The sequence below is a fragment of the uncultured Tenacibaculum sp. genome (assembly GCF_947504135.1).
Taxonomy (GTDB): Bacteria; Bacteroidota; Bacteroidia; order Flavobacteriales; family Flavobacteriaceae; genus Polaribacter.
On the sequence record NZ_CANNGG010000002.1, the window covers coordinates 403700 to 461370 of the forward strand.

A 57671-nucleotide genomic window follows, 5' to 3' on the forward strand; every position below is an offset into this window, starting at 1 on the left:
TTATAAAGGAGACTTATCTTCAGCAATTCGTTTTATGGAAAAGGCCATGAAAAAAGCAGAAGAAGCTAATAATAAAGATTTAAAAGCATGGAGTTATACTAACTTAGCTGACTTCTATGGACATAATGGTCAAATAAAAGATTCTTATAAATTATATTTAAAAGCATTAGAACTAGATAACAGTAACGCGTATGCAAAAAAAGGTATTGCTTGGATAGTATATTCTCATGATAAAAATCCAGATGAAGCACTTCGAATTTTAGATATTATAAGTAGCGAACATTCTTCTCCAGATTACTATTTGTTAAAGGCAGAAATAGCCGAGTTTAAGAATAATTTAACAATAAAAGAAAGGAATATAGAGGTATATTTATCGGCTGTAAAAAATAGCTCATATGGTGTAATGTATAATCAGCATTTAGTTAAATTATATTTAGAAGAATTTAATGACACATCTAGTGCGTTATTATACATCGAAAAAGAAATTGAGAGTAGGTCTACGCCACAATCTTACGATTTACTAGCCTGGTATTATTACAAAAATAAAGACTTTAAAAAAGCTTTAGAAGTAATTAATACATATGTAGTTGATAAAACTTTCGAGCCCGAAATACAGTATCATATAGCTGAAATTTACAAAGCAAATGGAATTAATGATAAAGCTATGACTTTAAAAGAAGAGTTATTAGACAGCTCTTTTGAGTTAGGTCCGTTGATGACAGAAAAAATTTTAAATATATAACCAAACTTCAGTATTTTGAAAACAAAGATTTTATTTTTAGCATTATTGTTAGGTAGTTACCATGTATTTTCACAACAATTTAAAGGAAAGGTATTAAATACCAACAAAAAGCCTTTAGAGAATGTATATGTATATAATACTACTAGTAACAGCCATACACACACAAAAGTTAATGGAGAATTTATCTTAGATAACTCTAAAGTAGGAGATATTATTGAATTTGGAATTCTAGGATACAAAAAAATCAACTTAGAATTAGAGAGTGACGATCTAAGCTCTCCAAAAACAATTATTTTAGAAATGAAAAGTTTTTTGTTAGATGAGATGGTATTATCTAACAAGAGAGATCCATTACAAACAATTGTAAGAGTTGATTTAGATAAAAAACCAGTAAGTTCATCTCAACAAATATTACAACGAGTACCAGGACTTTTTATAGGTCAACATGCTGGTGGAGGAAAAGCGGAACAAATATTTTTAAGAGGCTTTGATATCGATCACGGTACAGATATAGCATTATCGGTAGATGGAACACCAGTAAATATGGTTTCTCATGCACACGGACAAGGGTACAGTGATTTACACTTTATAATTCCAGAAACCATCGAAAAAATTAATTTCGGAAAAGGGCCTTATTACGCAAGCAAAGGAGACTTTAATACAGCAGGATATGTAGATTTTAAAACAAAAACATATTTAGAAAATAGTCAGGTTGAAGTAGGGTTAGGACAGTTCAATACTTTTAGAACTTTAGGAATGTTTAATTTGTTAGATAAAAACAATACAGATAATGCTTATGTTGCTATTGAATATTTAGAAACAGATGGTTTTGTAGAATCTCCTCAGAATTTTAGTCGAATTAATATTTTTACGAAGTATAGAACCTTTTTAAAAGACAATAGTAGTTTATCAGTATCAGCTTCACATTTTACGAGTAAATGGGATGCTTCTGGACAAATACCGCAAAGAGAAGTAGACAATGGAAATATTACTCGTTTCGGTTCAATTGATGATACTGAAGGAGGAACAACTTCACGAACAAATATAAATTTAGAACACTCAAAAGTTTTAAAGAACGATGTTAGCGTAACTTCAAATGTTTTTTATTCAAATTATAATTTTAATTTATTTTCAAACTTTACCTTCTTTTTAGATGATCCTGTGAACGGAGATCAAATAAAGCAAACTGAAAACAGAGATGTTTTCGGGTTCAATACACAGTTTAAAAAGAAAACCCATATATCAAATACCCCAGTAGAGTTAACCTTTGGAACAGGTTTACGTGCTGATATTGTAGATAACTTAGAGTTATCACATACACTTCAAAGAAAAGAAGTTTTAGATCGAATTCAATTAGGAAAGGTAAATCAAACCAACTATTATGCCTTTGTAAATAGTGAGTTTGAGTTTGGAAAATTTATGGTGGCACCAGCTTTACGTTTAGATTATTTAAAATTTAACTACAATGATTATTTACTAGATGAATACAAAACGTTTTCTGAATCACAAGTAGTAGTTAATCCTAAGATAAATGTTACTTATACTCCAAATGAAAAAATTCAATGGTTTTTAAAATCAGGAATAGGCTTTCACTCAAACGATACTAGAGTAGTAGCTACACAACCTAATAGGAAAACATTACCTAGAGCTTATGGTGTTGATTTAGGAACTGTATGGAAACCAACCTCAAAAATAGCTATAAATACAGCATTATGGTACTTACTTTCAGAAGATGAGTTAGTATATGTTGGAGATGCTGGTATTGTAGAACCTTCAGGAGAAGCACAGCGTTATGGTATTGATTTAGGCCTTAGATATCAGCTAACAGATTGGTTATATCTTGATAGTGATGCTACTTTTACAAAAGCAGAAAGTGTTGACGATCCGTCAGGAGAAAACAATATTCCTTTAGCTCCTAAAGTGACTGTAACAGGAGGATTATCAGTAAATAATTATAAGAACTTTTCAGGAGGAGTTCATTACAGATATATAGGTGACAGACCTGCAAATGAAGATAATTCAATAGTAGCAGAAGGTTATTTTGTTACCGATGCAAATATCAGCTATAAAATAAATAATATAACACTAGGTGTAGCGTTAGAAAATATTTTTGATGTAGCTTGGAATGAAACACAGTTTGCTACAGAATCGAGGTTACAAAATGAACCAAACCCTGTAGAAGAAATTCATTTTACACCAGGAACTCCGTTTTCTGCAAAAGCCACCATACGATATTCTTTTTAAAGATAATGATAGTCCGGGGGGGCTTGATAAGTTGTCATTTTTTAGAAGGATTAATGGCAACAAAAATATAGCCGCTTTAAGCGGCTATATTGATTTATAAGGGTTAAAGTAAATAGTTATACAGCTCCTAAAGTGTATAATTGTTCTAAGGTTGGTGTTTTACTACCACCAGTAGGTTCTAATGTTATTCCAAACGCTTGAGATTCGTTTGGGTTGTTTATAGTAAATATTTTACTATCGTTTGCTGTAAAGTTATCTATGGTACCTAAACTAGTAGGAGAAAGCGGATCAAGTTTTAAAGACCATACTTGGTATACTTTTCCTTCTGGTGGATCAGGTAAGCCTTGAACATCTAAATAAATATTTTTAGAGTTTTTGTTCCAGTATACTTTTGCATAAGCTTCAGGGTATACTTTCTGTCCTTGTAAAGGAACCGTAACAATGTCTTTGCTTCTTATTACTGCTAAAAGCTTTTTGTTTTCAGTTAAATGAGCATTAGTTTTGTCTAATTGAATTTCATATTGCTCTTTAGCCTCATTAATAGTGTCTATTTGACCTTGTAAATTAGCACTCTTATTTAACGATAAAATTAAAGTACTACCAACAACTAAGGCAGCAGCCCACCCAGTATAAGTTACCCAATTATTTTTTGATGTTTGTAAAGGAATTGTCTTTGCTGAATCTTCTTTTTCTTGTAACATTTTTATTAAAACGTCTTTAAAAGAATTTTTAGCATCTTTAGGAGCAACATGAGAAGTAAGAATAGAAATAGACTTTTCAATCTCTTTTACCTCTTCTAAAACCTCAGGATGTTCCATCATCAAACCGTATACCTGCTCATTTTCTTTGTCAGAAAGAGCACCAGCTATATATAGTTCTAATATTCCAGATTCTATGTGTTTATTTGTAGCCATTATTTAAGCATAAGTCTTAATTCGTTAATACAATTTCGGCTTCTAGTTTTTACAGTACCAAGAGGCATTTTTAAACTTTCAGAAACTTCCTTTTGTGTAAAGCCTTTAAAATAAAGAAGCTCTATTACCTTAATACAAGTGTCTTTTAATTTGTTTACAAAGTTTTTAATACCAATTGCATCTGTTTTAGAGTCCAAGCTATCGTGATTCTCTAATATATCTACGAAAAATTCGGCATCAAGGTTTTTCGAACTGTTCTTAAAGTTTTTAGATCTTGTTTTATCAATAGCTGCATTTCGAGCAATATTGATAATCCAAGTAAAAAAACGTCCTTTTTTTTCAGAATAAGTGTTTGCGTTATTCCAAGCTTTTATAAAAACATCTTGTGTTATTTCTTCAGCTATTGTTTGATCTCTAACAATATTGAAAACTACACCAGTAACGCTTTGTTTATACATTTCGTAGAGGCTTTCAAAAGCTTTTACATCTTTGTTTTTAAAATTTTTAACGAGGGATTCTACTTGCATATAGTTAATTGATTGGAGTACAAAATACTAAAAATCATTTAGACTTTTGATTGATAGCACATAAACGTATGATTTTATTAATTCGTTTTGTTCTTGTAACTTCTCTTTTAGCTTTATGTATCCAGTATAAGTAGTTCTTATGGTAAGACGGAGTAAAGTTTTGATAGTTGTTAAAAGTAGTTGAATTTTTTTAAAATTCAATTTGTAAGTCTAATAATCATTTTCGCCATTTAGTGTCTGTTTTAAAATAAAGAAGAGGTTTGTTATTCATGTTTCCAATTTACAAAACAAAAAAGAGAATGAAGTTGTGTTCATTCTCTTTTTTTGATGCTAATAGCTTGTTTTGTTATTATTTTATTAACTCGTAGCTACGTTTGATAAAGTTGGTTAACTCTTCACCATGTAATAGGTTTTGAGATAATTTAGCTAAATCAAATGCTTGTGTAACTAATTGTTTTTGCTTGTCTTCATCAGCATTTAATATTTCCGATACTAATTCGTGATTCGTATTTACTACTAAGTTATACATTTCTGGCATGTTACCCATTCCCATCATTCCACCTCCACCAGTAGCACTCATTTCTTTCATACGACGCATGAATTCTGGTACTGTAATTATGAAAGGAGAAGCACTAGAATCCATAGCTTCTAATTGTACTGTATAACTTGTGTTATTCACAGCTCCTTCAATAACAGGTTTTAATTTCTCTTTTTCTTCGTCAGAAAGTTTAGAAATTACTGTATCGTCTTTTTTAATTAAGTTGTCAATATGGTCAGCATCTACACGTTTGAATTGTACTTTAGCATCGCCAGACTCCATTTCTAATTTTTGCATTAAATGCGAAACGATAGGAGAGTCTAACAACAATACTTCATAGCCTTTGGCTTTTGCATCTTCAATATAACTGTGTTGCGCATCTTTATTGGCGGCATATAAAACGATGTGATTTCCATCTTTATCAGTTTGAGCATCTTTAGTTTTTTCAACTAACTCATCAAACGTAAAGAATTTATCATCAACAGTAGGGTATAAGGCAAACTTCTTTGCTTTGCTAAAGAATTTCTCTTCCGATAACATTCCGTACTCAATAATAACCTTGATGTCGTTCCATTTTTGTTCGAAATCTTCACGGTTATTTTTGAATAAAGATGAAAGTTTATCTGCTACTTTTTTAGTGATGTATCCAGAAATCTTTTTAACAGCTCCGTCTGCTTGTAAATAAGAACGAGAAACGTTTAATGGAATGTCTGGAGAATCAATTACTCCTTTTAACATTTGTAAGAAATCAGGAACAATTCCTTCTACATTATCCGTTACAAATACTTGGTTTTGGTACAATTGGATTTTATCCTTTTGCATATCCAAGTTCTGTGTTAACTTAGGGAAGTATAAAATTCCGGTTAAGTTAAATGGATAGTCTACATTTAAGTGAATATGGAATAAAGACTCCTCAAATTGCATTGGATACAACTCACGGTAGAAGTTTTTATAATCTTCATCTTCTAAATCTGCTGGTTTTTTTGTCCAAGCAGGATCTGTGTTGTTGATAATGTTATCAACAGTTATTGTTTCTGGTTTTGCATCTTCAGCAGCACCTTCTGGTAAAGGTAAAGTTTCCTCTTTAGTTCCAAACTTAATTGGGACTTGGTTAAAACGGTTGTATTTAGTTAACAATCCGCTGATTTTACCTTCTTCTAAAAATTCAGTTGAATCTTCAGCAATATGTAATACGATTTCTGTACCTCTGTCAGCTTTGTCGTGTTCTACTAAAGTATATTCAGGAGAACCATCACATGTCCAGTGAGCAGCAGGCTCGTCTTTGAACGATTTGGTGAAAATTTCTACTTTATCAGCCACCATAAAAGCTGAATAGAAACCTAATCCGAAGTGGCCAATAACACCTGTTTCGTTTTTGTCGTCTTTGTATTTTTCTAAGAACTCTTCAGCTCCAGAAAAAGCAATTTGGTTGATGTATTTTTCAACCTCTTCCATGGTCATACCAAGACCTTGGTCTTTAATAGTTAAGGTTTTTGCATCTTTATCAATGCTTATTTCAATTTTAGCGTCGCCTAATTCTGTTTTAGCTTCACCAATTGAGATAAGGTGTTTTAATTTAGTAGTAGCGTCAGTTCCGTTAGAAATTAACTCACGTAAAAAGATTTCGTGGTCAGAATACAAGAATTTTTTAATCAGTGGAAATATATTTTCAACCGATACATTAATGTTTCCTTTACTCATAAGTATATATTTTGTTTGATATTATTTTCTGTGGATTGAATAGACAAAAAAAATACCAATTAAAAATTAGTGACAAGATGACAGATATACTTCGTTTATATAGAAATTTATTTCCTGTTGCTGTTCTCTAATTTTTTCTACCAAAGTAAATTGATTAATAGCTCTATCTAAATTATGTTCAGAATGTTTAGTTTTATAATAAACATCATTATTTAGGTAATCAGTTAAAAATTCTTCTGGAGTATTGGTTACTTCTTGACAAATAAACGCTACCTTAATTTTGTTTTGAAGTTTAGGTAAGTACAAGGCTTTTATGGTCGCTAAAAAATCTTGTCGAACCACAAAAACCATTTTTTTAAAACCGTGTTTAATAGCATCATAAATAGAAAAATCGATAATCGCTTCGTTTTCATTACTAGTAGCGTCCAATTGCTTTAATCCGCCATATCGAGTTCCTATACCAGCAGCAAGAACAACTAAAGTCATAATATTTATTTAAAAAGCCCAATATAATTTAATATGATTGATTATTTTGGTCGACATTAAATTTTATTTCATGAATCTAACTACGATTGACTATACTTTTATCTTTATTTTTTTCAGTATCACATTAGGAATAGGAATTTGGGTTTCGAAAAAATCAAAACAAAGTGCTTCTGAGTATTTTTTATCGGGTAGAAATATGCCTTGGTGGTTATTGGGAGTTTCAATGGTAGCTACAACTTTTTCGACTGATACTCCTAATTTAGTAACCGATATTGTTAGAACCAATGGTGTTTCTGGAAACTGGGTTTGGTGGGCTTTCTTGCTAACAGGAATGTTAACGGTTTTTATTTATGCGAAATTATGGAGAAAGAGCCAGTCAACAACAGATTTAGAGTTTTATGAGCTTAGATATGGAGGAAAACCAGCTAAGTTTTTAAGAGGGTTTCGGTCACTATACCTTGGAATATTTTTTAATGTTTTAGCAATGGCTGGTGTAACTTTAGCTGCTATAAAAATAGGGGAGGTAATGTTAGGTTTAACTCCAATTCAAACAATAGGAATTGCTTCGGTAGTTACGGTTATTTTTAGTGCTATTGGTGGATTCAAAGGGGTGGTGTACACCGATTTTTTATTGTTTTTTGTTGCGATGATTGGTGCTGTTGGAGCTGCTGTGGTTGCTGTAAACCATCCTGAAGTAGATGGTCTAGAGAATTTGTTAACACATCCTAATGTAGTAGATAAGTTATCAATTTTACCAGATTTTAACAATAAGGAACTACTTATATCAATTTTTATTATTCCGTTAGCAGTGCAGTGGTGGAGCGCATGGTATCCTGGAGCAGAACCTGGAGGTGGAGGGTATATAGCCCAAAGAATGCTGGCTTCTAAAGACGAAAACCATGCTATTGGAGCAACTTTTTTCTTTAACATTTTACATTATGCTTTACGTCCATGGCCGTGGATTATTGTTGCATTGGCTTCATTGGTGGTATTTCCTGATTTAGCGAGTATAAAAGAAGCTTTTCCGAATGTGTCAGATGACAAATTAGGGCATGATTTAGCATATCCAGCTATGTTAACGTTTTTACCTAGCGGATTAGCAGGTATTGTACTTACATCGTTAGTAGCAGCATACATGAGTACAATTTCTACCCATTTAAATTGGGGAGCTTCTTATATAGTAAATGATTTTTACAAGCAAAATATAAATCCAAATGCTAATGAAAAAACATTGGTAAATGTTGGGAAATTAGCAACAGTAGTTTTAATGATTTTTAGTGCAATATTAGCTTTATTATTTACCAATGCGTTAGAGATCTTTAAATTTATATTAATGTTTGGTGCAGGTACTGGACTTATATTTTTATTGCGTTGGTTTTGGTGGCGTATCAATGCGTGGAGTGAGATTTCGGCAATGATAGCATCAGGAATTTTTTCTTTAATCTTTTATTTTAATTCAGAATATTTATTTGGAAAAGAAGGAGTGTTTGAAAGTTATTGGCAATTTCCGTTAGTGGTGTTGTGTACCACAATTGTTTGGGTGTTGGTAACAATATTAACGAAGCCAGAAGATGATGAAGTACTGATTAGCTTTTATAAAAAGATTCAACCTAAAAAAGCAGGATGGAAGTATGTTTTAGATAAAGCAAAGGAGCATAATATTTCGTTGGAGGAAAAGGAAGAAACAGTGAATTTAGGAAATGGATTATTAGCGTCCTTTACTGGTTGTATTTTAGTTTTTAGTAGTTTGTTTGCTACAGGAAATTGGATTTACGGAAATTATACAATTGCTATGGTGTTAACAGGAATTGCATTCGTAACAGTATATATTCTACTGGGGTTGTGGAAGAGGATTAAAGTGAATTTTCTATAAAACAGATAAAAATAAATACTAAAAAAACACTAACTCGTTACAAGTTAGTGTTTTTTGATTATAGATTAAATATCTCTTAACATTTCTGATTTGTTTTTGTTTTTCCATGTTCCGGCTGTAAAATCTGGAACTTTAACTGAGCTACTATTTTGGGCTACAGATAATTCTGAAAGAGGCGCAATAGTACTCCATAAAACGCTATCATATACATTAATATCTAATGGTAAACCTTCATTTAAACACCTAATTAAACGGTAAATCATTACAAAATCCATCCCTCCGTGTCCCACAGAGTTGTCTGAAATTTGTGTTTTTAGTTTGTCCCAAAGCGGAAGGTTGTATTTTTCTCTGTATTCTTTGTATTCTTCTGGTTTTAACCATTCGTGTCCCCACCAAGCTAATTCTTCATCATTATTATAGCAACAATTTTCTAGCATTATACAATGCTTTTGTGTGCGTTCTGCTGTTTCTATTAATTTCCAACAATCTTCTAGCGTATAAGCTACAGGAACCTCGCAGGCTACATGCTTGCCTTGTTCCATTCCATATAAAGCAATTGGCGTATGCTATTCTCAAGGAGTAGCAATTATTAATAAATCTATATCATCACGTTCAACAACTTTTTTCCACTCTTCAGGATTGCCTTAGTATGCTTTGGCAGTCCTACCGTGTATTTTTTGTAAATGTTCATTTAGTTTATCTATTTTTTATTTACGTAAATCAGAAACAGCTACAATTTCAACGTTATCATTTTTTACCAACCAATCAAACATTTGTACTAACACTTGTCCACGGTTTCCACAGCCAATAATTCCAACATTGACTTTGTCTATTTTTGAGCTGTTAAGGCAAAAGCAGTTCCTTTTGAAGTTTTATTCAATAAAGAAATGGTTTTGTCACTAGCTTCTTCTTTACAAGAAAAGGCAGTAGACAAACCAAAAAAACATAGCGGCTTTGGTTGATAATGAGAGGAAATCTTTTCTGTTCATAAATAATTAGTTAATATTTGTACTTTTATGTCTTTTTGTAAAGGTATTAATTAATTACTATTTTTGCAGGCTGCAATTGACAACAACAAAATAATCAACATAAAAAAATATGTATAGTTCAAAAATTACAGGATTAGGTTATTATGTTCCTGAGAACGTAGTGACTAACGATGACTTGACTCAGTTCATGGAGACGAGTGATGAATGGATTCAGGAAAGAACTGGTATCAAAGAGCGTCGTTGGATTGACCCAAAAACTTCTGATGACTCTACATCAGTAATGGGAGCTAAAGCCGCTAAAATAGCCATAGAGCGTGCTGGATTGACTAAAGATGATATTGATTTTATCATTTTTGCTACGTTGAGTCCTGAATTATATTTTCCAGGAGGTGGAGTACAAATTCAAGATTTATTAGATATGCCTACTATTGGAGCATTAGATGTACGTAATCAATGTTCTGGATTTATTTATTCACTTTCTGTAGCCGATCAGTTTATTAAAACAGGAATGTATAAAAATGTTTTAGTAATTGGTTCTGAAAATCACTCAGGTGGTTTAGAACGTTCTACACGTGGTCGTGGAGTTACTGTAATTTTTGGGGATGGAGCAGGAGCAGCTGTTTTATCTCGTTCAGAAGAGGAAGGAAAAGGGATTTTATCTTCTCACTTACATTCTGAAGGAAAGTTTGCGAAAGAATTAATGCTAGAAGGGCCTTCAACAGGACGTTGGGTTCCTGAAATCATAGAGGCCAATGACCCAGATGATACTTCGTATTATCCATATATGAACGGTCAATTTGTATTTAAACATGCGGTTGTTCGTTTTTCAGAAGCAATCGTTGAAGGTTTACAAGCAAACGGATTGCAAAAAGAGGATATTGATATGTTAATTCCTCATCAAGCGAACTTACGTATTGCGCAGTTTATTCAAAAGAAGTTCCAGTTGTCTGACGACAAGGTGTATAACAATATTATGAAGTATGGTAATACGACTGCTGCGTCAGTTATTATTGCATTGACAGAAGCTTGGGAAGAAGGAAAAATCAACGATGGTGATTTAGTAGTATTAGCGGCTTTTGGTAGCGGATTTACTTGGGGATCGGTAGTGATTCGCTGGTAATTTTAGTCTAGATATAAAATAGAAAAACCGAAGTATTAACTTCGGTTTTTCTTTTCAAATAATTCTACAATTGTAGGTTTATATAAATCCTCTACCTCCTTGGGTTTCGTTATTATCACGTTGTTTTCTAGCGCGGGCTTTATTTTTTCCTCCACCAAACCTGTAGTTAAATCCGATATAAGCAGTTCTGCTTTCCCATTTAAAGCGTCCGTTTTGAACAAAAGGTCTTTCAGAGTTAAACTTAAATCTCATGTCATTAAAAATGTCATTAACTCTAAGGTTAATATTTCCTTTTCCTTTAAGAATACTATAATTAGCACCAATATTTACCATTTTCATAGGGTCAACATTCCATTGAATGTCTTCTCTCGGACCTCTGTACATTGCAAACAATTGTAAACGTAATTTTTTAGATACTGTAAAACTATTACTTATACGTGCATTAAAAATGTCTGTTTTAACTTCAATAGTTGGTGAGTTCGGGTCGCTTAAATCAGTAGTTCCAAATTGCTTTTGAGAATAATAATCCATACTAGCATTTGCTCTCCACCATTTCGCAATCTTATAACTAGCAGAAAATTCTAAACCGTAAGCATCTGTGTCATCAAAATTAGCAAAAGTTAATATTTGCCTGGTGTTTGTTTCATCTAAAGAATCCATATAGGTGGCTCTGTTAATTACGTCTGTAATATTTCTGTAAAAGCTACCTAATGTTATTGAGCCTCCTTTTATTTTACGAGTATAGTTAAATTCAACCGAGTTTGTAAATTGAGGTACTAGATCAGGGTTACCAACCGAGGTAATTAAAGGAGTACTCCATTCTCTAATAGGGTTAACTTGTTGTATTCCTGGTCTATCAACTCTTTTACTATAGCTTAACTGAAATTGATCTGCATCATTAGGATTGTAAGTAAAAAAAGCTGAAGGATATACACTGAAAATATCATCGGTAACTTTATCATTTTTTACATCACCATTTACGTCTAGTCCTGTAAAATTCCCTTCAATTTCATATTGCTCAAAACGAGCACCTAATTGCATAGCTAATTTACCAAACTTGTGTCCATAATTTATATAAGCAGAATAAATATCTCTGTCATAAGTAAAATAAGAGTCTCCTACGTCTCTATATGTTTTATTACCATTAATATCTTCTAATACGATTTGTTGGTTTGTAAGGTTAATGTTGTCTGTACTGTTTACTCGATACTCTAAACCTAATTCAAGTTTACCGTTTTTAGAGATAGGGTTTGTATAATCTAAATTTACTAATGTACTTTTTCTATCATTATTAATATCATTGAAGTAATCAGGTTGAGTACCTTCTAAGAAATAGTTATTTAAATAGTTTGGTGCATCGTTTATAGAATAGTTAGCTTCAAACTCGATAGAGTGACCTTCTTTTTCAAAATCATGTTTATAATTTACATTGTAAGCTTGATTGTGACTTTCATTGTTTTGAGTGTTAGGTGAATGCTCAATTAAATCACCGTTATTATCTGTAATTATAGCGCGTCCACTTGCATCACTAGTAAACCAATTTTGAGTTGTGTATAATGATAAAGTGTTTTTATCATCTAAATAAATATCGGCTCCAATTTTAAACAAGTGAGATTCATTGTCGTTTGTAAAAATAAAGTCTTGATAATTTTCTCCAGGTCTACTAATGTATCCAAAATTGTAATTATCACCACCTCTAAAACCATAGTTACCAAAAAAGTTCACTTTTCCTGTTTTATAATTCATGTTTGTAGAAGCATTGTAACGAACATAATGACCAGCTTCAACTCCAGTATTTATAGAACCATTAAAGCCTATATTGGCATTTTTATTAAGAATGATATTAATAATACCACTCATTCCTTCAGGGTTGTATTTAGCAGAAGGATTGGTAATTAACTCAACACTTTTAATAGATGATGAAGGTATTTGTTTTAATAACTCAGAAGCAGGAATGTTGGTAGGTTTACCATCAACTAATACACGTACATTTTCGTTACCACGCAAACTAATGTTACCTGATTGGCTATCAACACTTACAGATTGTACGTTATTTAATAAATCAGAAGCAGTAGCTCCTGCTGAGGTCAAATCTTTACCAACATTAATTACTTTTCTATCTACTTTTTGAGTTACTGAAGAAGTTTCTGCTCTAATTTCTACTTCATCTAAAGTAGTGCTATCTTCCTCTAGAGGAATAGTGCCCAAATTAACATTGCTTGATTTACGACTTACAGAAATAGACTTAGAGAAGGTTTTATATCCTATAAATTGGACTTCAACAATGCTGTTACCTTCAGGGATGTTTTTTATAGAAAATAAGCCATTATCATCAGTAATTCCACCAGTAATAATTTTTTTGGCAGCATCTTTGATTATAATATTTACATAGGGAAGGGGTTGTTTGGTTGTTTGATCGACTACTTTACCAGTAATAACTCCTGGTTTTGGTAGGCTACTTTTAGGCATTTGTGCATAAATACTTGTAGTAAATACAGCTAAAAGTATTAGTAATATGTTTTTCATTTTTGTTGTTTTGAATTGTTTAGATGCTTAATAGACTCTTTATTACCTAACTTTGTTACTTAACTTAAGAGAGTTTAACGTATTATTAACAGAAAATGAAAAAACGAACTTTGGTACTAGGAGCCTCTTTAAAATCCTCTAGATATTCGAATATAGCTATTAAAAGGCTAAGAGATAATGGAATAGAAACTGTAGCAATTGGTTTACAAAAAGGAACTGTAGCTGATGTTATTATTGAAACAGAGAATATTTTTTTTGAAGATGTTGACACTGTAACTTTATACTTGAACCCAGAACGTCAGAAATCATATTATGAGTATATAGTTCACCTACAACCTCGTAGAGTGATTTTTAACCCAGGAACTGAAAATATTGAGTTTATGGAGTTGTTAAAAGAAAATGGTATTGAGAGTGAAATAGCATGTACTTTGGTACTTCTATCAACAAAGCAGTATTAATTTAAAATTTCAACAGGAAAAGAATTAGTACTATATCGTTTCCCTGCTTCCGCTAATTCAGTATTCTTAAAAACTGTTTGAGCCTCAGTTTTAAAATCGTTAATGTTTTTATACCTGTTAGAATAATGCCCAATAATTAATTTGTTTGCATTTGCTTGGTTAGCAATAGAGGCAGCTTGTTCCGCAGTTGAGTGCTTAGTTTTATCACATAAATCCTCTCTATCTTTTAAAAATGTAGCTTCATGGTATAGCAAGTCTACATCTTTAATGATAGGAACAATGTCTGGTTTATAGGCTGTATCACTACAAAAAGCAAAACTTAAAGGTTTAGGTGGATCAATTGTGAGTTCTTCATTAGGAATTACTTCTCCTGTAGAGAGTATAAAGTCTTTACCAGCTTTAATGTTATGAAAGTCACAAGTTTCTATTTCATCATATTGTTGAATATTCTCAATGTGTAACTTTCTAAGTTTAGGTTTTTCTGTAAATAAGAAACCGTTAGTGTAGACTCTATGATTTAAAGGAATGGTTCTTACAGAAACCTTATCATCTTCAAAAATAAGCTCACTTTCTTTAGATTCTAATTCATGAAAAATAATAGGATATTTAGTCCATGATTTTGAAACTTTTAACTGAAGTGTTGTAGCCTCTTTAATTCCTTTGGGTCCATAAATATGTAATTCTTTTTCTCTGTTTAGAATCCCAAAAGTAGCAATGAGTCCAACTAAACCAAAAAAGTGATCACCATGCAAATGAGAAATAAAAATATGATTGATTTTTGAAAAACCAACCTTGTATTTTCGCATTTGACGTTGCGTACCCTCTCCGCAATCAATTAAAAAATGACGATTGTTAATTTCTAAATATTGGGAAGTAGGATAGGCGTTAACTCTTGGGGTAGCAGAATGACAACCTAAAACAGTTAAGTGTAAGCTCATTTATTTAATTACAAAGCGTTTTGAAATTATTTCTTTATTGCTTTGTATTGCATAAATGTACATTCCAGATTTTAAGTCATTACGTTGAAACGGAAAAGAATTACGTCCTTTTACAGCTTTTAATTCTTTATTATAAACTGTTTTACCTAACACGTTTCTAACAGTTAAAATTACTGTTTGACTATGTTTCGCGTTAAAGTAAATGGTAGTGTTATTTGTAAAAGGGTTAGGGGATGCCACCAACTTCTCGATTGATTTTTCTTGGGAAAAACCAACGGAAATAGCTAAGAAAAAAGTTATAAAAAGTATTTTTTTTACCATAAATTATCATTTAGGGGATGGATAATTATTTAAAAATATAAGGTTAAAAACCTAAATCACGTTGAATTTCTTCCATTTCAATCACATCTTCTGCCTCTACCAAAGTAGGAACGATGTTAAAAGTTTCAGGAAAATTATCAATAGTAACATCTTTAGACACAACTACAAAAGATGTGCCATTGTTTTGATGTTGTTCCGCGTATTTCAAAAATAGCAAAATATTTTTGTTAGAGGCATTAAATTGCTCTGAAATTACAAGAATCAGGTTTTTTCCTGTAAGAGTAACATATTCTTTTTCAAAACTTTCTAAGAAATCTGAAAAGGAATTTTCATCAGAAGTTATTAATGTGTAATCTGTTTTTTGCTCTGCTTTCATGTTTACCTTTTTATTTGTTGTGCTAACAAATAAATAACTGCCATACGAACAGCAACTCCATTTTCTACTTGGTTTAGAATAATTGATTGATCACTGTCGGCAACATCACTTGTTAGTTCTACACCTCTGTTAATAGGTCCTGGGTGCATTATGACAATTTTTTTGCCAAGATTGTCTAAAATTTCTTTGTTGATACCAAAAAGCTGTGTGTACTCTCTTGTTGATGGGAAATATTTAATATCCATACGTTCATGTTGTACACGTAATACATTAGCAACATCACACCACTCTAAAGCTTTTTTAAGGTTGGTTTCTACTTCAACTCCTAAACTTGAAATGTATCTAGGAATTAACGTACTAGGTCCGCAAACTTTTACTTTAGCTCCTTGTAATTGTAGTGCAAAAATATTTGATAAAGCTACACGTGAGTGTAAAACATCACCTACAATTACAATTTTCTTTCCTTTTAAGTCGCTATTTAAAGCTTCACGCATTGAAAAACTATCTAACAAGGCTTGTGTTGGGTGTTCGTGTGTACCATCACCAGCATTAATAATTTTAGCATCTACATGGTTTGATAAGAAAATTCCTGCCCCTACATTTGAATGGCGCATCACAACAATATCAACTTTCATCGACAAAATATTGTTAACAGTATCAATTAAAGTTTCTCCTTTTTTTACTGAAGATTGCCCAGCAGAAAAATTAATAACATCAGCAGATAAACGTTTTTCAGCTAATTCAAAAGAAAGCTTTGTACGTGTGCTATTTTCAAAAAATAAATTAGCAATTGTAATATCACGTAACGAAGGAACCTTTTTTATAGGTCGGTTAATGACTTCTTTAAAATGAGCGGCAGTTTCAAAAATAAGCTCAAGGTCATTTTTGTTAAGGTATTTAATTCCTAATAAATGTTCAACACTTAACTGCTTCATCTTAGTTTGTTTTTTTAATCATAACTAATCAAGCTTTGAGGGCTTGGGTTCAAGGTAAATTGTATCTTCTTTGTGAGTTTCTTGCCAACAAACAACTACTTTTTCTTCGTTGATGGCATCTACTTGTCTTCCACGGTAATTAGGTTGAATTGGTAAATGACGACTAAAACGGCGATCAATTAATACCAATAATTCGATGTTGTCAGGTCTTCCGTACGATTGTAATGCCGTTAAAGCACTTCGTACGCTTCTTCCTGAGTATAAAACATCATCAATAATTACCACTTTTTTGTCTTCAATTAAAAAGTCTATTTGAGTTGAAGTGGCTTCTAATGGTTCTTGTCTTCTGCGAAAATCATCACGATAAAAAGTAATATCTAACAAGCCTAATTTTAGGTCTTTAATTTGATACTCTTCTCTTAATAATTTAGCCAATCGATTAGCTAAATAAGAGCCTCTAGGTTGTAATCCTATTAAAACGGTATTAGAAAAATCGTTGTGATTCTCGATTAACTGACACGCTAATCGATGCAGAATGATTTCAATTTCTTTCGAAGTAAGTAGTGTTTTTCTGCTCATTTGTTGCTACCAAATTGGTTTGATAGTTCAACATTCAAAATTAAGGCAAAAATTTACGCTGACAAAATTAAACTTAATGAAACCTAAAACTAGGTCTATAAAATAATCTTTACATTTGCGCACTTTTACAAAAGACTCTTAGAAATTATGATGAAATATATTAAAAGTAAGAAGATTAATATAAAAGACGATTCGTTAGCAGGTATTACGGTATCGTTAGCAATGATACCAGAGGTAGTAGCTTTTGCTTTCGTAGCTCAAATTAGTCCTATTGTAGCTTTGTTTGGAGCTTTCGTGGTAGGAATTGTTTCCGCAATTTTTGGAGGAAGACCTGGTTTAATTTCAGGAGCAGCTGGGGCTGTGGCTGTAATTTTTGTAAACATGATACAAGAAGGACATGCAAAAGGACTGCTGTTTGATACTCCTGTAGAAAATATGGGATACTTTTATTTGCTAGCAGCTGTAGTTTTAATGGGGTTTATCCAAGTGCTAGCAGGACTATTTAAACTTGGAAAATTAGTTAGGCTAATTCCACATCCAGTAATGATGGGATTCGTAAATGGTTTAGCTATAGTTATTTTTATAGCTCAACTAGGAATGTTCAAAGAAAATAAGAAGGACATTTTTGGTCAAAATATGCGTAAAACTGAATCGAAAGAGTTGGTGTATAAAGTTGCAAATAATGAGGTACAAGATCTAGTATCAAGTGCTGCATTGTTTTCAATTAAAGGAAATTCAATTATAAATAATCAAACAAACCAAGAAGTTTTTGTAAAATCAGAAACACAAGTTTTTGACGCTAAAACAAAAAAGGTTGTTTTTAATATAGAAAATGACGGATTTTATTCAGTAAAAGATAGTGGGGTAGTAAAATCTACTTTACAAGGAACAAAGCTATATACTATGGTTGGGTTAGTGTTGTTAACGATGCTAATTATATGGTTGCTTCCAAAATTAACAACAAAAGTACCAGCAGCGTTAACAGCTATTTTAATTGTTACGTTTGTATCTATTTTCGGTGGATTAGAGTCTATAAATGTTGGAGATTTTATTAGAGATGGAGGAGGAGCTGGTTTAAATGGTTTTGATGAAATTTCTAAGAAAATGAATTTAGCAGAACTTTGGAGTAATTTGCCATTTAATTTAGACACTTTAAAGTTTATTGCACCGTATGCCTTTTTAGCAGCTTCAGTTGGGTTGATTGAAACGTTAATGACGATGAATTTAGTGGATGAGTTAACAGATTCAAGAGGTGATGGGAATAAAGAATGTGTAGCACAAGGAGCTGGAAATATGTTAAGCGGATTATTTGGTGGAACAGGTGGTTGTGGTATGATTGGTCAAACGGTAATTAATATTAATGCAGGTGGTAGAGGACGCTTATCAGGAGTTATGATGGCGGTTACTTTATTGATTTTTATTCTTTTTGCTGATAAATATATTGAACAAGTACCTATTGCAGCTTTAGTAGGAGTAATGTTTATGATGGTAATTGACACATTTGCATGGTCGAGCTTCAGAATTATGAACAAGATACCAAAATCGGATGCAATTGTATTAATTATAGTATCTGCGGTAACTGTAATTTTTGACTTGGCAATTGCTGTATTTGTTGGAGTTATTATTTCAGCATTAGTTTTTGCATGGGAAAATGCCAAGAAAATTAGAGCTAGAAAACGATTTAAAGAAGATGGAACTAAGATTTACGAAATTTGGGGTCCTTTATTTTTCGGAAGTATTACCGCTTTCAACGAAAAGTTTGATATTAAAAACGATCCAGCTAATGTGGAGATTGACTTTGTAGAATCTCGTATTTCTGATCATTCAGCTATTGAAGCCATTTTTATATTAGTTGAAAAATATCAAAAGGCAGAAAAAAAGGTAACCTTAAAACATTTAAGTGAAGATTGTAAGGTGTTGCTATATAAAGCAAGTCCGATTTTTGCTGATGTTATTGAAGAGGCGGTAGATGATCCTCGTTATCATTTAGCTGCGAATCCAGAAGATTTTCCAAAGCCTTTATCAGAATATAGTTTTTAAATCGCAGAGCGATTAAGTATAAAAAATCCCGCTACTAGCGGGATTTTTTATGTTTTATTTTTTCTGAAGTGGACTTATAATTTCCACATCACTAAAAGCAATAGCACCTCTAATAACGCTGTCAATTGTAGTTTTTAAAGCTTCTATCAATTGCATTTTTAATTGAGATTTGTGATAAATCAAGCTAACCTCACGTGCAGGAGAAGGTGTTTCAAATTCTCTTAAATGAGTTTTGTCTCGCTCATTTAAGTCCAAAGTATTTAAGTAAGGAAGTAATGTCATTCCTAAACCATCTTTAGATAACTTTATTAATGTATCAAAACTTCCACTTTCTAACTGAAAGTGATGTGTTGAACTTCTTTTATTTGTTCTACAAAGATTAATTACACTATCTTTAAAACAATGTCCGTCTTCTAACAATAAAATATCATCAACCTCTAAATCATCAACTTTTAATTTCTTTTGTTTAAATAAACGATGCTCGCTAGGAACCAAGCCAACAAAAGGTTCATAATATAGAACACGCTCTTTTATAGCTTCATTTTCTAATGGAGTTGCAGCAATAGCAGCATCTATATAACCATCCATTAACTTTCTAACAATTTCTTCTGTAGTTAATTCTTCAATAACTAATTGAACCTTAGGATAGTTTTTGCTAAACGTTTTTAAAAACATAGGAAGTAATGTGGGCATAATTGTAGGAATGATTCCTAATCTAAACTCACCACCAACATACCCTTTTTGTTGATGTACAATATCAATAATACGATTGCTTTCATCAACAATTACTTTGGCTTGTTCTACAATACGTTTACCAACTTCAGTTAATTCAATAGGTTTTTTAGAACGATTAAAAATTTTAGCATCTAATTCTTCTTCTAATTTCTGAATTTGCATACTTAACGTTGGTTGCGTGACAAAGCAATGTTCTGCAGCTATGGTGAAGTTTTTATATTCAGCAACGGCTAGTGTATATTTTAATTGTGTTATAGTCATTTCAATAATAATTTCTGATAAAGATATTAAAACAATCGATTACCTTTATATCAAATTATTGAAAAATTACTTTAAATTTGTGATAGAAAAAGTAAAAAACTAAAAATCAAAACGATATGTCAACTACAATTTTAGGATTAGATAAACAAAAAACTGAAAACTTAGTAAATGAGTTAAATACATTGCTAGCAAATTTTCAAGTGTATTATCAAAATGCAAGAGGATTACACTGGAATATTAAAGGGAAAAACTTTTTTGAGTTGCATATGAAGTTTGAAGAGTTTTATACCGATGCACAAGAAAAAGTAGATTTAATAGCAGAGCGTATCTTAACATTGCAAGGAACACCTTTACATACTTTTGAAGATTATACTAGTGTATCAAAAGTGCCAGTAGGAAAAAATATTTCTAATGATGTTGAAGCAGTAAAATTAATTATTGATTCGTTATCAGAACTATTAAAAATAGAACGTTTAATTCTTGATTTGTCTGATGAAGCAGAAGATGAAGGAACAAACTCAATGATGAGCGACTTTATTGCAGAACAAGAAAAAACATTGTGGATGATGAATGCTTGGTTAGGCTAAAATTAGCGTTACACAAGTAAATACTTCCATAAAATACGAATACTCACAAAGGCAATCAAAATAGCGGTTGCCTTTTTTAGTTGTGTAGGGGTAAAAAACTGGTTACTCATTCTGCTACCAATTTGACCTCCAATAAAAACTGTGATTAATAAAATAGAAGTAAGTTTCCAGTCGATAGAAAACTCAGGGTTTGTGTACTGTCCTACTAAACCAGAAATTGAATTTACTAAAATGAAAAAACTTGCTGTAGCTGCTATTTTTTTAGGAGTGTCCCAATTGGTTAAATGAAGTAGCGGAGCTAAGAAAATACCACCACCAATACCTACCATTCCAGAGATAAAACCAATAACTCCGCCATAACCAGCATTTTTTGCAAGGTTTAAGTCGTTGGTGTTATTAGTAACTACTTTGTTAGAAATCCACATAGTAATAGCAGCAAAAAGTAATGTAAAACCTAAGAGAATAAAGAAAAACGTCTGACTTATTCGCAGATATCCCCCTAAAAAAGCTAAAGGAATACTAAATAAAGTAAGCGGAATAACCTTTTTCCAGTTGTATTGCTTTTGTTGTATGTATAGTAAAACATTTCCTGTAACGACCATAACATTACATAGTAAAGCAGTAGCTCTTATTTGTGTAAAAAGTAATCCTGTAAGCGCTAAAACAGCTAAATAACTTGAGCCTCCACCAAAACCAACGGAAGAGTATAGAACAGCTATAATAAAAAAAAGTAAGATTATGTACCAATTAGTACTTAAAACATCTAAAAAAAGCGTGATTACCATAGTAAACAAATGTAATGATAAAAGCTTTTTGAAAAAGAATAGAAGACTTATCCTTTTATAAAAGACTTTTTAAACTGTTGAGGAGTAATCATTTCCATTTTTTTAAACTGTCTGTTAAAATAGCTGATATTATTAAACCCTGATTTATAGGCTACTTCAGAGATTCGTAGGTTTTTAGACTGCTTTATAAGTTTTTTTGAAAATTTAATTTTTTCAGAATTGATATAGTCTATAGGAGAAATACCTAAGGTGTTTTTAAATTTTTTATGAAAATGAGAGGTACTCATACAAGCTTTTTCAGCTAAAAGCTCAACGGTAATATCTTTATTTGTGAGGTTGTTTTTTATAAACTTAATAACCATACCAATGCGGGTGTCTGTAAGCGTGCCAGAAGGATCGTTTAAGATAAAAGCTTTAGCCTTCGTTTGTAATAATCTAACAATCAATTCCTGTATCATAAGATCAAGAAGAATGTCTTTGGATTTGTTTTGATCGGTAAACGTATGTACTAAACGTCCAACTAAATGATTAATATCCGTATTGTGTACTAGGTGAGAGGAAGTTTCATTTAGCTTCCAATTATTGTTTTCACGTTCAATAGCTACGTTATGGTTGAATTTTTCAACGATTTCTTCTATTTTATGTGAATCGATACCTAGTGCTAAACATTGAGTAGGATTATTTTTTTCAGCCAAGGGGAAATCTATAATCATTTCTTTATCAGTTGGCATTACCACAGACTCTCCCGGAAAAAAATCAAAAGGTTCCATACCTTCTAAATGTATTACTTTTTTTCCAGTGAGCATACTTGCAATCACAGGAAAATCAAAAGTCAAAGAAACCTGTTCAGCACTTTTATGAGTCTCAAAAATATTCAACTCAGCATATTCAGCATTATACGTAGTTCTGTTCTCTATTAAAGTAGTAAGTTTTCTACTTTCTTTATGTCGACTTAATAAATAGTTCATAATCAATAGTACAAAAATCTATTTATCCTTTTTTTGAGATAATAGATATGTGTTACAATTTAATAAATATGTTCAATATATTGACTATATGATATTTTAATTTTACAAAAATTACGAAATACTCATTTTTAACACAGGTTGATTATAGAAGTGTTATTTCGGGATAGTTAATTTAATTAAAGAACAAAAATACAAAGTTTTATGAGTTACACGAAACCAAAATTTAAAGACACGTATGCAAATTTTATCAATGGGAAGTTTGTGTCTCCCTTAGGTGGAGAATATTTTGAAAACAAATCTCCAGTTGATAATAGCATCATAGCAAAATATCCAAGATCACAAAAAGAAGATATAGAACTAGCTTTAGATGCAGCCAATGCAGCGAAGGAAAGTTGGGGAAACACTTCAGCAGCAGAACGAGCTTCATTGCTAAATAAAGTAGCAGATATAATTGAAGCAAATTTAGAAGAGTTTGCATTAGTAGAAACCTGTGATAATGGAAAGCCAATACGAGAAACATTAAATGCAGATGTTCCTTTAGCGGTAGATCATTGGCGCTATTTTGCTGCTGCTATTAGAGCAGAAGAAGGAAGTGCAACAGAGCTTGATCAAAACACCTTATCAATGAACATTAAAGAACCTTTGGGGGTTGTGGGGCAAATTATTCCTTGGAACTTTCCTCTTTTAATGTTATCGTGGAAGTTGCCACCAGCATTGGCTACAGGTAACTGTGTAATATTAAAACCAGCAGAACAAACTCCGTCATCAGCAACATTGTTAATGGAAAAAATAGCCGATGTTTTTCCTCCAGGAGTTATTAATATAGTTCATGGTTTTGGTCCAGAAGCAGGAAAACCATTGGCATCAAGCCCAAGAATAGATAAAGTAGCATTTACAGGAGAAACTACTACAGGACAGTTAATAATGCAGTATGCTTCTAAAAACTTAAATCCAGTTACGATGGAGTTAGGAGGTAAGTCTCCAAATATCTTCTTTAATAGTGTAATGGATGAAGATGATGCTTTTTTAGATAAAGCAATTGAAGGAGCGGTGTTATTTGCTTTTAATCAAGGAGAAGTTTGTACCTGTCCTTCACGTATTTTAGTACAAGAAGACATCTATAATAAGTTTATGGAGCGAGTGGTGGCAAGAACAGAAGCAATAGTACAAAAAAGTCCGTATGATGTAAACACAATGGTAGGAGCACAAGCATCAAATGATCAATATGAAAAAATTCAAGCGTATATTAAAATAGGAAAAGAAGAAGGAGCGAAAGTGCTATGTGGAGGAGAAGTTAATACACTAGAAGGAGAGTTAGCAAATGGATTTTATATTAAACCAACTATTTTAGAAGGACACAATAAGATGCGCGTATTTCAAGAGGAAATTTTTGGGCCTGTTGTGTGTGTTACAAAGTTTAAAGACGAAGCTGAAGCGTTAGAAATAGCAAATGATACGATGTACGGATTAGGAGCAGGAGTGTGGACACGAGATGCGCATCAATTGTATCAAATTCCAAGAGCTATTAAAGCAGGAAGAGTTTGGGTAAATTGTTACCATGCTTATCCAGCGCATGCACCATTTGGAGGATATAAAAAATCAGGATTTGGTAGAGAAACCCACTTAATGATGATGGATCACTATCGTCAAACTAAGAACATGTTGATATCGTATGATAAAAACAAGTTAGGGTTCTTTTAGTTGTTTGAAAATACTGAGCTTTTAAAGCTCAGTATTTTATAATTAAAAAATGTAATATGCAAAGAGTAGCAATAACAGATGCAGCAAAAGAAATAGTTGAAAAACTAAAAAAGCAACATGGCGAATTAATTTTTCATCAAAGTGGAGGGTGTTGTGATGGATCATCACCAATGATTTTTCCTAAAGATGAAATGTATTTAGATGAAAGTGATATTCTGTTAGGTGTGTTAGATGAAGTCCCCTTTTATATGAATAAAGATCAATATGAATACTGGAAGCATACGCACTTAACAATTGATGTAACTGAAGGAAGAGGAGCAAGTTTTTCATTAGAAATTCCTTTAGGAGTTCGTTTTATTATACATTCACGTTTATTGCAACAAGAAGATGAAAGTTAGTATATGTTTTAAGAAGAAGGAATTAATAAGTTGATAAACAATTAAAAATGATTTATTTTAGTGGCTTAAGCTAAAATAAAAAGGTGTATAAGAATGAGTAACTATCACGTAAAAACATTAGAAGAATATTTTCAATTATATAGAAAGTCAGTAAGAAATCCAGAATTATTTTGGGAAGAAATAGCAGAAGAGCACTTCGTTTGGAGGAAAAAATGGGATAAAGTTGTAGAGTACGATTTTTCAAAACCAGAGTTTAAATGGTTTGAAGGAGCAAAATTAAATATTACAGAAAACTGTATAGATCGTCACATACATATTAGAGGAGATAAAACAGCTATTTTATTTGAACCTAATAATCCAGATGAAGAAGCAGAACACATTTCTTACAAGGAATTACACAAACGCGTATGTAAGTTTGCTAATGTGTTAAAAGAACAAGGAATTAAAAAAGGAGATAGAGTTTGTATTTATTTACCGATGATTCCTGAGTTAGCAATTTCTATTTTAGCTTGTGCTCGAATAGGAGCAGTACATTCTGTAGTATTTGCAGGATTCTCATCAACAGCGTTAGCTACCAGAATTAATGATTGCGAAGCAAAAATGGTGATTACTTCCGATGGTTCATACAGAGGAGCGAAAACAATCGATTTAAAAAGTATTGTAGATGAAGCTTTAGAGAGTTGTCCATCCATAGAAACAGTATTAGTAGCAAAACGAATTCATTCTGATATAGAATTAAAAGAAGGTCGTGATAAATGGTTAGCGCCTTTGTTAGAAGAAGCTTATCAAGACTGTGTTCCTGAAATTATGGATGCTGAAGATCCATTATTTATTTTGTATACCTCTGGTTCAACAGGAAGCCCTAAAGGAATGTTACATACCACAGCAGGGTACATGGTGTACACAGCATATACGTTTAAAAATGTATTCAACTATAAAGAAAATGATGTGTATTGGTGTACGGCAGATATTGGTTGGATTACAGGGCATAGTTACATTGTTTACGGTCCGTTAGCCAATGGCGCTACAACTGTAATGTTTGAAGGGGTGCCTAGTTATCCTGATTTTGGTCGTTTTTGGGAAGTTATTGAAAAGCATAAAATAACTCAGTTTTATACAGCACCTACAGCCATTAGAGCTTTAGCAAAAGAGAACTTAGATTTTGTAGATAGTCACGATTTATCGTCGTTAAAAGTATTAGGTACGGTAGGAGAACCAATTAATGAAGAAGCGTGGCATTGGTATAATGATAACGTAGGAAAAAAGAAAAATCCAATTGTAGATACTTGGTGGCAAACGGAAACAGGAGGAATCATGATTTCACCGTTGCCATATTTAACACCAACCAAACCAACGTATGCAACATTACCACTTCCCGGAATTCAATTAGCGTTAATTGATGAAAAGGGAAAAGAGATTAAAGGAAATCAGGTAGATGGTCGTTTGTGTGTAAAATATCCTTGGCCTTCTATGGCAAGATCAATTTGGGGAAATCATCAACGTTATAAAGAAACTTATTTCTCTGCGTATGATAATATGTATTTTACTGGGGATGGAGCACTACGTGACGAAGTTGGGTATTATAGAATTACAGGTCGTGTAGATGATGTAATTATTGTTTCTGGTCATAATTTAGGAACTGCACCTATTGAAGATTCTGTAAATGAGCATCCAGCAGTAGCAGAAAGTGCTATTGTAGGTTTCCCTCACGATGTTAAAGGAAATGCGTTGTACGGTTATGTGATTTTAAAAGAAACAGGAGAAGAAAGAAATCAAGACAATCTTCGAAAGGAAATAAATCAAATAATAACCGAACATATTGGTCCGATAGCAAAATTAGATAAAATTCAATTTGTTGAAGGATTACCTAAAACACGTTCAGGAAAAATTATGAGACGTATTTTACGTAAAATAGCACATAATGAATTGAGTAACTTAGGAGATGTTTCAACATTATTAAATCCAGAAGTTGTAGAAAACATCATAAAAGAAAGACTTTAGTTATAGAAAATAAATACTGTATTAAAAATTGTAAAACTAACATATTTGTTAATGTGTTGGTTTTCTTTTATTTAAGTGTTTATAAGGGGGATCAGTTAAAGATTTATTAAAGCAGTTAACGTTTTGTTGAGGTAGATTTAAACTGGAGCTAAAATATTCTTAAAGTTAGTGTTGTTGATTTGCGCCTATAAAAACTAAATAAAATTTAACAATGAAAAATTTATTGAAATTAGGATTTTTAGGTGTTTGTACAGCAGTTACATTAACATCTTGTGATTCTGAAAGTGGGTCTAATACACCAGGAAGCGGAGAGTCAGTTGAGTTAAAAGCACACTCTAAAACCCCTAATTTTTTAAAATTAGAGTCTGAGTTTTCAGGAGTAAAAATTTACCCTTTATTATCTTCAGAAGATAAATTAGAAGAAACTCCAAATTTTGTATATGGTTCTATGGCAGATGGTGCTGGATTAATGAAGAATTCAGACGGAACATTTACATTAATCAACAATATTGAAGCGGATTACTCAATCGCTCGCATCAAATTAGATAAAACATTTAAGCCAGTTCATGGTGAATATATTTTAAATGCAAACGCAACAGCAAGTACAGCTCAATGTTCAGGTTCTTTAGTAACTATGGAAGAGCATGGTTTCGGACCATTATACTTATCAGGAGGTGAATGGGGGGGAGCATCTAAAGGTGTTTTCGCAACTGATCCTTTCAAAGAAGCTTCAGCAGCAGGTACTCCAAATATGTTAACTGCAATGGGACAATGGTCTACAGAAAATGCAGTAGTAATTGGTAAAGATGCTTATGCAGATAAAACAGTTTTATTTATTGGTGATGATCACTCTGATAATGAAGTTCCTTCAGGTCAATTAGGAATGTATGTTGGTGAAAGAGGAGACTTAAACGGAGGTAAATTATACGGATTAAAAGTTACTGACGAAGGAGTTACTTACGAAATGGATATGGCTGAAGGTCAAACTTACAACGCTACTTTTGTTGAGTTAACTGAAAAGAACATAGATTTATTAGATGCTGAAGCAAAAGAAAAAGGAGTAATGGGATTCTCCCGTTTAGAAGATATCGACTGGAGAAGAGGTTCTGCTAAGAACAACCGTGAAATCTATTTTTGTGTTACAGGTCGTAAAAAAGATGGTTTAATGGGAAAAGGAACTATTTACGGACGTGTGTATAAAGTAGAATTAAATGAAAATGATCCTACTGGAGCTGCTAAAATTACTTGTGTGTTAGATGGTGATAAATTAGACGGTAAAGCGAAAGATTTCCATAGTCCAGATAACATTGTAGTTACCGATAACTATGCGTATATTCAAGAAGATCCTAACGGATATTTTGATGGAGATAAAAACCACGCTGCAAGTTTATATCAATATAACTTAAACACAGGTGAGGTTAAAAAAGTATTAGAATGTGATCAAGTAGCTGCTACGGCTGCAGGTTACGGAGCTTCTTATCAAGAAAGTGCTTGGGAAATTACAGGTATGATCGACATTTCTGAAACGATCGGAGTAAACGATACATTCTTATTAATTACTCAAAACCACGGATGGGTTCCTGCTGATGGTGGTGCGTTTACAGATGCTTTAGCAAACGATGCAGCTGAAACTGAAAAAGAAGGAAGTCAATTATATATTGTTCAAGGATTAAACAGATAATGACAAACAGTTTTCAAAAAATAAAAAAGGCACATGTTATCATGTGTCTTTTTCTAGTATCTGTAGTTGGTTGTAAACAAGAAAAAACAGCTAGATACGCGAAGGTTGATAATCAAGCTTTGGTGTTGAAAATTCAAGAGTATTACACACAACACCTCGATAGTTGTATTGTGTTGTTAGAAGAATTAAATACTGTTGAAACGGTTTCAGAAAAGCTAAAAAAATATAAGTCAGCAAGGAGAGAATTCAAGTTAATTGAACCTATTTTGGCTTTTGCAGACAAAGAAAATTACAAGAGTTTAAACGCTCCTAATATTTTAAAGATTGATGAAGAAGATGCTACGGATATTAAAATAAGAAATCCTTTCGGATTTCAAGTTATTGAAGAATTATTACACGAAGATGAGGTAGATGCTGCTGAAGTGAATAGCATTGTAAAAACTACAGTAAACAGACTTAAATTAATAGCAGGAAACAACACGCTGTATTTAAAAAAATACCATGCGTTGTGGTTGCTACGCGATCAAATTGCACGAATAGCTTTGGTAGGAATTACAGGTTTTGATTCGCCTGTGTTAGAGCAGTCGTTAACTGAGGCTAAAACAAATTATGAAACCATACTTTTCATTATAAATACCTATAAAAAAGAATTTTCAAATGAAAATTTATATACTGATTGGTTGAATGAAATAAAAGCAACTCAAAAAGTATTAGAAGAAGGAGAATTTGCTACGTTCAATCGTTTCGGTTTTATTCAATATCATGCACATAGGCAATTAGAATTATTAGCAAATACTTCGGAAGACTGGAAAGTAGAGTTTCCGTTAACTTTGGCGTTCAACAACAACATCACTTCATTGTTTTCAAAAGAAACATTTAATATGGATTTCTTTAACGATTACCATCAGTTAGAAAATACAATGTCAGATGAAAAAATAGCGTTGGGGAAGAAGCTGTTCAACGATAAAAGTTTGTCTAAAGACGGAGTAATGAGCTGTGCTACTTGTCACATAAAAGACAAAGCATTTACTGACGGATTAGCGACGTTTCCGAAGCAGTTAAGAAATACTCCAACAGTATCGTATGCAGTCTATCAACAAACTTTTTTCCATGATGGAAGAGCGGGGAGTTTAGAAGGTCAGATTGTGGGTGTTGTTGAAAACGAAAACGAATTTCATACGAACTTAAAAAATCTAACAGAAACGGTTGAAAAAGATAGTGCGTACACAAAATCGTTTACCGATTTATACGGGAAAGTAAGTGATTTTAACATCCGAAATGCGATGGCAAATTACATTAGAAGTTTAGGTGATTTTAGTTCTAAGTTTGATAAAAACATCAATAAAAAAGAAAACACGTTAACGACTTCTGAGGTTAACGGATTTAACCTTTTTATGGGTAAAGCAAAATGTGCAACCTGTCATTTTCCACCAGTGTTTAACGGAACGGTTCCTCCTAACTTCACAGAAACAGAGGTGGAGTCTATCGGTGTTCCAAATTTAGCTGAAACGGAGTTGGATGGTGATTTAGGTGCATACAATGTATTTAAAACTGAAGAAAGAAAATTCTTTTTCAAAACTACTACCGTTCGTAACATTTCAAAAACAGCTCCGTATATGCATAATGGAGTTTATGAAACATTAGAGCAAGTTGTTGATTTTTATAACAAAGGTGGAGGAGAAGGTTTAGGGTATCACGTTCCAAACCAAACCTTACCTACAGATGAATTGAATTTATCAGACAAAGAAATTCAAGACTTAATTGCTTTTATGGAAAGCTTAACGGACGAGTAAAATCATTTAATTTTTATAGTTAACAAAAACGCTCAAAACACTAGTTTTAGAGCGTTTTTATTTTTAAAAACAAAAGTAAAAAAATGAAGATTTAGAAAAAACATACCATTTTTTGTTTTTAAAATCTATAAATTGACAGCTCAAACGAATCTAATCAAACAAAGCATGGATAAAAAGTATATATGGAAAAAAGAATACACGGTCGTCTTGGTCGCTAACCTAATTTACATCGTGTTGTTTTACATAATTACTAACCTTTATACAAAATAACCATGCAAGATATAGACTGGATTGTTCTTTCGCTTACGTTATTATTTATTGTTTTATACGGAGTTTGGAAAACTAGAGGAAGTAAAAATGTAGAGGATTATATAAAAGGAGGGAACGAAAGTAAATGTTGGACGATTGGTTTGTCAGTAATGGCAACACAAGCCAGTGCAATAACCTTTTTATCAACTCCAGGGCAAGCCTTTCATAGCGGAATGGGGTTTGTGCAGTTTTATTTCGGATTACCAATCGCAATGGTAATTATTTGCTTGGTGTTTATTCCTATTTACCACAAGTTAAAAGTTTATACAGCCTACGAATATTTAGAAGGAAGGTTTGATCAAAAAACACGAACCTTAACTGCTACTCTGTTTTTAATTCAACGCGGATTAGCAGCAGGAATTACCATTTTTGCCCCAGCTATTATTTTGTCAGCTGTTTTGGGTTGGGATTTAATTACTTTAAATATCATCATTGGGGTTTTGGTAATTATTTATACCGTTTCAGGAGGAACAAAGGCGGTAAGTGTTACACAAAAACAACAAATGGCGGTAATTTTTGCAGGAATGTTTGTTGCATTTTATTTGATATTACAGTATTTACCTGATGATATTACATTTACGAAAGCCTTGGAAATAGCAGGAGCTTCTAATAAAATGCAAGTACTAGATTTTTCTTGGGATTTGAATAATCGATATACTGTTTGGACAGGTGTTTTAGGAGGTACATTTTTAATGTTGTCATATTTTGGAACAGATCAAAGTCAGGTTCAACGTTATTTATCTGGAAAATCATTACGAGAAAGTCAATTAGGATTGATTTTTAACGGGCTGTTAAAAGTACCGATGCAGTTTTTTATTTTGTTAGTGGGAGTGATGGTTTTTGTGTTTTATCAGTTTAATCCGTCACCGTTAAATTTTAATCCAAAAGCAGGAGAAGCAATAGCAAACTCCAACCTTGAAACAATAGAACAATATGTAAAATTAGAAGAACAACATCGTTTTATTGAAGGAAGAAAAGAAGCATTGATTTTTGAAGGATTAACACCTGAGAATGTAGTACAGATTCAAGAGTTTAATGAACAAGATAAGGTACTAAAGGAAGAAGCGAAAAATATTATTTCAAAAGTAGATCCATTGGTAGAAACAAACGATAAAGATTATGTGTTTATTCACTTTATTCTGAATAATTTACCAAAGGGATTGATAGGTTTGTTGTTGGCTGTAATTTTATCTGCAGCGATGTCATCTACTGCGTCGGAATTAAATGCTTTGGGAGGTACTACCGCAATTGATTTATATAAACGAAATACCAAAATAGAATATAGCGAAGAGCATTATGTAAAAATGTCAAAATGGTTTACGTTGGGTTGGGGTATCATGGCAATTTTAGTCGCCTGTGTAGCTAATTTGTTTGATAATTTAATTCAATTGGTAAATATTATCGGCTCTATTTTTTACGGAAACGTGTTGGGAATTTTTTTGTTGGCCTTTTTTATAAAGTTTGTAAAAGGAAATGCAGTATTTATCGCCGCAATAATTACACAAGTTATCATTATTGCTGTTTGGTATATTGATTGGTTGCCGTACCTATGGTTAAACGCTTTAGGCTGTGGATTAGTAATGTTGTTAGCAATACTAATCCAAGCATTTTCTAAAGAAAATTAATGTTTTTCTATACGTAAAGCGTCAATAATATCCGAAGCTATTAAAGCATTGTATCCTTTTTTACTAGCGGCTTCATCACCTGCTTTTCCGTGAAAATACACTCCTAGTAAAGCAGCGTGTAAAGACGAATAATTTTGTGCTAATAAACCAGTGATAATTCCTGTAAGTACATCACCGCTACCACCAGTTGCCATTCCTTGGTTTCCAGAAGTATTAAAATACAAATTCCCTTCAGGAGAAGAAATAGTAGTATATGCATTTTTTAAAACTACAACACATTGATATTTTGCAGAAAACTCAAGTTGTTTTTGAAAACGTTCTGTTGAGGTGTCAGATTTTCCTACCAATCTATCGAACTCTTTGATATGTGGAGTTAAAATAGAATTTTTAGGAAGTAACGATTTTAACTCTTCATTTTGTGCGATAATATTAATGGCATCAGCATCAATAACAAGTGGATTCTTACTTTCGGAAAGTAGTTTTTTCACAACTTGCGCTGTTTTTTCGTTGGTATCTAACCCAGGACCTATCCCGACAACGTCGTATTTGGAAATTTCTGGTAGTTGGAGTTGGGTAACGAATTCTTCATTCTCGTCGGTTAAGCACATGGCTTCTGGAATGGAAGATTGTATAATTTGATAGCCACATTTTGGTACATATGTGGTTAACAATCCTGTACCACTTCTTAAGCAAGCTTTAGAAGAAAGTACTGCAGCTCCCATTTTTCCATAAGAACCTGCAATTAATAAAGCGTGTCCGTAACTTCCTTTGTGTGATTGACGTAATCGGGGTGTTAAAATTTCAGTAATCTTTTCATTTAAAATAAAAAAGTTGCTTTTCTGCTGTTGAATAAAATTTTCATCTAAACCAATATCAACAGTTTTCCAGTTTTTCACATAGTTTCCATTTTCAGGAAAAAAGAAAGAAAGTTTTGGTCTCTGAAAGCTAACTACGGTGTCTGCTTGTACGATAGTTTCAGAATCAGGTAGTGTGTCGCAGTACAATCCTGAAGGTACGTCAACAGCATATACTGTTTTTTTAGCTTTGTTGATGTTTTCTATAACTTGTTTTGTAAAACCAGTAATAGGTCTTGAAAGCCCAAAACCAAAAATCCCGTCAATAATAACATCATATTCAAAAAAGTCAGGAATTTCACTAGTTGAATTTATGACAATTGTATCGTGTAGTTTTTCATAATTAATAATACAATCGGGAGTGAGAGTCTCTTTAAATTGAACTAAAAAGGGCTGTATATTGTACTTTTTATTTCTTAAAATTCTGGCGATTGCAAATCCGTCACCTCCATTGTTTCCAACTCCTCCAACAATGGCAATTTTTTGTGAACGTTGTAGTAAAGGTTCAATAGCTTTAACAAAAGCAAGAGACGCTTGCCCCATAAGAGCAAAAGAAGAGATTTCTTCTTTTAAAATAGTGTGATTGTCTGCTTCTCGTGTTTGAGAAACATTAAGGATTTTTTCTAGTATTTTCATGTAGGTAATATACAATTTTATGTATACTAACCAAAAAAGAACCTTGCAAAAATTTTGCAAGGTTCAATGATGTTTTATGTGGTTTTAAGAGTGTTAAATTCTTGCGTTTACGAGACTCATAATACGTTCAAATTGTTCTTTAAGTCCCATGTCTGAATTGTCAAATTCAATAGCATCCTTGGCTTTGATTAAAGGAGAATCTTTTCGTGTAGAATCAATTCTATCGCGCTCTTGTACGTTTCGTAAAATTTCTTCATACTTAACGTTATCACCACGATCTAACAATTCTTTATAACGACGTGTAGCTCGTTTATCGGCAGATGCAGTCATGAATAATTTTAATTCAGCGTTAGGAAAAACAACGGTTCCGATATCACGACCATCCATTACAATTCCTTTGTTTTTGCCCATTTCTTGTTGTTCGCTCACTAATTTTTTACGCACTTCAGAGATAGCTGCAACCTTACTTACCAATTTAGAAACTTCAATGGTTCTGATTTCTTTTTCAACATTGGTTCCGTTTAAAAACATTTCAGCAAACCCCAGATTTTCATTAAAAGTAAAAGACAAAGAAATGTTGTGTAAATCAGCAATTAAATCCTGTAGATTAAAATGGTTTTCAGAAATGTAGTTTTGTTGCATAGCATAAAGTGTAACAGCTCTATACATCGCGCCTGTATCTACATAAATATAGCCCAGTTCTTTAGCTAATTGCTTTGCAATAGTACTTTTTCCTGTTGATGAAAAACCGTCAATAGCGATAATAATTTTCTTAGTCATAATAGTAAAATGAATAACAAATATACGGCAGATTTTTAAGATAGTTGTAACGATTTGAATGTTGAAGTTAGAGGGGAAAACAACCTTTTTTTAAGTTGTTGTTAGTTAGTTGTTTGTGAGTTTTATTGAGTGAAGAAGATAAGGTTTTTTTAGAAGAGAAAAACTTTAGTTGGTCGTTAAAAATAGATTTTATATATTTCGATATTATTTTTGTTATAGAATATATAATTTTTGTTAGAAAAACTATAAATTTGACGACCCCTAAAAATCCCTCGAATGAAAAGAAAAACTAAAAGCATATTAATACTTTTAGCGATATTTCTGTTTTGTGCAACAAGTGCTGTATCTCAGACGCTGCTTAAGCCTGAGATTCAGTTTTCTAATGCTTGTAATGGTGCAGCTACAGATTTTAATGTGGTTTTTAAATACTCGGGTTCAGATTTTAACTCTAATAATGTATTTACGATAGAATTATCTGATGCAGATGGAAATTGGGGAAGTCCGATTAATGTAGGTACAGTAACCACTGAAAATTCTTCATATACTTTTTCTAGAACTTTTCAATTGCCTGATAATACTTACGGAACTAATTACAAGATACGTTTGGTTGCTAGTTCACCAGTAATGACCAGTCCAGATTCAGATTCGTTTGCAGCATATAAATTTTCAACAGATACTTTAGTTTTAAATAATTATGATGATGTTGTACTTTGTGATAGTGGATCAGCAGAACTTATATTAAATACTAATCAGAATGGTAATTACGAATGGTACAAAGATGATGTATTATTTACCACTACAACAGAACCTAAACTAGAGGTCACTTTATCTGGAAAGTATGAAGTGAAAATTGATTATGGAGCTTGTGGGTTTAGAGAGTCTACAATATCTAATGTAATTATCTTAGATAATACAGCCAAACAAATTAAAGGACCTTCAACCGTAGAAATATGTGGAGATGAGTCACATACTTTTGAAGCTAACACAAATCGTTCAGGTTTAACCTATAATTGGTACTTAGACAATAAATTAGTACAATCATCTAATTCTTCAACCTATACAACACCAACAACAGGACAGTTTGGAACGTATCATTTGGTAATTGATACAGGAACCTGTACTACTAAGTCAAACGATGTAGTGTTACAACAACAAACTACAGCAGGTTTTACAGTAACGAATGCTGGTGCTTTAGAAAGAATTATTTTATTTGGTGAAAAAAAAGAATTGTGTATTACACATGATGCTGACCCTTCAGAAGTTACTATAGAATGGTATAGAGATGATGTAACTATGGGAACTGCTGTTAGAAATCAGCTATGCATAGATGCAGCTACAGCAGGGGTATATTATGCAAGAGTAACAAAGAGTACAGGTTCAGCTTGTGATGATATAGTTGATTCTGAAAAGTTTACACTATTAAACGTAACATCATTTGAACCAACTATTAGAGTGGAAACGAGCTATGAGGAGTGTAATACTAGAAGTACAGAGTTAAGTATAGTAGGGGTGAAGGCAGAGGCAGAAAATGGAGATATGTATGATCTAACATCAGATCAAATAGCTTTACTAAGTTTTGAATGGTATAAAAATAATGTGTCAACAGGAGGAACAGTAAGCGAATACGAAGTTAATTCGTATTTAGATAATGGGACATATACATTAAAAGCAAGTTTTAATGGTGTAGAGGGGGTGTCTAATGAATTAGATGTTAAGTTGGCTGAAGTACCCGAAATAAGAAGCACATCAACTTCAAATTCACTTTGTGCTGGTTCTTCTATAACTTATACAATAAATAATGTAGTAGCAGGTTATACGTATCAATGGATTAAAGATGGTACGGATGATGTTACCCCTGCTAATCCTGAAAACTTAATAGTAACTGAAGTTGGAGAATATGTGTTGAAATATTCAGGTTTTGGTTGTGATAATGAACTAGAGCCTATAAACGTAGTGATATTTGATGATTCTGCGGTAATCATTACTCCTTCTGAGATTGTGGTAATGGAGGAAGGAAGTTCAGCAACTATAACAGCAGCAGGAGGAGAATCTTACGAATGGTATCAAGGTGAAGGTACGTCAGGAATGTTATTATCAACAACAGAAGAGTTAACAGTAACCACTTTAGGGTTTTATACAGTACTGGCTAAAGTAGGAAACTGTTCGGTAGAAAGAACAATAGAAGTAGTTGAACCAGACGATCAAATTATAGTGCCAAATACCTTAACTCCTAACGGAGATGGTAAAAATGATACATGGAAAATATCAAACAAATATGCGTTTCAGCCACTAGTAACTGTAATGTTGTATAATGCTAATGGTAAAGAGATTTTAAAAACAACTGAGTACAAAAATGATTGGCCAACAGAAGATTTAGGAAATCAAAAAGTTTTTTATTATAAAATAATAAGAGAAGACAAATTGATTAAAGCTGGAACGATATCTGTTTTAAACTAAAAAGTTAGCATGATTAGAAAAATTACCTTATTTATTATATTGATATTAAATGTGTTTGTTATACAAGCGCAAACTTCTGGTAATGAACAGCAATATAATAGCTTCAGTTCTCGTAACTTTATGAAGTTTAATCGCTTTTTAACCGTGCCAACATTTTCTGCATTACGAGAAAACAAAACATCTCTTTCAGCTATAGTAAGAAATAGTAACATAGATTTTGAGGATAATCCCCGTTTATATGTGCTTACGTATTCAGGGAAAATGAGAGAAAATGTTGGAGCAGGAGTAGCTATATATCAGCAAGATGTAGGGTCGGTAAAAGATTTTGGTGCTTTAGCAAATTATGCACATCGTTTACAATTAAATGAAACCATGGATTTAACCTTTGGTTTTAACTTTTTATACAGTAGAAGAAGTTTAAACTGGGGTAAAGTTTTGGTTGCTGATGATGACGATACTTTTTTAAGTAATTATCAAGACGATCCGGTGGTTAATTTTCAACCAGCAGTAACGCTGTCTATTGGAAAGTTTGATGTTGGTGTCTTTTTCGAGAATTTAGTAGACTTTAATCTTAAAAGAAGTGAAATGGCTACTTCTTTTGGAGAAAAAACATTTTCGGGGCACTTAATGTATTCTCATGAATTTACGTACGCATCAGGGCTTTTTGAAGGAGCTGATGTAAGATTCCTAGCAACCGCTAGAAAACCAGGGAATGATGATTTTGGTTTTGGGGGGAGCGCTATAGTAGATTTACCTAAAGCAGGTTGGGTTAAAGCGGGTTATGATAATACGTATGGAATTTCAGCTGGTGTTGGAATAAACCTTTCAGAAAATTTAGCGATAGGATTTAGTTACGAAAAAAGTAGTTTTGCAGCAACAAATGAGGTAGGACTAATTTATAATTTTGGTAAAAAAACATATACAAGAGAGCGTCCAACAAGAAGAACGGGTAATGTAAAAGTTAATTTACCAGAAAGAACTCCGAAAAAAGAAGTTGAATATAAAAATTCTGAGCATAACGACTTATCAGACGAAATTCAACAAGCGCAAGATTCTATTGATATTTTAAATAAAAAGATAGATGAAGTATTACGAATACTGAAAAACCAACCGGCTCCTAAAGTAATTACCAATACTAATACAGTAATTATTAAAGATAGTGCTCAAACAAAAGATACCACATTAAGAAGAAGATCAAATAAACCATGGCGTAAGAGTACTGTAACTCGCTCTGGTGGAGGAGGAACTATGTATTATGTGGTTTCGGACCAATTTAGAAGTAAAGAAAATGCAGAAGCTTTGATAGATAAATGGGCCCGATTAGATATTGAAGCAAAATATGTGTTTGAACCGAATAAAAAATTATACTACGTGTATATAGATCGATTTGCTAAAGAGGAAGATGCAATAGAAAAAGTAGATGATTTTAACGATAAAACTCGTTTGTTTGAAAAGAATGATGAGAAAAAAGATAACTCAACAATAAAAGTTAAAAAAACCACTAAAGATCCTGTGTATGTGGTGAAAATCACTTTAGGAGGAGAGCTTAGTAGTTATGAAGAGCCAAAAACTCAACCACCAGCGAGGGTTTATCCGATGCAGGCCGAAGGAGTTGAGCCCGGATATTATTTACGAGTATACGTAAATTCTCAGAAAGCATTAGCTGATAGAAATGTAGATGAATTAAGAAACGATGACATAGATGCAGATTATTTTGTAGATCCAAAAACAGGCTACATGCATATATATATATTTAAAACAACAGATAGATCGGAAGCGATTAAAATGTACAATACAAATTTAAATGGTGCTTTTTATGATCGTAAAGCAATCATTCAAATTAAATAATATAATAAAATAAAAGAACTTGATTAATTAATTTCCCCAATTGATATTATGAAGAGAATAATTACCCTACTAATAATTGTATTACAAACCTTTTTTTGCTTTTCTCAGGAGAAACAAAAACCAACATCAAAACCATCACAAGTAGTTTTAGATGAGACGGTAGGTTATGAAAAACTAATAAAAAGGCTTCCTAAAGAGAAGGCATTAAGACCGCCATCAACGCCTTATTTTGATCAGAGAGTTGTTAAGCCAGATGGAAGTTCAGGAGGTATTAATATTAAAGGTGATATTACGTTTATAGCCAATAATGTTTTAAGTATTGATCAATGGGGGTATGACCCAGAAGACCCTTACGATGGATCTAGTTCAAACGGAACTGTTAATATGCAGTATATTGACATTGATGGGGATTCTTCTACAGATTCATCAAGTTCAGATGAGTTAAACTTACCAAGTTGTTCTAGAGTAGTATATGCAGGATTGTATTGGGCTGGTGTTTATCCATACGAAACTTGGGGGGGACGAGAAAGTAGGAGATATAATCCATATCAAATAAAATTCAAATTACCAGGAGGAAATTATCAAGATATAGAAGCAGATGCGAGTGATGTTACAAAGAGGGAGCTAATTTATGATAATGGTGTTGCTTATATATGTTATAAAGACATTACTTCAGATATTCAAGGGTTAGCAACTGTAAACCCGGAAGGGCATAATGGTACTTATGTAGCAGCTAACATTAGAGCAACAAGAGGAAGAGATTATTCAGGTGGTCTAGGAGGTTCTGGAGGTTGGACAATGGTCGTAGTTTATGAAAACGAAACAGAGTCAAGTAAAAACATATCTATTTTTGATGGTTTTGCAAATGTTGATGGAAATAATGATGTGCCTATATCATATTCAGGTTTTATTACTGTTCCTGTTGGTAACCCATCGAACCCTGCACCTGTAAGGGTTAGTTTACTTGCTGCTACCTTAGAAGGAGATAGAAGTATACCAGGTGATAGTTTTCAAATTAATAATAGAGAGAATGGTACTGGAAATTATATAGATCAATATACACCAAATGTTAATCCAAGAAACCAAGTTGGCCCATGGTGGGACAGAAAGTGGGAATATAATTTTTTTAATGGCTCTATTAGTATAGATGATCAATATTTAACTTCAAGGATTCCAGATAGTGAAAACACTTTAGGATTTGATGTAGATTTATATGAATTAAGTAATCCTAATAATAGTGTTATAACTAACGGACAAGAAACTATTCATGTTAATTTTACAACAAGTGGAGATGTATATTGGCCATTTTTAAATGCTTTAGCAGTTGAAATTATAGAGCCTAAAGTACAACTAATAAAAACAATAGAAGATGCTAGTGGTAATGATATACAAGGTACACCTGTAGGTTTAGGGAGTGAATTGTTTTACAATATAAGTTTTCAGAATGTAGGAACAGATGATGCTAGAAATACAATAATTACAGATAGATTACCAAAAAATGTAGATTTATTAACAACTACAGCACCAAATGGCTCTGTGGCTCCAGATGGAACACGTTTTGATATAGATTTACCTCCAGGAGTATCTATAACAGCATACGATCCACCAAGCGCAGCTAATGATAATAGAGCTGAATTAGAGATTTCAGTACCAGATAATATGGTTTTAGAGGGAGGCGCCCTTTATAATATTCGTATGCACGTTCAAGTAGTAACAGATTGTAGTCAATTAAGAGATGTGTGTTCTAATGAAGTTAGAAATCAAGCTTTTGCCAGATACGAAGGAGTTAGAGGAGGAGTTGTAGTTAATAATGAGCCAAGTTATGCAGGTATAGATGATTGTGATTTTGGTATAGTTGGTACTTCAAACTTTTTAGTTGATACAAGTGGATGTTCTTTTGAAACGACACAAGTAATGTGTGGTTCTAGTATAACATTAACTGTTGGAGCAGGGTTTGAATCATACGAATGGAGAGATGCCTCGGGTACTTTATTAGGAACTACTACAGTACCATCTTTTGATGTAACCAATGAAGGAACTTACACAGTTAATAAGATAGCCTCAGCAGCATCAGGATGTATAAATGCTGAAGAAACCATAAATGTTGTAGGATATAATTCAGAACCAAATCCATTGCAACCATTTGCAGACCAAGTATTAACTTGTGCAAGTAATGGAGAAGAGTTAGCTGAAGTTTACTTATGCGGTGATAGTGGTTCTAGAACTATTAATTTACCATTTGATACCTCTTCAGCTACAACAGTACAATGGTTTAAATTGGATGAATCTTCTTGTACCGATGTAACAGAATCAGGATGTCCTAATGTAAATACAGGGTGTACTTGGAATGAAATAGGAAGCGGAGAATTTTCTAGAAACTTTGCAGATGCTGGAGAATATCGTTTAGATGTTTTATATGATGGAAGATGCCCTAAAAGTTACTACTTCAATGTGTACAAAGCAACTTTAAATCCTACCTTTATTACACAGGATATTTTATGTGGTAACAATGGGTCTATTACTGTAAACAATATACCAGCAGGTTATCAATACAGTTTAACAGGTCCTGGAGGTTATAATGCTCCTTTTCAAAACAGTAATGTTTTTTCAAATTTAACAGCTGCAGGAAACTATAACCTTTCAATTCGTGTAAGTAGTGCGTCTGCTGCTTCATGTACATATACTTTTCCTCCTATTAATATTCAGGAAAATGACATAGATATAGACGTCATTACAACACCTATGCAGTGTTTTAATGATTCAGCACAAATAAGAGTTCAGGTAAATAATGTACCTGGAGATTATACATATGAATTATTACAAGGTGGAAGTGTAGTAGGAATAGAAGGTCCAACTGCTAATAACGATTTTACTTTTAATGTTACAGATGGTGGAGCTTACACAGTGAGAGTTACAACACCTCAATGTACCGCTACAGAAACGACTGTTATTAATGAACCAGATGAGTTAGTACTTACCGCATTAAAAACTAAAGATATAACTTGTGAGTCAGGAAGTTCAGACGGAATTATTCAGTTAACTGCAAGTGGAGGAACATTAGACACATCGTCAGGTAATAATTATAATTTTGCTGTATGGACGAGTCAGGGAACAGATTTATATACAAACCCATCAGATATTCCTAATACTGCGTTTTTAATACCAGCAACAAACCCATACACCTACAATGTGCCTGTTGGTAGTGAAGGAATATATAGATTTATTGTTATTGATGATAATAACTGTTATACAATTTCAGACCCAGTAGAAATTACTGTAGAGCCAGAATTAGCTTTTACTCATTCAGAAACAGATGTAACTTGTAATGGTTTAATTGATGGTACTATTAACGTTAGTGTTGATGGAGATAATTTAGGATATGCAGTAGAATATAGCATTGATAATGCTACATGGAACACTACAGGTGCTTTTGATAGTTTAGGTGATGGAACTTATACCATTTATATAAGGGCATCAAAAAATTCTTATCAGTGTTTATATGAAATTCCTAATGTAGTAATAAATGAGCCAGCACCACTTAATGGAGGAAGTGCAACAAAAACTGATTTAGAATGTAACACCTCTGGAGGAACTACTTTTGGTACTATAACCTATACAGCACCAACAGGAGGTACTCCTAATTATACATATTATTATAAGTTAAGTTCAGCTGCAACTTATACATTAGCAGCAAATAATCCAGTAACAGGGCTCCCTGCAGGAACATACAACACAAGAGCAATAGACGCAAGTGGATGTATAATAGATTTAAATAATGTAACTATAAATGGTTTACCATCAGCACCAAATGTAACAAGTACTGTGGTATATAATTGTGATGGTACAGGAAACGTAACAATAACAGCTACTCCTGCAGGAACATATACTTATACTTTAAACGGAAACTCAAATACTACGGGTGTATTTAATAATGTACCAGTAGGAGGGTATACCGCTGAAGTAACCTATGGAGGTAGTTGCGTAGAAGATATTAGAGTTAGGGTAAATGCAGGAAATGAATTTTCAGGAAGTATCGTAGGCTCTACAGATAGTGAGTGTTATGGTTCAGATAATGGGTCAATCACAATATCAGCAAATAACGTTATAGGAGGAAGTTTTGAGTATTCGACAGATGGTGGAGCAACTTGGTCAATGACAGCCGATAACCCTTATAGAGTTGTAGGTTTAGCAGCGGGAACATATAATGTGTTTATAAGAGAAGGTCATGCAGGAGTGGCAAGTTGTGTAATTGATTTAGGTAATGTTACAATAGGGCAACCAGAAGAATTAACCTTAGCAGCATCGGTAACTCAAGAAGTAACTTGTAATATTGCAACAGGAACTATTACAGCTACTGCTACAGGAGGAATCCCTCCATACGAATATAGTATTGATGGAGGTGCTAGTTGGCATAGTAGCAATGTATTTAATAACGTGCCACCAAGAGCTACGGACTATGTTGTAATGGTTAGAGATAGTAGAAATTGTAACGAATGTGGTTGTACAGCTAAACTATTCCAAAATGGAAGCTTTGAAAGACCAGCAGAAACAACAACAAGATTCAGATTTTATAATGAAGATGATATACCAGGTTGGGATTCTACTGCGTCTGATAATCAAATAGAGCTTTGGCACAATGGATTTAATGGTGTTACCGCTTATGAAGGAAACTCTTTTGCAGAACTAAATGCTAACAGAGTATCATCATTATATCAAGAATACTGTACTCAACCAGGAGATATAATTACTTGGTCTGTAGCGCATAGAGGAAGAAGTGGTTTAGATAGAGCAACAGTGAAAATAGGAGGTGATTTAGCCACAGCCGGAGTTGTTGAAACTATGGAAACAAATAACACCGCTTGGAAAGTTTATACAGGAAGTTATACCGTTCCAGTAGGGCAATCAACCACAATAATTGCTTTTGATGCATTATCAACAGCTGGAGGAAATAACACTGTAGGGAATTTTATAGACGACGTACAAATTAATATTGCGAGTACAACTTGTGTACCTGTAAGTGTACCTGTTATAGAACCAAATACAGTAGATTTTGATTTAACGCCTACATTATGTTATGATGGAAGTGGAAATGGCGAGATTCGTGTAGAAGTTACATCGGGTAATAATGATTACCAGTTTAGGATTGATGGAGGAATTTGGCAAAACCCAGATGTAGCTACACCAGATGAGTTTACTTTCACAGGGTTAACAGATGGTACTTACAGTATTGAAGTAAGAGACGGATTAGGCTGTACAATTCCAGCAAAAGATGCAACTATTTTACCACAGCTAACAGCTACCATAGTACCTGTGAGCGCAACTTGTAATGACGGACAAATACAAATCACTCCAAATGGAGGAGATGGTAGTTATGTGTTTGTTGTAGAGGATTCAGGTGGAAATCAAACCACGCATACATCTAGTCCAATAGATAAACCAGCAGGAACTTATACGGTGTATGTAAGAGATAAAAATGGAGGAACAAATTACTGTGAATATTCAGATACAGTAACAGTTAATCAAATAGCAGCACCAACCGTAAGCAGTACATCAACACAACCAAATTGTAGTACAGATACAGGAACAATTAATGTAACAGTAGGCAGCGGAACCTCACCATATACCGTAACAGTTACAGGACCAGGAGGTCCATTTGTACAAGGACCATCAGCAGATGTTAATTACAGTTTTACAGGATTAGGAGATGGTACTTATCAAATTACAGTAAGTGATGCAAACGGATGTCCACCAGTATCCACATCAGCAGAAACGATTAATGTTCCAACAGCATTAGCAGGAGGCTCAGCAAGTAAAACAGACTTAATGTGTAGCCCTACAGGTACTATTTTAGGAACGATAAGTTTTACAGCACCAACAGGTGGAACAGCACCTTACATTTATTATTATAGATTAGTAGGAGGAGGAGCTTATACACAAATAGCAGGAACATCAGTATCTAATTTACCAGCAGGAGATTATGAGACAAAAGTAGAAGATTCAAATGGCTGTGAAAGAATTTTAGACACCTTAACAATAGCAGATTTACCAGCAGTACCAGCATTTGCAAGTACTGTAGTATATAACTGTGATGGTACAGGAAATATCACCATAACACCATTTGATGCTAGTTATACTTATTCTTTAGATGGGGCTGCAGCACAAACAGGAGCAAATGCTAATATTTTTAATAATGTAGCAGCTGGAGCTCATACAGTAACTGTAGATTATGGAAGTAATTGTACAGAAGATGTATTGGTAACAGTAGCAGCAGATCAAGAATTTACAGCAGCAGTTATAAACACGACAAATCCTACATGTTTAGGAGACAATAATGGAAGTATAGAAGTAGAAGCAAGTTTTCCATCATCACCACCAACTGAGTTTGAATATAATATAGGAGCAGGTTGGGTAAGTACTTCAGGAAATAATCCATTTGTTATACCAAACTTTACATCAGGAACACATACAATTGAAGTTCGTCCAGTAGGAGGAATTGCAGCATGTGAGCAAACAGTAAGCGCAACCTTAACAGATCCAAGTGTAGTAACAGTAGTAGCACCCATAACAAAAGAGATTACTTGTAATCCTGCTACAGGAGCTACAATTACTCCAGATGGAAGCGGAGGAAATGGGGCACCATTTAGTTATGAGTTATTTGATAATGGAGGAACATCGGTAGGAACAACTACGACAGAGTTTACAGATGTAGCAGCAGGAACGTATACAGTAGTAGCTACAGATCGTTTGGGTTGTGATTCATCACCAGTAACTGTAGTAATAAACCCATCGCAAGCGGTAACTTTTACTGCTGAAGCTCAGTGTTATGATGGAACAAATGGAGAAATATTAGTAACTGTTTTAACTGGAAATGGGGATTATTCATACAGTTTAAATGGAGGCACAACTTTCACTCCAGTAAGCACAAATCCATTTACTATTTCAGGATTATCACCAGGTAACCATACTGTAAGAGTACAAGATGGTAAAGGTTGTTTTGCAGATGTATCTGTAACTATTAACCCTCAATTATTTGCTACAGCTGATGTTACCAATGCTAGTTGTACAAACGGAGAAATTTTAATAAATGCAACGGGAGGAACTGGTGCAGGAACATACGTGTACTCAGTAGTAAACGACGGCTCTCCTGCAGGAACTTTTGATACAACAAACCCTGTTACAAGAGCAGCAGGAACTTATGATGTTTACGTAAGAGATAACAATGGAGTTGCACCGTATTGTGAATATCTTATTGAAGATGTAGTTATTAATACAATAACACCAGTTGATATTACCGCTACTGTGAATGAACCAACATGTAATGGAGACACAGGTAGTGTAGACGGTCAAATAGTAACAAACACAGGTCAAGCTCCTCACACTATTGTTATTAGAGATAGTTCGAATACAATTATTGACACAATTAATAATTTCTCGGGGACTAATTTTAGTTTTAACAATTTAATAGCAGATTCATATACAATTACAATCACAGATGATTTAGGATGTGAGGATACGTTTAGTTTTACATTAACTAATCCTCCTGCTTTGGTTGCAACAATAGTACCAGTAAGACCTATTTGTGGAACTCCTTTTATAGGTAATGAGACATTATTTGGTTATGATTTTACTGGCGTACCACCAGTATCCCCTTCTCAAAAAATTCAATATAGTGTTGATAATGGAGTTACTTGGCAAGATAGCCCTAGTTTTAGAGGTACAACAGGAAATCCAGATTTTAACTATGGTACTGTAAGTTTTCCAGCTATTAGAATAACTGATATAGCCACAGAATCAATAACTTATTGTTTAAATAACTTAGGTTCTTATACAATGCCATATGAGGTGAGCCCTTTAGTTGTAAATGTTACAACTAATTCAGCTGATTGTAGTACAGGTGCAGAAGCAGTAGTAAATGTGACGGGTGGTATTGGTCCATATGAATATACTTATAATACAATACAAAATGCACCAGGACCTGGTGGGTGGGAGCCTGTTGGAGGTACAGCTTCTACAACATATACATTTACTGGTTTAACCCCAGGAAGAACTTATTACTTCTTTGTAAGAGATCTAGGAGATGATGATTGTATTAAAGTTGACGATACTTTTATTATTGACATTGACGTAGTAATAACTCCTTCAATTCTAAGTCAGTCATGTAATGGAGGGGCAACTGGTAGCTTACAGTTTGATATTGATGATACAAAATCTAACTTATTAAATGGAGGTGTACCACCAATTAGTTGGGAACTTTTCAACCTTGACGTTACAACTGGTGCTTCTACTTCAATAGAAACAGGTTCTCAGAGTAATTTAGATCCTATTTTACCAACTTCAAATGGAACTTTAGCACCTGGAACTTATTATTTAGAGATTGAAAATAATGCAGGAACCTGTACATTTGCTAGTCCAAATATTGAAATATTAGAAACTGCACCTATTAATGCAAATCTTACAGTAGTAGATGATACAATAACATGTAGTAGAAATGGAGTAATACGAGTAGACAATGTAACAGGTGGTACTGCACCATACACTTATTCAGTATCCTCTTCCACTAATTTTACTCCAGGAGATGCAACAATTATAGGAAATACTATTGAATTTGCTTATGGAGATGTAATAAACCCAGCATTAGATGTAACAGGTATTAATATAACTATAACCGATAGTAATGGAAATAGCTGTACAAGAACAGTAGGACCAGAAAGTTTAATGGTAAGTGAAAGACCAACTATAAATTCAGCAATTCCAACAAGTTGTGATGTAAATAAAACAATAACTATTAATGTTAATAATGGTACAGCTCCATATAGTTATTCTGTAGATGGAGGAACTACATTTACTTCTCCAACGACTAATACGACTTATATAGCAGAAGGATTAACACCGGGTAGTTATGATGTTGTTGTAAGAGATGCAAATGGTTGTACTGACACTCTGAATGGAGTAATAGTTCATCCAGATATAGACTTTGACTTGAGACCAGCAGGAAACGCTACTTGTGTCCCTGGTAATGATGGACAAATAGAAATAAATATCACTTCTGGTACAGGAGGGAATTATGATTATTCATTTGATACTGGTACAACAGGAACTATCATTTCACCGGCAACAACTGTAAATGTAGGATCATTATCACCAGGAGTACATAATGTAACAGTTACTGATGTAACTTCAGGGTGTTCTGAGACGAAACAGATTACTGTAGAGAACCCTGTTTTCCCTAGTTTCACGGCAGTAGCCGAGGCTAGTTTATGTTCAGGGGATGATTCAGGTAGAATTACTTTAACAGCTGTAGATAATGGTATTTTACCATTAACGTATAGCATAGCACCACCAGCAGGAACGATTACAGGAAATGTAATAACAGATTTACCACCAGGAACATACTCAGTTACAGGAGAGGGAACAAATGGATGTCCTTTTACGGTTAACAATATTGTAATAGATGAATACGCTCCAATTACACTAACATTATCAGACCCAGTGCAAGTAGACGAGTTTGCCTGTACTGCAGGTACAAATACGGTAAACCAAGCAACGGTTACAGTGTTAAATACTGCAGGTGATATTACAGGAGGTTCAGGAAATTACACAAGAGTAGTATTTGTTTACACACCTAATTCAGGAGCTACCGAAACACAAGATGAAAATAACTTTGAGTTTACAACAACAAATACTTCAGGAGGTACGGTTGCTATAACCCTATATGACGACCAAGGGTGTTCTGTAACAACCTCTGATACGATTGCCCCATTTGAAGAAATTAGTGACCCTGTGGTAGCGGAAGATAATGTGATTACTTGTAATACAGAAGAAGATATCACTGTTACCTATACACCTAATACGGTACCTACAAACATTACTATTGAAGGAATCAACACAACCACTTATGGTCCAGTTACTCAGAACAACGTTACCTCGGGTGATTTTAACGGATTGCAACCAGGAGATTATAAAATAAGTATTTTAAATCCTGTAACCAATTGTGTTATTGAAACTTACTACACCGTAGATGACAGACCGTATTATGACTTATTAGTCACTGATGTTACTGATGAAACCTGCCAAAGTGCCGATGATGGTAGCGTTACGCTAAGTTTTAGCACAGCAGCAACATTATACACAGGTAATTATACCTATGCACTATACAATGCAGCTGATGACTCAGTTGTGAGGACTGAAGCCACACCGCAATCAGGAAGTATTACGGTAAATAATTTATCAGGAACAACCACTTATTATATCATAGCTACCTTAACAGATACAGCACCACCAACTGCTTGTACAGCAAGAACGGCTAATTTTACAATCAACGAACCTAGTGCTCCGTTATCAGTAACAGGAGTTGCTAACCCATTAGTAAGCTGTTACAATGGTTCAGATGCAACTATTACAGCCACAGCAACAGGAGGTTGGGGAGACTATGTGTACCAATTAGAAGAAACAAGTAATTTAGGAACTGCCTACGCAGGTAACACCTATAGTTCAAACAATATCTTTACGAACTTACCAGCAGGAGATTATACAGTAGTAGTACGAGATAAAAACGGTGCTACAGGATTATACTGTGAGTCAAGTGATCAAGTAATCATAGCAAATCCAGCAGAGGTAAGATTTACTGTAACTGAAAATGACAATTCATGTGATTCTTCAGTAGGAGGAAGTATAGCAGTAACAGCAACAGGAGGTACAGGTACTTATACCTATACATTATCTAACGGAAGTGGAGTAGTAGAAACGCAAATACTGAATGCTGCAAATTATACATTTACCAATTTAGCAGCAGATGCTTATACAGTAAATGTAGTAGACTCTAATGGATGTGTAGGTACTGTAACAAATACATCAAATGTAACAATAACACCAGATTTAGTATTTACGTTAAAAGAGACTAAGAAGTTAACATGTAGTCCACCAATGGCAGCAGCTGTAGCATTAGAAGTAACTTCAGGCTCAGGTACGTATGATTATGAAGTTGCAGGACCAAGTATTGCAGCAGGAAGAACGAATTTAGGAGGTACAACATTAACGCTAAATCCTACGGTAGCAGGAACATATACCGTAACAGTTTACGATGCAGGAGCAACACCAGAATGTTCAGTAGTTAAAACTATTGAAATTCAAGATGCTGAAACTCCTAATTTCACGGCAGTAGCTACAGTAACAGATATTTGTTTTGGAACATCAACAGGAGAAGTTACAGTTTCACCAGTAGATAATGGTATTTTACCATTAAGTTATGAGATTAATAATGTATCAGGAACATTTAATGCTGTTTTAACAGGAAGTGATACGGTATTTACGAACTTACCAGCAGATGACTATATAGTTACAGCTACGGGAGTAAATGGATGTACAACAGATGTAACTGTAAGTATTAATCAAAATGATATTATTGATATTTCAAACGCCATTACTGTAACACAGTTTGCTTGTACGGCAGGAACTAATACAACAAACAATGCTATAATTACAGTTGATAAGGCAGCGATTATAGGAGGAACAGGAAACTATGTTCGAGTTGTGTTTGAAGATAATGCAACAGGTGATGTATTACAAGACGATAGTAACTTTACATATATATCAACTAATTTAGCTGGAGGAGATTATACAGTAAAAGTATATGATGAAAATACAGATTGTTTTGTATCTAGAGTAGTAAGGATAGCTCCATTTACTCCAATGACAGCAGCTGATATCAGAGTAATTAAAGATACAGACTGTAATACAGGAGAGAATATCACTGTAAAAGTAGTGCCAGCATTACCAAATATTCAGTATACAATAACAGGAACAGGAGCTACTCCTTATACACAAACATTAAATGTGGTATCAGATGCAGATGCAGCAGTATTTAATAACGTACCGGTTGATGATTACACAATTGAGATATACAATGCAGCAACAGGATGTACTTTTGAAGAATATCACACAGTACAACCAGAACCTACCTTTGATATATTAGTAAGTAATGTTCAAAGAGCTTGTTTTGGTGGTACAGGAAGTGCAACAATAGATCTTAGTGCAGCTACACCACCATATACAGATGTTTATACTTACGAAGTATTTGAAGTAGGTAACCCAACTGCTATTACATCAGGAAATGGTACAGGAGGTACTCCAGAAACAATTACTACTAATTTAGTAGCAGGTGAATATTATGTGGTTGTAAGTATGACGAATACACCATTCTGTGAAGCACAAAGTGAAAACTTTATAATTGAAGAACCAGCAAACGCATTAGCATTAACAGGCACACCAACGTATATTAATTGTAATGTTACTGATTCTGGAGAAATCTTGTTAGAAGCTGAAGGAGGTTGGGCACCATATGAGTATCAATTAGTAAATGATGCAGCACCAGCTACACCAGTTCAAAATTTTGATAGTAATAGAAGAATTACTGGGTTAATAGCAGGTAATTATACAGCAACAGTTAGAGATGTTACAGGGTGTGAAGAAACATTTACATTTACATTACAGCCAACTACAAATATGGCAGCAGATGTAACTGTTACTCCAAACTTATGTGAAGGAGAAAGAACGGCAACCATTCAAGTAACTAATGTAACAGGAGGTCAAACACAAGATGCAACTGTAAGTTATAGTTATATTTTAACCTATCCTGACGGAGTAACGCAAGTAGAACAGTTATCAAATACATTTAGCAATTTACCAGCGGGTACTAATTACACAGTAATTGTTAGAGATAATAAATATAGCTGTTCGTATACAAGGCAGGTGGATATAATTGACCCTTCAGAAGTAGAAGCTTCGGCAAATATTACTGCAGATATAACTTGTAACAATGCTAATGCAACCGTAGTAGTGAGTGCAATAGGAGGTACAGGCGTTTATGAATATAGTAGCGATGGAATGAATTTTGGTCCTGACAATACGTTTACAAACGTAAGTTCAGGTTCTCAAACATTCTATGTACGTGATGATAATAATTGTGAAGATACAGTTGTAGTAACAGTCAATGCATACGAACCTTTAGTACCAACTTTGGTAGTTGATTCAGGATTTGTTACCTGTAATGGAGATGCTAATGGAGTGTTATCAGCAACTGTAACAGGCGGTTTCGGTAATTACGAATATCAATTGTTAGATGGTAGTAATAACCCGATTGATGGAACATGGACAACATCAAATACTTTTGGAGGTTTAAATGTTGGTACATATAAAATTAGAGTAAGAAGTACTAACAGATTTGGAGAAGTATGTACAGAAGATACTGCACCACATCCTATCGTAGAGCCACAACCTTTAGTAGTTGCTGAAAACCATACAGATGTAAGTTGTTTTGGAGGAAACGATGGTACTATTACAGTATTAGCCTCAGGAGGAAACTTAACAGGATATGAATACAATATTAGTACAGATCCAACAAATAAATTTGTTACCGATAATGTGTTCAGAAACTTAGCAGCAGGTACATACACCATTACTGTTAAAGATAAGGTTGGATGTATTGATACTATTAATGTAGTTGTTGATCAACCACAACAATTTACAGCAACATTGGTAGGAGTTACAGAACAAACCTGTATTAACGATGCAACTCCAACAATAGAGTTAGATGCACAAGGAGGAACACAACCTTACTACGTAAGTATTAATAATATAGAGCAACCAACACCATATACAACAAATACAATTGTGTTAGGAGCTGCAGAAAACATCCAAGCAGGTACGTCTTACTACATTACAGTAAGAGATGAAGCAGGTTGTAATGTTGCAGATCCAATTAGAGTAACTACGGCTGAACCAGTAGATTTACAATTAACAGTTGATTTTGCATATACCTGTGAGGTAGGAAATATTATTAAAGCAATAGTTGATGAAGCATATAGAGCTAATATGTCTTACACATTATATGACGGAATAGGAAACCCTGTAGTAACAAATAATACAGGAGAATTTATTGATGTACCAGCAGGAACAGGATACTATGTTACAGCAACACATACAATAACTTCATGTTCTGAAAGTTCTACCAGTAGTCCAATTAGTATTGAAGATATTCAAGCATTAACCTTAGATATTGATGATTCGGTTAAGAATACTTTAATAGCCAATGCAGATTTTGGATTACCACCTTATGAGTATAGTGTAGATGGAGGTGATTTTGGATCAGATAATGAGTTCTTAATCTTACAAACAAAAGATTACACTATTACGGTAAGAGATGCTAGAGGCTGTGAGGAAACAGTAACTATAAGAGGAGAGTATATTACTATTTTCGTTCCAAACTTATTTACTCCAGACGGAGATGGAACAAATGATTATTGGTACCCTCGTGAAGTAGAAGAATATCATGATATTCAAGTGTTTATTTATGATAGATATGCACGTAACATTGCCGAGTTTAAAGGTTCTGTAGAAGGATGGGATGGTACTTATGAAGGTACACCATTACCATCAGGAGATTATTGGTATACTATTTACTTTAAAGAGTTATCAGGTCAAGAGAAGAAAATAATGGGACACTTTACACTATATAGATAAAAAGAAATGAGAAAAATAGTAATAATTTTAAGTGTAGTATTTAGTAGTGTAAAACTTGCTGCACAAGAAGTAGAATTACCCCAATATGTAAGTCATTTGGCAGACAATCCATTTTTAATTTCCCCAACCTATGCAGGTATAGGAACAGGTTTACAGGTTAGATTAAATGGAGTAAGCCAGTGGATTGGAGTTAAAGACGCACCCGATACACAATCATTAACAGTTGAAGCACGTATCGCAGATACTTTTGGTGGAGGAATCACGTTATTTAATGATAAAAACGGGTATACCACTCAAAAAGGAGCAAAATTGTCATTTGCAAGTCACTTAACATTAAGTGACTTTCATGATAGTTTTCTATCGTTTGCTTTAAGTTATAGCTTTACGCAATTTGGTATTGATACATCAGAAAATAACTCAGGACAAACAGTATCAAACAGAACTTTAAACAATTCAAACTTTGATGTAGGTTTGTTATATCGTTACGAACGATTTAGTATTAGTGCAAACATTATGAACATCTTAAATAAAGAGATAGAGGATTTTCAAACCGGTGAACCAGAAGTACTAAGAAAGTATGTGCTTTTTACATCTTACACCTTTACGAAATTAAGCAGAAACTTTGAGTTAGAGCCATCAATGCTAGTAGAGTATAGAGAAGCCGATAAACGCTCTAGAACAGATATGAATATTAAAGCAAGAAGAGGAATTAGAGATGGATATGTTTGGGCTGGTTTAAGTTATACGTTCTTAAATGACCAGTTTTTTCAACCAAATGCTATTGCACCATTACTTGGTTTAAAGAAAAATAATCTTTACATGTCGTATGGTTTTAGTATCAATATGAATAAAACACAAGATTATAATTACGGAACGCACATGATTACACTTGGGTTTGATTATGAAAGAAGACCAAGTTTAGCACGTTGTACACAAAAAATGATCATGTTTTAAAAGATAAAATCTAAAACATACAAGACAGTCTCGAAAGTATGTCATTTCGAGCGAAGTCGAGAAATCTGATTCTCTTAATTCGTGAAATGACAATATTTAGTACTTTTGAGACTGTCTTTTTTTGATTACATGGAAAACAATAATAACGATACATCAATAAATCTTAACAAGTACATTAGTAGTACAGGTATTTGTTCACGTCGTGAAGCAGAACGCTTTATTACTGAGGGAAGAGTAACTATAAACGGTAAACCTACACAGTTAGGAAATAGAGTACATGAAGGAGATGTGGTAAAAATTGATGGAAAACCATTAAAAGAAAAACCTAAAACTATTTATATAGCGTTAAACAAACCAGTAGGAATTGTTTGTACTACTGATAGTAAAGAACGTAAAAATATCGTGAAATTTGTGGGGCATCCACAACGATTATTTCCTATTGGTCGCTTAGATAAACCTTCAGAAGGGTTAATTTTTCTTACTAATGATGGTGATATCGTAAATAAGATTTTACGAGCAGGAAACAATCACGAAAAAGAATATATAGTTTCGGTAAATAAAACTTTTGATGAACGTTTTATGAAACGAATGAGTAACGGAATCCCTATTTTAGGAACAGTTACCAAAAAATGTAAAGTAGAACGTATTAATGATACTACTTTTAAAATAATTTTAGTACAAGGTTTAAATCGTCAAATTCGACGTATGTGTGAATACTTAGGTTACGAAGTAAAAAAACTCAAGCGTACACGTATTATGAATGTAACTTTAGGAAACTTAAAAGTAGGAGAGTGGAGAGAGTTAACATCCAAAGAAATGGATGAAATTAATAAACTCGTAGCGGGTTCGTCAAAAACATACGAAGAAGCGGAAAAAAAGAATCAAAAAGCCTCTCCTCAAAAAAACAAACAATCAAAGAAGAGAGCAGGTTTTAAATCCAAGTTTGGAAGAAGAAGAAAAAATTAAAAATTAGTAATAAGAAACTTTTAACTTTCTACTTTTAAACATTCAACTTACATGTGTATCTTTGCCACTTATGCAATTTGACTTAAAAATAACCGACCCTAAAAGTAAAGCACGTGCAGGCGTTATTACTACTGATCACGGAACTATAGAAACTCCAATATTTATGCCTGTAGGTACCGTAGCTACAGTAAAAGGAGTACACCAATCAGAATTAAAAGACGAAATTAATCCTGATATTATTTTGGGAAATACCTATCACTTATACTTGCGTCCTCAAACCTCTATTTTAGAACAAGCAGGAGGTTTACATAAGTTTATGAATTGGGATCGTAATATTTTAACGGATAGTGGAGGATATCAAGTGTATTCTTTATCAGGAAGAAGAAAAATTAATGAAGAAGGAGTAAAGTTTAAGAGCCATATTGATGGGTCAACGCATTTTTTTACACCAGAAAATGTCATGGACACCCAGCGAACCATCGGAGCAGATATAATTATGGCCTTTGATGAATGTACACCATACCCTTGCGATTATAACTACGCAAAACGATCTATGCACATGACACATCGTTGGTTAGATCGTTGTATAAAACACTTTGATAATACACCTCCAAAATACGGATACAATCAAACGTTATTTCCAATTGTACAAGGAAGTACCTACAAAGATTTACGTAAACAGTCAGCAGAATATATCGCAAACTCAGGAGCAGAAGGAAATGCAATTGGAGGGTTGTCAGTAGGAGAACCTGCTGAAGAAATGTATGCAATGACAGAAGTGGTTACTGAAATTTTACCAGAAGACAAACCACGTTATTTAATGGGAGTTGGTACACCAATTAATATTTTAGAAAACATAGCGTTAGGAGTTGATATGTTCGATTGTGTAATGCCAACTCGTAATGCACGTAACGGAATGTTATTCACGGCACATGGTAGTATTAATATTAAAAATAAGAAGTGGGAAAACGATTTTTCTCCAATTGATGAAATGGGAATTACTTGGGTAGATACCATGTATTCTAAAGCCTATTTACGTCACTTATTTGCTTCAAGAGAAATGTTAGGAAAGCAGATAGCTTCTATTCATAACCTAGGGTTTTATTTATGGTTAGTTCGTGAAGCACGTAAACACATAATAGCAGGAGATTTTGCTACATGGAAAGATAAAATGGTAAAACAAATGGATAAACGTTTGTAATTTGAAAATACTAGATTGGTACATACTAAAGCGTTATCTGGTAACTTTTCTGTTTACCCTATTAATTCTAATACCTATTGCTGTAGCAATTGATATTGCTGAAAAGATAGACAAGTTTTTACGTCATGAAAACTTAACTTTTTTTGAGGTAGCAAACGATTATTACAAGAACTTTATCATATACTACGCTAATACGTTCATGCCATTAGCACTGTTTATTGCGGTAATTTTGTTTACTTCAAAGTTAGCAAATAACACTGAAATTATAGCTATAAACAGTTCTCAAGTATCATTTACTAGGTTTTTATATCCGTATTTTATAGGAGCTACTATTGTATGTTTGGTAGCGCTTTTAATGAATCACTTTTTTGTGCCTACAAGTAGTAAAACAAGAAAAGCATTTGAAAAAGAGTATTTAAAAAAGAAAAAGTATACTGATACTTCTATTAGAGAGTTTAGTTTACAATTGAATGATAGTAGTTATGTGTATCTCCAGAGATACGATTTAAAACGAAATTCAGGATATAACTTTTCGATAGATTTATACGATGGGATAAAGCTAAAGAGTAAGTTAATGGCAGATAATATTAACTGGAACGAAAAGGATAGTACGTTTAAATTAAGTTCATGGAAACTTCGTAAAATATTTAAAGGAAGAGATAGTATTTTCTCAGGAAGAAGTTTAGATACAACGTTTACTTTTACTCCCACCGATTTCAATTACAAAAATATAATGGCACAAGAAATGAATTCACCAAAATTAATAAAATTCATTGATGTGTCTAGAAAAAGAGGTATTAAAAACTTAAACGCTTATTTAGTAGAACTGTATAAACGTACCAGTTTGCCTATTGCTAGTTATATTTTAACTATGATTGCTGTAGCTTTAGCTCATAAAAAAACTCGTGGAGGTATTGGAGCTAATTTGGCGATAGGAATAGCGGTCATGTTTATTTATGTGTTCTTTTTAAAGGTAGCAGAAGTATTAGGGGCAGTAGCGGGCGCTAATGCTTTGTTAAATGTATGGGTACCAAATATTGTTTTTGGTCTATACGCTATTTACTTATATATAAATGCAAGGAGATAAATTAAAAAACTACTTACATCTACATTTAATCGTTTTTATTTGGGGATTTACAGCAATACTGGGAGCATTAATTTCAATTGATGCAGTTCCCTTAGTTTGGTATAGAATGTTTTTAGCAGTTATTTTTATAGCTCTGTATTTTTTGATCAGAAAAAAAACATTTAAAATAGAAAAAAAAGCGTTACTTAAGTTTGCTATTTCAGGAGTAATTATAGCTGTA

The 57671-nt window shown here is 33.3% G+C and carries 37 protein-coding genes and 1 pseudogene (2 of these 38 running past the window's edge); 21 read left to right on the forward strand and 17 right to left on the reverse strand.

The window, feature by feature from the left end; all coding sequences use genetic code 11:
* Both Q0663_RS05350 and Q0663_RS05355 read left to right on the forward strand, forming a co-directional pair.
* Positions 1-742, forward strand: partial view of a cell surface protein gene (locus Q0663_RS05350; protein ID WP_299007577.1) — the 3' portion only. It extends 554 nt beyond the left edge of the window; only the last 742 of its 1296 coding nucleotides appear in the window; the start codon falls outside the window, past its left edge; its stop codon occupies positions 740-742.
* A gap of 15 nt (positions 743-757) precedes the next feature.
* On the forward strand, positions 758-2986 hold the full coding sequence (locus tag Q0663_RS05355) for a TonB-dependent receptor (protein WP_299007579.1): 2229 nt from the start codon (positions 758-760) through the stop codon (positions 2984-2986).
* A 116-nt stretch (positions 2987-3102) separates the two neighbouring features.
* On the opposite strand, the gene Q0663_RS05360 is transcribed toward Q0663_RS05355, so the two are convergent.
* From Q0663_RS05360 to Q0663_RS05380, 5 genes and pseudogenes are all read right to left on the reverse strand, one after another.
* A complete protein-coding gene (locus tag Q0663_RS05360; protein WP_299007581.1) occupies positions 3103-3900 on the reverse strand; it encodes an anti-sigma factor in 798 nt (265 codons plus the stop codon).
* Positions 3900-4427 (reverse strand): sigma-70 family RNA polymerase sigma factor, encoded by a 528-nt coding sequence (locus Q0663_RS05365; protein ID WP_299007585.1) that lies wholly within the window; start codon positions 4425-4427, stop codon positions 3900-3902. The genes Q0663_RS05360 and Q0663_RS05365 overlap by 1 nt, the downstream gene beginning before the upstream one ends.
* A gap of 34 nt (positions 4428-4461) precedes the next feature.
* A pseudogene (locus Q0663_RS05370) lies at positions 4462-4602 on the reverse strand (YdeI/OmpD-associated family protein); the annotation flags it as partial.
* A 174-nt stretch (positions 4603-4776) separates the two neighbouring features.
* Positions 4777-6666 (reverse strand): molecular chaperone HtpG, encoded by a 1890-nt coding sequence (gene htpG, locus Q0663_RS05375; RefSeq protein WP_299007588.1) that lies wholly within the window; start codon positions 6664-6666, stop codon positions 4777-4779.
* 66 nt (positions 6667-6732) lie between these two features.
* Positions 6733-7152, reverse strand: a complete 420-nt coding sequence (locus Q0663_RS05380; protein ID WP_299007591.1) for a hypothetical protein — start codon at positions 7150-7152, stop codon at positions 6733-6735.
* A 70-nt stretch (positions 7153-7222) separates the two neighbouring features.
* Between Q0663_RS05380 and Q0663_RS05385 the strand changes: the two genes are divergently transcribed.
* Positions 7223-9025, forward strand: a complete 1803-nt coding sequence (locus Q0663_RS05385; protein WP_299007594.1) for a sodium:solute symporter family protein — start codon at positions 7223-7225, stop codon at positions 9023-9025.
* A gap of 65 nt (positions 9026-9090) precedes the next feature.
* Here Q0663_RS05385 and Q0663_RS05390 read toward each other — a convergent pair whose 3' ends face one another.
* Complete coding sequence (locus Q0663_RS05390) at positions 9091-9582, reverse strand: Gfo/Idh/MocA family oxidoreductase (RefSeq protein WP_299008078.1); 492 nt, start codon at positions 9580-9582, stop codon at positions 9091-9093.
* A 541-nt stretch (positions 9583-10123) separates the two neighbouring features.
* On the opposite strand from Q0663_RS05390, the gene Q0663_RS05395 reads away from it, so the two are divergent.
* Positions 10124-11134: a 3-oxoacyl-ACP synthase III family protein gene (locus tag Q0663_RS05395; RefSeq protein WP_299007597.1), complete on the forward strand. Its 1011-nt coding sequence runs from the start codon at positions 10124-10126 to the stop codon at positions 11132-11134.
* Positions 11135-11212: 78 nt separating this feature from the next.
* Here the strand turns inward: Q0663_RS05395 and Q0663_RS05400 are convergent, their stop codons facing one another.
* Entirely contained in the window at positions 11213-13660 is a 2448-nt protein-coding gene (locus Q0663_RS05400; protein WP_299007600.1) for a TonB-dependent receptor, read from the reverse strand.
* Between the two features lie 95 nt (positions 13661-13755).
* Between Q0663_RS05400 and Q0663_RS05405 the strand changes: the two genes are divergently transcribed.
* A complete protein-coding gene (locus Q0663_RS05405) occupies positions 13756-14118 on the forward strand; it encodes a CoA-binding protein (protein WP_299007603.1) in 363 nt (120 codons plus the stop codon).
* On the opposite strand, the gene Q0663_RS05410 is transcribed toward Q0663_RS05405, so the two are convergent.
* From Q0663_RS05410 to pyrR, 5 genes are read right to left on the reverse strand one after another with little or no spacing between them, the layout of a single operon-like run.
* On the reverse strand, positions 14115-15056 hold the full coding sequence (locus tag Q0663_RS05410; RefSeq protein ID WP_299007606.1) for a ribonuclease Z: 942 nt from the start codon (positions 15054-15056) through the stop codon (positions 14115-14117). The two genes, Q0663_RS05405 and Q0663_RS05410, sit on opposite strands and share 4 nt — an antisense overlap.
* A complete protein-coding gene (locus Q0663_RS05415; RefSeq protein ID WP_299007609.1) occupies positions 15057-15377 on the reverse strand; it encodes a T9SS type A sorting domain-containing protein in 321 nt (106 codons plus the stop codon).
* A 43-nt stretch (positions 15378-15420) separates the two neighbouring features.
* Positions 15421-15753 (reverse strand): hypothetical protein, encoded by a 333-nt coding sequence (locus Q0663_RS05420; protein WP_299007611.1) that lies wholly within the window; start codon positions 15751-15753, stop codon positions 15421-15423.
* Between the two features lie 2 nt (positions 15754-15755).
* The gene (locus tag Q0663_RS05425) at positions 15756-16688 is read right to left on the reverse strand and encodes an aspartate carbamoyltransferase catalytic subunit (protein ID WP_099213737.1); all 933 of its coding nucleotides are present in this window, start codon (positions 16686-16688) and stop codon (positions 15756-15758) included.
* A gap of 24 nt (positions 16689-16712) precedes the next feature.
* A complete protein-coding gene (pyrR, locus tag Q0663_RS05430) occupies positions 16713-17267 on the reverse strand; it encodes a bifunctional pyr operon transcriptional regulator/uracil phosphoribosyltransferase PyrR (RefSeq protein ID WP_299007630.1) in 555 nt (184 codons plus the stop codon).
* A gap of 147 nt (positions 17268-17414) precedes the next feature.
* On the opposite strand from pyrR, the gene Q0663_RS05435 reads away from it, so the two are divergent.
* Positions 17415-19307, forward strand: a complete 1893-nt coding sequence (locus Q0663_RS05435; protein ID WP_299007633.1) for a SulP family inorganic anion transporter — start codon at positions 17415-17417, stop codon at positions 19305-19307.
* A 54-nt stretch (positions 19308-19361) separates the two neighbouring features.
* On the opposite strand, the gene Q0663_RS05440 is transcribed toward Q0663_RS05435, so the two are convergent.
* Positions 19362-20303, reverse strand: a complete 942-nt coding sequence (locus Q0663_RS05440) for a hydrogen peroxide-inducible genes activator (RefSeq protein ID WP_099213734.1) — start codon at positions 20301-20303, stop codon at positions 19362-19364.
* Between the two features lie 116 nt (positions 20304-20419).
* Between Q0663_RS05440 and Q0663_RS05445 the strand changes: the two genes are divergently transcribed.
* Entirely contained in the window at positions 20420-20890 is a 471-nt protein-coding gene (locus Q0663_RS05445; protein WP_299007638.1) for a Dps family protein, read from the forward strand.
* An 8-nt stretch (positions 20891-20898) separates the two neighbouring features.
* Here Q0663_RS05445 and Q0663_RS05450 read toward each other — a convergent pair whose 3' ends face one another.
* Positions 20899-21675, reverse strand: coding sequence for a sulfite exporter TauE/SafE family protein (locus Q0663_RS05450; RefSeq protein WP_299007641.1), 777 nt, complete (start codon positions 21673-21675; stop codon positions 20899-20901).
* A gap of 47 nt (positions 21676-21722) precedes the next feature.
* Entirely contained in the window at positions 21723-22643 is a 921-nt protein-coding gene (locus tag Q0663_RS05455) for an AraC family transcriptional regulator (protein ID WP_299007644.1), read from the reverse strand.
* Positions 22644-22844: 201 nt separating this feature from the next.
* Here Q0663_RS05455 and Q0663_RS05460 point away from each other — a divergent pair, with 201 nt between their 5' ends.
* From Q0663_RS05460 to Q0663_RS05485, 6 genes are all read left to right on the forward strand, one after another.
* Positions 22845-24344: an aldehyde dehydrogenase family protein gene (locus Q0663_RS05460; protein ID WP_299007647.1), complete on the forward strand. Its 1500-nt coding sequence runs from the start codon at positions 22845-22847 to the stop codon at positions 24342-24344.
* A gap of 56 nt (positions 24345-24400) precedes the next feature.
* The gene (locus Q0663_RS05465; protein WP_167714001.1) at positions 24401-24742 is read left to right on the forward strand and encodes a DUF779 domain-containing protein; all 342 of its coding nucleotides are present in this window, start codon (positions 24401-24403) and stop codon (positions 24740-24742) included.
* A 93-nt stretch (positions 24743-24835) separates the two neighbouring features.
* Positions 24836-26743 carry an acetate--CoA ligase gene (gene acs / locus Q0663_RS05470; protein WP_299007654.1) on the forward strand — a complete coding sequence of 636 codons (1908 nt, stop codon included), beginning with the start codon at positions 24836-24838 and terminating at the stop codon, positions 26741-26743.
* A gap of 211 nt (positions 26744-26954) precedes the next feature.
* The gene (locus Q0663_RS05475; protein WP_299007657.1) at positions 26955-28424 is read left to right on the forward strand and encodes an alkaline phosphatase PhoX; all 1470 of its coding nucleotides are present in this window, start codon (positions 26955-26957) and stop codon (positions 28422-28424) included.
* A 41-nt stretch (positions 28425-28465) separates the two neighbouring features.
* Positions 28466-30217, forward strand: a complete 1752-nt coding sequence (locus tag Q0663_RS05480; RefSeq protein WP_299007660.1) for a cytochrome c peroxidase — start codon at positions 28466-28468, stop codon at positions 30215-30217.
* A 272-nt stretch (positions 30218-30489) separates the two neighbouring features.
* Positions 30490-32151: a sodium:solute symporter gene (locus Q0663_RS05485; RefSeq protein WP_299007663.1), complete on the forward strand. Its 1662-nt coding sequence runs from the start codon at positions 30490-30492 to the stop codon at positions 32149-32151.
* Here Q0663_RS05485 and Q0663_RS05490 read toward each other — a convergent pair.
* Together Q0663_RS05490 and cmk are read right to left on the reverse strand one after the other, a co-directional pair.
* On the reverse strand, positions 32148-33641 hold the full coding sequence (locus Q0663_RS05490; protein ID WP_299007666.1) for an NAD(P)H-hydrate dehydratase: 1494 nt from the start codon (positions 33639-33641) through the stop codon (positions 32148-32150). The two genes, Q0663_RS05485 and Q0663_RS05490, sit on opposite strands and share 4 nt — an antisense overlap.
* Before the next feature lie 93 nt (positions 33642-33734).
* Positions 33735-34421, reverse strand: coding sequence for a (d)CMP kinase (gene cmk, locus Q0663_RS05495; RefSeq protein WP_299007668.1), 687 nt, complete (start codon positions 34419-34421; stop codon positions 33735-33737).
* Between the two features lie 276 nt (positions 34422-34697).
* Between cmk and Q0663_RS05500 the strand changes: the two genes are divergently transcribed.
* The 8 genes from Q0663_RS05500 to Q0663_RS05535 form a co-directional block, all read left to right on the forward strand.
* A complete protein-coding gene (locus tag Q0663_RS05500) occupies positions 34698-36878 on the forward strand; it encodes a gliding motility-associated C-terminal domain-containing protein (RefSeq protein WP_299007670.1) in 2181 nt (726 codons plus the stop codon).
* 9 nt (positions 36879-36887) lie between these two features.
* On the forward strand, positions 36888-38726 hold the full coding sequence (locus Q0663_RS05505) for a PorP/SprF family type IX secretion system membrane protein (protein ID WP_299007672.1): 1839 nt from the start codon (positions 36888-36890) through the stop codon (positions 38724-38726).
* Positions 38727-38774: 48 nt separating this feature from the next.
* The gene (locus tag Q0663_RS05510) at positions 38775-53243 is read left to right on the forward strand and encodes a T9SS type B sorting domain-containing protein (protein WP_299007674.1); all 14469 of its coding nucleotides are present in this window, start codon (positions 38775-38777) and stop codon (positions 53241-53243) included.
* Between the two features lie 6 nt (positions 53244-53249).
* Positions 53250-54197 carry a type IX secretion system membrane protein PorP/SprF gene (locus tag Q0663_RS05515; protein WP_073183073.1) on the forward strand — a complete coding sequence of 316 codons (948 nt, stop codon included), beginning with the start codon at positions 53250-53252 and terminating at the stop codon, positions 54195-54197.
* Between the two features lie 129 nt (positions 54198-54326).
* A complete protein-coding gene (gene rluF / locus Q0663_RS05520) occupies positions 54327-55163 on the forward strand; it encodes a 23S rRNA pseudouridine(2604) synthase RluF (protein WP_299007679.1) in 837 nt (278 codons plus the stop codon).
* A gap of 70 nt (positions 55164-55233) precedes the next feature.
* Entirely contained in the window at positions 55234-56364 is a 1131-nt protein-coding gene (gene tgt, locus Q0663_RS05525) for a tRNA guanosine(34) transglycosylase Tgt (protein ID WP_299007681.1), read from the forward strand.
* A gap of 1 nt (position 56365) precedes the next feature.
* Positions 56366-57451, forward strand: a complete 1086-nt coding sequence (locus Q0663_RS05530) for an LptF/LptG family permease (RefSeq protein ID WP_299007683.1) — start codon at positions 56366-56368, stop codon at positions 57449-57451.
* A protein-coding gene (locus Q0663_RS05535; RefSeq protein ID WP_299007685.1) for an EamA family transporter crosses the window boundary here: on the forward strand, positions 57438-57671 show its 5' portion. It continues 666 nt past the right edge of the window; the window shows 234 of its 900 coding nt (coding positions 1-234); it begins with the start codon at positions 57438-57440; its stop codon lies beyond the right edge, outside the window. Before Q0663_RS05530 ends, Q0663_RS05535 begins: the two co-directional genes overlap by 14 nt.

Excerpts from the sequence above, each read along its gene's own strand:
- Q0663_RS05440 (WP_099213734.1), bottom strand. The coding sequence starts at position 20,303 with ATGACTATAACACAATTAAAATATACACTAGCCGTTGCTGAATATAAA.
- Q0663_RS05485 (WP_299007663.1), top strand. The coding sequence starts at position 30,490 with ATGCAAGATATAGACTGGATTGTTCTTTCGCTTACGTTATTATTTATT.
- Q0663_RS05445 (WP_299007638.1), top strand. The coding sequence starts at position 20,420 with ATGTCAACTACAATTTTAGGATTAGATAAACAAAAAACTGAAAACTTA.
- Q0663_RS05360 (WP_299007581.1), bottom strand. The coding sequence starts at position 3,900 with ATGGCTACAAATAAACACATAGAATCTGGAATATTAGAACTATATATA.
- pyrR (WP_299007630.1), bottom strand. The coding sequence starts at position 17,267 with ATGAGCAGAAAAACACTACTTACTTCGAAAGAAATTGAAATCATTCTG.
- Q0663_RS05415 (WP_299007609.1), bottom strand. The coding sequence starts at position 15,377 with ATGGTAAAAAAAATACTTTTTATAACTTTTTTCTTAGCTATTTCCGTT.
- Q0663_RS05385 (WP_299007594.1), top strand. The coding sequence starts at position 7,223 with ATGAATCTAACTACGATTGACTATACTTTTATCTTTATTTTTTTCAGT.
- Q0663_RS05365 (WP_299007585.1), bottom strand. The coding sequence starts at position 4,427 with ATGCAAGTAGAATCCCTCGTTAAAAATTTTAAAAACAAAGATGTAAAA.
- Q0663_RS05420 (WP_299007611.1), bottom strand. The coding sequence starts at position 15,753 with ATGAAAGCAGAGCAAAAAACAGATTACACATTAATAACTTCTGATGAA.
- rluF (WP_299007679.1), top strand. The coding sequence starts at position 54,327 with ATGGAAAACAATAATAACGATACATCAATAAATCTTAACAAGTACATT.
- Q0663_RS05405 (WP_299007603.1), top strand. The coding sequence starts at position 13,756 with ATGAAAAAACGAACTTTGGTACTAGGAGCCTCTTTAAAATCCTCTAGA.
- Q0663_RS05460 (WP_299007647.1), top strand. The coding sequence starts at position 22,845 with ATGAGTTACACGAAACCAAAATTTAAAGACACGTATGCAAATTTTATC.
- Q0663_RS05410 (WP_299007606.1), bottom strand. The coding sequence starts at position 15,056 with ATGAGCTTACACTTAACTGTTTTAGGTTGTCATTCTGCTACCCCAAGA.
- Q0663_RS05380 (WP_299007591.1), bottom strand. The coding sequence starts at position 7,152 with ATGACTTTAGTTGTTCTTGCTGCTGGTATAGGAACTCGATATGGCGGA.
- Q0663_RS05490 (WP_299007666.1), bottom strand. The coding sequence starts at position 33,641 with ATGAAAATACTAGAAAAAATCCTTAATGTTTCTCAAACACGAGAAGCA.
- Q0663_RS05475 (WP_299007657.1), top strand. The coding sequence starts at position 26,955 with ATGAAAAATTTATTGAAATTAGGATTTTTAGGTGTTTGTACAGCAGTT.
- htpG (WP_299007588.1), bottom strand. The coding sequence starts at position 6,666 with ATGAGTAAAGGAAACATTAATGTATCGGTTGAAAATATATTTCCACTG.
- Q0663_RS05400 (WP_299007600.1), bottom strand. The coding sequence starts at position 13,660 with ATGAAAAACATATTACTAATACTTTTAGCTGTATTTACTACAAGTATT.
- Q0663_RS05425 (WP_099213737.1), bottom strand. The coding sequence starts at position 16,688 with ATGAAGCAGTTAAGTGTTGAACATTTATTAGGAATTAAATACCTTAAC.
- Q0663_RS05450 (WP_299007641.1), bottom strand. The coding sequence starts at position 21,675 with ATGGTAATCACGCTTTTTTTAGATGTTTTAAGTACTAATTGGTACATA.
- cmk (WP_299007668.1), bottom strand. The coding sequence starts at position 34,421 with ATGACTAAGAAAATTATTATCGCTATTGACGGTTTTTCATCAACAGGA.
- Q0663_RS05455 (WP_299007644.1), bottom strand. The coding sequence starts at position 22,643 with ATGAACTATTTATTAAGTCGACATAAAGAAAGTAGAAAACTTACTACT.
- Q0663_RS05510 (WP_299007674.1), top strand. The coding sequence starts at position 38,775 with ATGAAGAGAATAATTACCCTACTAATAATTGTATTACAAACCTTTTTT.
- tgt (WP_299007681.1), top strand. The coding sequence starts at position 55,234 with ATGCAATTTGACTTAAAAATAACCGACCCTAAAAGTAAAGCACGTGCA.
- Q0663_RS05515 (WP_073183073.1), top strand. The coding sequence starts at position 53,250 with ATGAGAAAAATAGTAATAATTTTAAGTGTAGTATTTAGTAGTGTAAAA.
- acs (WP_299007654.1), top strand. The coding sequence starts at position 24,836 with ATGAGTAACTATCACGTAAAAACATTAGAAGAATATTTTCAATTATAT.
- Q0663_RS05395 (WP_299007597.1), top strand. The coding sequence starts at position 10,124 with ATGTATAGTTCAAAAATTACAGGATTAGGTTATTATGTTCCTGAGAAC.
- Q0663_RS05500 (WP_299007670.1), top strand. The coding sequence starts at position 34,698 with ATGAAAAGAAAAACTAAAAGCATATTAATACTTTTAGCGATATTTCTG.
- Q0663_RS05435 (WP_299007633.1), top strand. The coding sequence starts at position 17,415 with ATGATGAAATATATTAAAAGTAAGAAGATTAATATAAAAGACGATTCG.
- Q0663_RS05465 (WP_167714001.1), top strand. The coding sequence starts at position 24,401 with ATGCAAAGAGTAGCAATAACAGATGCAGCAAAAGAAATAGTTGAAAAA.
- Q0663_RS05480 (WP_299007660.1), top strand. The coding sequence starts at position 28,466 with ATGTGTCTTTTTCTAGTATCTGTAGTTGGTTGTAAACAAGAAAAAACA.
- Q0663_RS05505 (WP_299007672.1), top strand. The coding sequence starts at position 36,888 with ATGATTAGAAAAATTACCTTATTTATTATATTGATATTAAATGTGTTT.